The 57,671-nt window shown below is 38.6% G+C and carries 52 protein-coding genes, 4 tRNA genes and 2 pseudogenes (2 of these 58 running past the window's edge); 34 read left to right on the top strand and 24 right to left on the bottom strand.

Annotated elements, in window-relative coordinates; translation table 11 throughout:
• The 6 genes from argJ to HJG58_RS07645 all read left to right on the top strand — a co-directional run.
• Positions 1–983, top strand: partial view of a bifunctional glutamate N-acetyltransferase/amino-acid acetyltransferase ArgJ gene (gene argJ / locus HJG58_RS07670; RefSeq protein ID WP_068529833.1) — the 3' portion only. It extends 238 nt beyond the left edge of the window; only the last 983 of its 1,221 coding nucleotides appear in the window; the start codon falls outside the window, past its left edge; it ends in the stop codon at positions 981–983.
• Between the two features lie 144 nt (positions 984–1,127).
• Positions 1,128–2,192 carry a quinolinate synthase NadA gene (gene nadA, locus HJG58_RS07665; protein WP_002115913.1) on the top strand — a complete coding sequence of 355 codons (1,065 nt, stop codon included), beginning with the start codon at positions 1,128–1,130 and terminating at the stop codon, positions 2,190–2,192.
• A 142-nt stretch (positions 2,193–2,334) separates the two neighbouring features.
• Positions 2,335–2,411, top strand: a tRNA-Pro gene (locus HJG58_RS07660).
• A gap of 56 nt (positions 2,412–2,467) precedes the next feature.
• A tRNA-Arg gene (locus HJG58_RS07655) sits at positions 2,468–2,544 on the top strand.
• A gap of 33 nt (positions 2,545–2,577) precedes the next feature.
• Positions 2,578–2,653, top strand: a tRNA-His gene (locus HJG58_RS07650).
• A 4-nt stretch (positions 2,654–2,657) separates the two neighbouring features.
• A tRNA-Pro gene (locus HJG58_RS07645) sits at positions 2,658–2,734 on the top strand.
• Positions 2,735–2,892: 158 nt separating this feature from the next.
• On the opposite strand, the gene add is transcribed toward HJG58_RS07645, so the two are convergent.
• Positions 2,893–3,888, bottom strand: a complete 996-nt coding sequence (gene add / locus HJG58_RS07640; protein WP_170248453.1) for an adenosine deaminase — start codon at positions 3,886–3,888, stop codon at positions 2,893–2,895.
• 402 nt (positions 3,889–4,290) lie between these two features.
• Here add and HJG58_RS07635 point away from each other — a divergent pair, with 402 nt between their 5' ends.
• Positions 4,291–5,466: a zinc-binding dehydrogenase gene (locus HJG58_RS07635; protein ID WP_170248452.1), complete on the top strand. Its 1,176-nt coding sequence runs from the start codon at positions 4,291–4,293 to the stop codon at positions 5,464–5,466.
• A gap of 105 nt (positions 5,467–5,571) precedes the next feature.
• On the opposite strand, the gene HJG58_RS07630 is transcribed toward HJG58_RS07635, so the two are convergent.
• Positions 5,572–6,519 (bottom strand): LysR substrate-binding domain-containing protein, encoded by a 948-nt coding sequence (locus tag HJG58_RS07630; RefSeq protein ID WP_170248451.1) that lies wholly within the window; start codon positions 6,517–6,519, stop codon positions 5,572–5,574.
• A gap of 245 nt (positions 6,520–6,764) precedes the next feature.
• Between HJG58_RS07630 and HJG58_RS07625 the strand changes: the two genes are divergently transcribed.
• From HJG58_RS07625 to HJG58_RS07615, 3 genes are all read left to right on the top strand, one after another.
• On the top strand, positions 6,765–7,985 hold the full coding sequence (locus HJG58_RS07625; protein ID WP_170248450.1) for an acyl-CoA dehydrogenase: 1,221 nt from the start codon (positions 6,765–6,767) through the stop codon (positions 7,983–7,985).
• Between the two features lie 225 nt (positions 7,986–8,210).
• Positions 8,211–9,533, top strand: a complete 1,323-nt coding sequence (locus HJG58_RS07620; RefSeq protein ID WP_170248449.1) for an MFS transporter — start codon at positions 8,211–8,213, stop codon at positions 9,531–9,533.
• A 52-nt stretch (positions 9,534–9,585) separates the two neighbouring features.
• Positions 9,586–10,815, top strand: a complete 1,230-nt coding sequence (locus HJG58_RS07615; RefSeq protein ID WP_170248448.1) for a CaiB/BaiF CoA transferase family protein — start codon at positions 9,586–9,588, stop codon at positions 10,813–10,815.
• Between the two features lie 86 nt (positions 10,816–10,901).
• On the opposite strand, the gene HJG58_RS07610 is transcribed toward HJG58_RS07615, so the two are convergent.
• Complete coding sequence (locus HJG58_RS07610; RefSeq protein WP_170248447.1) at positions 10,902–11,561, bottom strand: VOC family protein; 660 nt, start codon at positions 11,559–11,561, stop codon at positions 10,902–10,904.
• A gap of 14 nt (positions 11,562–11,575) precedes the next feature.
• Positions 11,576–12,124 (bottom strand): TetR/AcrR family transcriptional regulator, encoded by a 549-nt coding sequence (locus HJG58_RS07605; protein WP_032042435.1) that lies wholly within the window; start codon positions 12,122–12,124, stop codon positions 11,576–11,578.
• A 97-nt stretch (positions 12,125–12,221) separates the two neighbouring features.
• Here HJG58_RS07605 and HJG58_RS07600 point away from each other — a divergent pair, with 97 nt between their 5' ends.
• The gene (locus HJG58_RS07600; protein WP_170248446.1) at positions 12,222–12,755 is read left to right on the top strand and encodes an HPP family protein; all 534 of its coding nucleotides are present in this window, start codon (positions 12,222–12,224) and stop codon (positions 12,753–12,755) included.
• A 78-nt stretch (positions 12,756–12,833) separates the two neighbouring features.
• On the opposite strand, the gene tcuB is transcribed toward HJG58_RS07600, so the two are convergent.
• The 6 genes from tcuB to HJG58_RS07570 form a co-directional block, all read right to left on the bottom strand.
• On the bottom strand, positions 12,834–13,967 hold the full coding sequence (tcuB, locus tag HJG58_RS07595) for a tricarballylate utilization 4Fe-4S protein TcuB (RefSeq protein WP_170248445.1): 1,134 nt from the start codon (positions 13,965–13,967) through the stop codon (positions 12,834–12,836).
• Positions 13,957–15,363: an FAD-dependent tricarballylate dehydrogenase TcuA gene (gene tcuA, locus HJG58_RS07590; protein WP_170248444.1), complete on the bottom strand. Its 1,407-nt coding sequence runs from the start codon at positions 15,361–15,363 to the stop codon at positions 13,957–13,959. Before tcuA ends, tcuB begins: the two co-directional genes overlap by 11 nt.
• Before the next feature lie 103 nt (positions 15,364–15,466).
• Positions 15,467–16,396 carry a LysR family transcriptional regulator gene (locus HJG58_RS07585; RefSeq protein ID WP_170248443.1) on the bottom strand — a complete coding sequence of 310 codons (930 nt, stop codon included), beginning with the start codon at positions 16,394–16,396 and terminating at the stop codon, positions 15,467–15,469.
• Positions 16,397–16,528: 132 nt separating this feature from the next.
• Positions 16,529–17,323, bottom strand: a complete 795-nt coding sequence (locus HJG58_RS07580; RefSeq protein ID WP_216076531.1) for a substrate-binding domain-containing protein — start codon at positions 17,321–17,323, stop codon at positions 16,529–16,531.
• 91 nt (positions 17,324–17,414) lie between these two features.
• Positions 17,415–18,725 carry an MFS transporter gene (tcuC, locus tag HJG58_RS07575; RefSeq protein WP_170248442.1) on the bottom strand — a complete coding sequence of 437 codons (1,311 nt, stop codon included), beginning with the start codon at positions 18,723–18,725 and terminating at the stop codon, positions 17,415–17,417.
• A 277-nt stretch (positions 18,726–19,002) separates the two neighbouring features.
• Positions 19,003–19,932 carry a LysR family transcriptional regulator gene (locus HJG58_RS07570; RefSeq protein WP_170248441.1) on the bottom strand — a complete coding sequence of 310 codons (930 nt, stop codon included), beginning with the start codon at positions 19,930–19,932 and terminating at the stop codon, positions 19,003–19,005.
• A 792-nt stretch (positions 19,933–20,724) separates the two neighbouring features.
• Here HJG58_RS07570 and HJG58_RS07565 point away from each other — a divergent pair.
• The 5 genes and pseudogenes from HJG58_RS07565 (at position 20,725) to HJG58_RS07545 (ending at position 26,248) form a co-directional block, all read left to right on the top strand.
• Positions 20,725–21,776: pseudogene (locus HJG58_RS07565) on the top strand (Bug family tripartite tricarboxylate transporter substrate binding protein).
• 54 nt (positions 21,777–21,830) lie between these two features.
• Complete coding sequence (locus HJG58_RS07560) at positions 21,831–22,277, top strand: tripartite tricarboxylate transporter TctB family protein (RefSeq protein ID WP_005803309.1); 447 nt, start codon at positions 21,831–21,833, stop codon at positions 22,275–22,277.
• Positions 22,278–22,289: 12 nt separating this feature from the next.
• Positions 22,290–23,789: a tripartite tricarboxylate transporter permease gene (locus tag HJG58_RS07555; protein WP_170248439.1), complete on the top strand. Its 1,500-nt coding sequence runs from the start codon at positions 22,290–22,292 to the stop codon at positions 23,787–23,789.
• Between the two features lie 49 nt (positions 23,790–23,838).
• Positions 23,839–24,885 carry an AbrB family transcriptional regulator gene (locus HJG58_RS07550; RefSeq protein ID WP_170248438.1) on the top strand — a complete coding sequence of 349 codons (1,047 nt, stop codon included), beginning with the start codon at positions 23,839–23,841 and terminating at the stop codon, positions 24,883–24,885.
• Between the two features lie 109 nt (positions 24,886–24,994).
• The gene (locus HJG58_RS07545) at positions 24,995–26,248 is read left to right on the top strand and encodes a DcaP family trimeric outer membrane transporter (protein ID WP_170248437.1); all 1,254 of its coding nucleotides are present in this window, start codon (positions 24,995–24,997) and stop codon (positions 26,246–26,248) included.
• A 102-nt stretch (positions 26,249–26,350) separates the two neighbouring features.
• Here HJG58_RS07545 and HJG58_RS07540 read toward each other — a convergent pair whose 3' ends face one another.
• Complete coding sequence (locus HJG58_RS07540) at positions 26,351–26,959, bottom strand: LysE family translocator (protein ID WP_170248436.1); 609 nt, start codon at positions 26,957–26,959, stop codon at positions 26,351–26,353.
• A 255-nt stretch (positions 26,960–27,214) separates the two neighbouring features.
• On the opposite strand from HJG58_RS07540, the gene HJG58_RS07535 reads away from it, so the two are divergent.
• The 4 genes from HJG58_RS07535 to HJG58_RS07520 all read left to right on the top strand — a co-directional run bounded on the left by HJG58_RS07535 (position 27,215) and on the right by HJG58_RS07520 (position 31,185).
• On the top strand, positions 27,215–28,087 hold the full coding sequence (locus HJG58_RS07535; RefSeq protein WP_170248435.1) for a LysR family transcriptional regulator: 873 nt from the start codon (positions 27,215–27,217) through the stop codon (positions 28,085–28,087).
• Between the two features lie 369 nt (positions 28,088–28,456).
• A complete protein-coding gene (locus HJG58_RS07530) occupies positions 28,457–29,443 on the top strand; it encodes a DUF1852 domain-containing protein (RefSeq protein WP_000031350.1) in 987 nt (328 codons plus the stop codon).
• 21 nt (positions 29,444–29,464) lie between these two features.
• On the top strand, positions 29,465–30,508 hold the full coding sequence (locus HJG58_RS07525; protein ID WP_017400049.1) for a methionine synthase: 1,044 nt from the start codon (positions 29,465–29,467) through the stop codon (positions 30,506–30,508).
• Between the two features lie 185 nt (positions 30,509–30,693).
• Positions 30,694–31,185 carry a flavin reductase gene (locus tag HJG58_RS07520; protein WP_000249487.1) on the top strand — a complete coding sequence of 164 codons (492 nt, stop codon included), beginning with the start codon at positions 30,694–30,696 and terminating at the stop codon, positions 31,183–31,185.
• A 56-nt stretch (positions 31,186–31,241) separates the two neighbouring features.
• Here the strand turns inward: HJG58_RS07520 and HJG58_RS19160 are convergent, their stop codons facing one another.
• Entirely contained in the window at positions 31,242–31,658 is a 417-nt protein-coding gene (locus HJG58_RS19160; protein ID WP_063098176.1) for an NF045616 family extracytoplasmic (lipo)protein, read from the bottom strand.
• Between the two features lie 691 nt (positions 31,659–32,349).
• On the opposite strand from HJG58_RS19160, the gene HJG58_RS07510 reads away from it, so the two are divergent.
• A complete protein-coding gene (locus tag HJG58_RS07510; protein WP_171545255.1) occupies positions 32,350–32,901 on the top strand; it encodes a TetR/AcrR family transcriptional regulator in 552 nt (183 codons plus the stop codon).
• Here HJG58_RS07510 and HJG58_RS07505 read toward each other — a convergent pair.
• A complete protein-coding gene (locus HJG58_RS07505) occupies positions 32,898–34,196 on the bottom strand; it encodes an ImmA/IrrE family metallo-endopeptidase (RefSeq protein WP_170248433.1) in 1,299 nt (432 codons plus the stop codon). The genes HJG58_RS07510 and HJG58_RS07505 overlap by 4 nt on opposite strands.
• A gap of 100 nt (positions 34,197–34,296) precedes the next feature.
• A complete protein-coding gene (locus HJG58_RS07500; RefSeq protein WP_170248482.1) occupies positions 34,297–34,602 on the bottom strand; it encodes a darcynin family protein in 306 nt (101 codons plus the stop codon).
• Between the two features lie 375 nt (positions 34,603–34,977).
• Between HJG58_RS07500 and HJG58_RS07495 the strand changes: the two genes are divergently transcribed.
• Entirely contained in the window at positions 34,978–35,580 is a 603-nt protein-coding gene (locus tag HJG58_RS07495; protein WP_170248432.1) for a hypothetical protein, read from the top strand.
• 175 nt (positions 35,581–35,755) lie between these two features.
• Here the strand turns inward: HJG58_RS07495 and HJG58_RS07490 are convergent, their stop codons facing one another.
• Entirely contained in the window at positions 35,756–36,085 is a 330-nt protein-coding gene (locus HJG58_RS07490) for a darcynin family protein (protein WP_170248431.1), read from the bottom strand.
• A 121-nt stretch (positions 36,086–36,206) separates the two neighbouring features.
• Between HJG58_RS07490 and HJG58_RS07485 the strand changes: the two are divergent.
• The 5 genes and pseudogenes from HJG58_RS07485 to zapE all read left to right on the top strand — a co-directional run bounded on the left by HJG58_RS07485 (position 36,207) and on the right by zapE (position 40,180).
• Positions 36,207–36,805, top strand: a pseudogene (locus tag HJG58_RS07485) (TetR/AcrR family transcriptional regulator).
• Between the two features lie 69 nt (positions 36,806–36,874).
• Positions 36,875–37,159, top strand: a complete 285-nt coding sequence (locus tag HJG58_RS07480) for a hypothetical protein (RefSeq protein WP_170248430.1) — start codon at positions 36,875–36,877, stop codon at positions 37,157–37,159.
• Positions 37,160–37,168: 9 nt separating this feature from the next.
• Positions 37,169–37,744, top strand: a complete 576-nt coding sequence (locus tag HJG58_RS07475; RefSeq protein WP_170248429.1) for a hypothetical protein — start codon at positions 37,169–37,171, stop codon at positions 37,742–37,744.
• 458 nt (positions 37,745–38,202) lie between these two features.
• Entirely contained in the window at positions 38,203–39,105 is a 903-nt protein-coding gene (locus HJG58_RS07470) for an ArgP/LysG family DNA-binding transcriptional regulator (RefSeq protein WP_170248428.1), read from the top strand.
• A complete protein-coding gene (zapE, locus tag HJG58_RS07465; RefSeq protein ID WP_170248427.1) occupies positions 39,098–40,180 on the top strand; it encodes a cell division protein ZapE in 1,083 nt (360 codons plus the stop codon). Before HJG58_RS07470 ends, zapE begins: the two co-directional genes overlap by 8 nt.
• A gap of 42 nt (positions 40,181–40,222) precedes the next feature.
• On the opposite strand, the gene HJG58_RS07460 is transcribed toward zapE, so the two are convergent.
• Genes HJG58_RS07460 through HJG58_RS07445 form a run of 4 tightly spaced genes read right to left on the bottom strand, consistent with a single transcriptional unit; the run spans position 40,223 to position 44,621 of the window.
• Positions 40,223–40,750, bottom strand: coding sequence for a cupin domain-containing protein (locus tag HJG58_RS07460; RefSeq protein ID WP_170248426.1), 528 nt, complete (start codon positions 40,748–40,750; stop codon positions 40,223–40,225).
• Between the two features lie 20 nt (positions 40,751–40,770).
• Positions 40,771–42,483 (bottom strand): FAD/NAD(P)-binding protein, encoded by a 1,713-nt coding sequence (locus tag HJG58_RS07455; protein WP_170248425.1) that lies wholly within the window; start codon positions 42,481–42,483, stop codon positions 40,771–40,773.
• A gap of 49 nt (positions 42,484–42,532) precedes the next feature.
• Entirely contained in the window at positions 42,533–43,813 is a 1,281-nt protein-coding gene (locus HJG58_RS07450; protein ID WP_170248424.1) for a pyridoxal phosphate-dependent aminotransferase, read from the bottom strand.
• A 25-nt stretch (positions 43,814–43,838) separates the two neighbouring features.
• Entirely contained in the window at positions 43,839–44,621 is a 783-nt protein-coding gene (locus HJG58_RS07445) for an iron-containing redox enzyme family protein (RefSeq protein WP_170248423.1), read from the bottom strand.
• Positions 44,622–44,799: 178 nt separating this feature from the next.
• Between HJG58_RS07445 and HJG58_RS07440 the strand changes: the two genes are divergently transcribed.
• Positions 44,800–45,558 carry a sulfite exporter TauE/SafE family protein gene (locus HJG58_RS07440; RefSeq protein WP_170248422.1) on the top strand — a complete coding sequence of 253 codons (759 nt, stop codon included), beginning with the start codon at positions 44,800–44,802 and terminating at the stop codon, positions 45,556–45,558.
• A 438-nt stretch (positions 45,559–45,996) separates the two neighbouring features.
• Here the strand turns inward: HJG58_RS07440 and HJG58_RS07435 are convergent, their stop codons facing one another.
• The 3 genes from HJG58_RS07435 to HJG58_RS07425 all read right to left on the bottom strand — a co-directional run bounded on the left by HJG58_RS07435 (position 45,997) and on the right by HJG58_RS07425 (position 50,444).
• The gene (locus HJG58_RS07435) at positions 45,997–47,280 is read right to left on the bottom strand and encodes a ribonucleotide-diphosphate reductase subunit beta (protein WP_170248421.1); all 1,284 of its coding nucleotides are present in this window, start codon (positions 47,278–47,280) and stop codon (positions 45,997–45,999) included.
• A 138-nt stretch (positions 47,281–47,418) separates the two neighbouring features.
• Positions 47,419–47,553 carry a hypothetical protein gene (locus HJG58_RS07430; protein ID WP_002120013.1) on the bottom strand — a complete coding sequence of 45 codons (135 nt, stop codon included), beginning with the start codon at positions 47,551–47,553 and terminating at the stop codon, positions 47,419–47,421.
• 56 nt (positions 47,554–47,609) lie between these two features.
• Complete coding sequence (locus HJG58_RS07425; protein WP_170248420.1) at positions 47,610–50,444, bottom strand: ribonucleoside-diphosphate reductase subunit alpha; 2,835 nt, start codon at positions 50,442–50,444, stop codon at positions 47,610–47,612.
• Positions 50,445–50,797: 353 nt separating this feature from the next.
• On the opposite strand from HJG58_RS07425, the gene HJG58_RS19155 reads away from it, so the two are divergent.
• From HJG58_RS19155 to bfmS, 3 genes are read left to right on the top strand one after another with little or no spacing between them, the layout of a single operon-like run.
• Entirely contained in the window at positions 50,798–50,980 is a 183-nt protein-coding gene (locus HJG58_RS19155; protein WP_309171647.1) for a hypothetical protein, read from the top strand.
• Positions 50,977–51,693, top strand: a complete 717-nt coding sequence (gene bfmR, locus HJG58_RS07420) for a response regulator transcription factor BfmR (protein WP_003653488.1) — start codon at positions 50,977–50,979, stop codon at positions 51,691–51,693. Before HJG58_RS19155 ends, bfmR begins: the two co-directional genes overlap by 4 nt.
• A gap of 32 nt (positions 51,694–51,725) precedes the next feature.
• Positions 51,726–53,375 (top strand): sensor histidine kinase BfmS, encoded by a 1,650-nt coding sequence (gene bfmS, locus HJG58_RS07415; RefSeq protein ID WP_309171643.1) that lies wholly within the window; start codon positions 51,726–51,728, stop codon positions 53,373–53,375.
• A 21-nt stretch (positions 53,376–53,396) separates the two neighbouring features.
• Here bfmS and HJG58_RS07410 read toward each other — a convergent pair whose 3' ends face one another.
• Positions 53,397–53,750 (bottom strand): hypothetical protein, encoded by a 354-nt coding sequence (locus HJG58_RS07410; protein ID WP_171545252.1) that lies wholly within the window; start codon positions 53,748–53,750, stop codon positions 53,397–53,399.
• Between the two features lie 92 nt (positions 53,751–53,842).
• The gene (locus HJG58_RS07405) at positions 53,843–55,261 is read right to left on the bottom strand and encodes a sensor domain-containing diguanylate cyclase (RefSeq protein ID WP_170248419.1); all 1,419 of its coding nucleotides are present in this window, start codon (positions 55,259–55,261) and stop codon (positions 53,843–53,845) included.
• Between the two features lie 425 nt (positions 55,262–55,686).
• Between HJG58_RS07405 and ndhC the strand changes: the two genes are divergently transcribed.
• The 3 genes from ndhC to nuoC form a co-directional block, all read left to right on the top strand.
• A complete protein-coding gene (gene ndhC / locus HJG58_RS07400) occupies positions 55,687–56,238 on the top strand; it encodes an NADH-quinone oxidoreductase subunit A (protein ID WP_002120061.1) in 552 nt (183 codons plus the stop codon).
• A 6-nt stretch (positions 56,239–56,244) separates the two neighbouring features.
• Positions 56,245–56,922, top strand: coding sequence for a NuoB/complex I 20 kDa subunit family protein (locus tag HJG58_RS07395; RefSeq protein ID WP_002120034.1), 678 nt, complete (start codon positions 56,245–56,247; stop codon positions 56,920–56,922).
• An 84-nt stretch (positions 56,923–57,006) separates the two neighbouring features.
• Positions 57,007–57,671: the 5' portion of an NADH-quinone oxidoreductase subunit C/D gene (nuoC, locus tag HJG58_RS07390; RefSeq protein ID WP_002120052.1), read on the top strand. The gene runs 1,123 nt beyond the window's last position; 665 of the gene's 1,788 nt are visible here — the first part of the coding sequence; its start codon is at positions 57,007–57,009; its stop codon lies off the right edge, out of view.

The following is a 57,671-nucleotide window of genomic DNA, read 5'->3' as shown; positions in this document are numbered from 1 at the left end:
ATGCCAATGCAGGTACTGGACCTACAGGTTTGAAAAATGCTCAGGATACTTGCGCGAAGTTAGCTGAGCTTGCAGGAGTTAACAGTTTTGAAGTACTTCCGTTTTCTACAGGTGTGATTGGTGAGCAGCTTCCAATGGAGCGCTTACTTGCCGGTCTTCAGCCTGCGTTAAATACCCTGCAAGACGCGGCTTGGAATGATGCTGCATCTGGCATTATGACCACAGACACTGTACCTAAAGGCGCATCTGAACAATTTGAGCTTGATGGCATTACTTATACCATGACAGGTATTAGTAAAGGCGCTGGCATGATCCGCCCGAACATGGCAACTATGTTAAGTTTTGTGGCAACAGATGCACCTATTAGCCGTGATTTAGTACAAAAGCTATTAAAGACCACGGTTGAGCATTCATTTAATCGTATTACGATTGATGGTGATACCTCAACAAATGACTCTTGTATTTTCGTAGCAACAGGTCAGGCAGGTGGTACTGAAATCACATTAGACAGCGATGCACGCTACGCTAAAGTGTTAGAAGTTCTTGCTCGTGTAATGAATCGTTTAGCACAGTTAATTGTCCGTGATGGTGAAGGGGCGACGAAATTTATTACTGTTGCTGTAGAAGGCGGCGCAAATACTCAAGAATGTTGTGATATTGCTTATAGCATTGCCCATTCACCACTTGTCAAAACTGCACTCTTTGCATCGGACCCGAACTGGGGACGTATTTTAGCTGCGATTGGCTATGCAGGGGTTAAAGACTTAGACGTGTCTAAAATTCAAGTGTGGTTAGACGATGTACAAATTTGTAAAGATGGTGGCGCAGCTGAGGACTATACCGAAGAAGCGGGCGCGCGTGTTATGGCTCAAACCGAAATTACCATTCGTGTTGATTTAGGACGTGGTCAGGCCAAAGACACAGTATATACCTGTGACTTATCTTACGACTATGTCAAAATTAATGCTGATTACCGTTCTTAAATATCAGTTATAATCAAGCCTCGACAAAGAGGCTTTTTTATTAGCCCCATCTTTTGATATTAAATGATTCAATCCATAAATCATTTAAGCAGTAACGTTATATGCGAGCAGGTATGCCAGCATGAAGGATAGAGAAGACGTTTTATGAGTGATGCGACTTTAATTGCCAACGATGCAAAAAACATTGTACAAGCGCATTTAGACCGTTTAGGTGAGCCAAAAGACAATCGCTTAAGTGAAGAAGCAAAACAACAAAAGTTTGCACAGATCGAAGCAGAGCTCAAAAAACGTGATGCTGTCCTTGTTGCTCATTACTATTGCGACCCTGAAGTACAAGAACTTGCCGAAAAAACAGGTGGATGCGTTTCTGACTCTTTAGAAATGGCCCGTTTTGGACGAGATCATGCTGCCTCAACACTAGTTGTTGCTGGGGTCAAATTTATGGGAGAAACAGCAAAAATTCTGTCTCCTGAAAAAACAATTTTAATGCCGACACTCGAAGCAACCTGTTCACTCGATTTGGGCTGTCCTGTTGATGAGTTCACGGCATTTTGTGATCAGCACCCTGACCATACCGTAGTTGTTTATGCCAACACATCGGCTGCTGTTAAAGCACGTGCCGATTGGGTCGTGACTTCGAGCTGTGCTGTTGAAATTGTTGAACATCTAGACAGCTTAGGCGAAAAAATTATTTGGGCGCCAGATCAGCACTTAGGTCGCTATATTCAAAAGAAAACTGGTGCAGATATGTTGCTTTGGGATGGTGCATGTATTGTGCATGAAGAATTCCGTGCACGTGGCATTGCCAACATGAAAGCACTGTACCCAGACGCTGCTGTATTGGTACATCCAGAATCGCCAGAATCGGTTGTAGAAATTGCAGATGCAGTAGGTAGTACTTCTCAACTGATTAAAGCTGCGCAGACTTTGCCAAATGAAAGACTGATTGTGGCAACTGACCGTGGCATTTTCTACAAAATGCAGCAAGCGGTTCCCAATAAGATTTTAGTTGAAGCGCCAACAGCGGGTGAGGGGGCAACTTGTCGTTCATGTGCTCACTGTCCGTGGATGGCAATGAATGAACTCGACGGAATTTTAGAAGTTTTACAAAAAGGTGATCAGGAAATACACGTCGATCCAGCACTTGCTGAACGTGCCAAAATGCCTTTAGATCGAATGTTAGCCTTTAGTGCATCGTTAAAACGTTAAAAAACCTCAAAATGCTTGTTAAATATACATTTGATAAGGATTTTTAACTTTTTTTGAGAATAGGTGTTGACGTCTGAGGGCGTCGCGCCTAGAATGCACACCGTACCGCACGATGTGCGATACAGCAAAAGCTGAGATAGATCGGAGCATAGCACAGCCTGGTAGTGCACCTGGTTTGGGACCAGGGGGTCGTAGGTTCGAATCCTACTGCTCCGACCACTTAAAATAATATTTTAAGATCGGCGAAGTATCGCATGATAAGCATCATCGGTTAAGCGCCTGTAGCTCAGTTGGATAGAGCATCCGCCTTCTAAGCGGATGGTCACAGGTTCGAATCCTGTCAGGCGCGCCATTCGGTAGCTTGGTACATAGAACTTATTTGATGGTGGATGTAGCTCAGTTGGTAGAGCCCTGGATTGTGATTCCAGTTGTCGCGGGTTCGAATCCCGTCATTCACCCCAATTTCGGAGCATAGCACAGCCTGGTAGTGCACCTGGTTTGGGACCAGGGGGTCGTAGGTTCGAATCCTACTGCTCCGACCATATTTAAAATCGTTCAAGCTTTATAAAATATCCCAAATATTAAAAATAATTTCTTCTTGTCTTATTGATAGAAGGAATTTTTTTGTTTTATATATCTAAATTTTAATTCAAACGCCTCCAATATTTGAATTCGTCTCCTTATATACATATAAGCTCTGTTATTGATATTTCTGCCTTAACTCATCTTTTTCTTGATCTGATAAAAATGCGATTTTAAGACCGTTTTCTTGAGCTGTATAAATTTGCTCAGGGGTTAATCCTGCCAATGGGGCAGCAGTTAAATATTCATGTTGTATCTCAATGCCTTCTACTGCTGGGTCATCTGTATTAATAGTGGCAAGTACACCATGTTCTAAAAAAGTCTTTAATGGGTGCTCTGCTAAAGAGGGAACTGTATTGGTTTGAATATTTGAGGTGAGGCAAGATTCAATACCAATTTGGTGTTTAGCCAAATAATCTAAAAGTTTTAAATCTTGAACTGCTTTAACACCATGTCCAATTCGTTCAGCACCTAATTCTTCAATAGCTTGCCAAATACTTTCTGGGCCGGCAGCTTCGCCTGCATGTACTGTAATGTGCCAACCTGCATCACGCGCTTTTTTAAAGTGATCAATGAATAAATTGCCCGGAAAACCAAGCTCATCTCCAGCGAGATCCAACGCTTTAATATCATTTTTATGGGCAAGTAGGGCATTTAATTCTTTTTCGCAGGCTTCTTGACCAAAAGTACGACTCATAATGCCGATTAAATTCGCTTTTACTCCGTAAGCTTGACTACCTTCTTTTACTCCAGCAATCACAGCTTCAACAACGCCCTCAAGGGGGAGTTGATGTGTCATGCCCATATAACCCGGTGAAAAACGCAGTTCTACATAGTCTAGGCCTTGCTGTGCTGCATCTTGCATGTTTTCAAAAGCAATGCGTTTGCAGGCATCTAGGCTCGCTAATACTTTTACGCCCCAATCGAGCTTAGATAAAAAACTTAATAAGTCGGGTTGGTTATCCATCACTTGTACGTGTGGTCGTAAAGATTCAATGTCGTAAGCAGGCAAATCTAAATTGTATTGTTGCCCCAACTCTAAAATGGTTTGAATGCGGATGTTGCCATCAAGGTGGCGGTGTATATCTGTAAGCGGGAGCGTTTTTGTAATCATAGATTTCTTCTTACTCTGTTCATCTTAATTTATCATGCCTGTTTAGATGCACTGATAAAAGTTTGGATTTGCTATGTTTTTGTGAAAAGCTTTGAGTTGAGTTTTTTGAACTTACTATATTTGTATAAGTTTTAATTTTGATGACATTGTTCTGGCCTAAGAAGACAACGCAGCCTGTGTAAGATACAAGCACCAAGATTTTTATTGTTTTTAATTTCGCTGAGCCTTTTTTTGTTGACTCTTCAAGAGTGGATTGGCTGAAGAATGGTCATTGGTATTTTGCCTTTTAGTTGTAAAGATGAATAAAGGCTTGCTAAAGACCAAACTGATAAGGCGATTAATTTATCTGTAGAAATCTATTTCTGGCAAGTAAATGAAAAAGAAGAAATAGGAAGCGCTCAAATGAAGTCGGTACTTTGTCATCAAGCAACGTTGCAAGTCGTGGACCAACCGAACTTAATGCCTGCAAAAGGGCAGGTTTTATTGGAAGTGGTGCGATGCGGGATCTGTGGTTCAGATTTACATATGCAGCACCACTGCGACCACATGCATAATTTAGCTGCACGTGTCGGGTTTAATGGTTTAGCCAAGTCTACAGATTCGTTTGTATTGGGGCATGAGTTCTGTGGCAGGGTTTTAGACTACGGCCCAAAAACACGTCACAAATTTAAAGCTGATACACTTGTTTGCGCAATGCCGCTTTTAAACGTTGATCAGCATGGTTATTTGTCTACGGGACTTTCGCCAAATGCTTCGGGTGGTTATGCCGAGCAAGTATTGGCTCAATCAAGCTTGATGTTTGAAGTCCCGAATGGTCTAGATGCGGATAGTGCTGCCATGACTGAACCTATGGCGGTTGCATTGCATGCTGTTCGCCGTAGCCGTGTAAAAACTAGTGAACCTGCTATTGTGATTGGCTGTGGACCTGTCGGGCTAGGTGTCATATTAATGCTTAAAGCGGCTGGGGTTAAAACTGTGGTTGCCAGCGACTTTTCACCAAACCGTCGTAAGCTTGCCGAGCAATGTGGTGCAGATATTGTGGTAGACCCTAAAGAGACATCGCCATTTGCCAACTGGAAAGAGTTTGGTTTGCTTGGTAATGTTTCTGATGCCATTAACATGGGGATGGGACTGTTTGATAAGTTACAAGCGACTCGCTTACCGTGGTGGCATGGATGGCGCATGATTGATAAATTGGGTGCTCTGCCAAAACGCCCTGTTATTTTTGAGTGTGTCGGTGTACCGGGTGTTTTGCAGCAAATTATTGAAGGGGCGCCTTTGTTTTCCCGAATTGTCGGGGTAGGCGTATGCATGCAAAGTGACAAAATAGAACCAGCACTTGCGATTAATAAAGAGCTAGAAATTCAGTTCGTGTTGGGCTATACACCGCTTGAGTTCCGAGATGCACTACATATGATTGCAGAAGGTAAAGTAAATTGCTCACCGCTCATTACTGGTGTTGTTGGCCTAGAAGGCGTAACTAATGCATTTGAAGCATTACGTGATCCTGAACAGCATGCAAAAATTTTGATTGACCCGAAACGTAGCGGTTCAGATATTCAATTAATGAGTCATTAATTTCAAAGTCATTTACACTTAACTAAAAAGATTGTGATTTGATTAATCACAATCTTTTTTTATGAGTATAGTTCGCGTTATTGGGCATAAATAAAGGCTATTGGGCTAATTTGAATTACTCTTTAGCTGCTCTAACTCTTGGTAAATCCACTCAACAAATTTTTGAATAGTCGGTGAGATATCTTGGCTCGAATGAATGAGATAGTACTTTCGGCTACCTTTTAGTTTCTTATTGGAAACAATCACCAGTTCTTTTTTTTGTAGTTCAGACTCAATCAGCATTTGTGGAATTAAAGCCATTCCCATGTCATGACTCGCGGCAACCGCAAGCATTGAAAATAACTCATGGCGTTGTCCATCAAAAGGCTTAGGGTGTTTCATCTGATGGGTTAGAAACCATTCTTGCCAAATGCTAGGCCGAGTGGTTTGTTGTAGTAGGGGAATTTTTAGTAAATCCTCGCAGCTTAGATCATAGGTATTTTCATTAATCATCACAGCATCTGGAAAATACTTTTCGATGAGCCTTGGTGAGCATACAGGTACAATTTCTTCATCCATTAAATAATGTGCTTGTATGCCGGGCCAGTGGTCAATTTGCTGCTGCGTACCTGCAAAAATGGCAGCGTCAAAAATATTGTCATTAAATAAAAAGGGCTTGGTACTAGTTTCTAAGTGAACTGTAATTTCAGGGTGTTTTTGATTTAAAAGATGGAGCTTGGGTAATAACCATCGCGTTGCAAAGGTAGGAACCACACCTAACTTTAATGTTCCACCTAAACCCTTATGAGAAATCACATCGGCCGTACATTTCTCTAGCCCTAACAAGTAGGGTTTAATGCTTTTAAAATATTGTTGTCCTGCAATGGTCAGTTCAACACCATGCCGAGTACGGATAAAGAGTTCAACGCCCAAGAAGTCTTCTAACTGCTGAATTTGGCGCGAAACTGCACTTTGAGTAATGCATAGCTCTTGCGCAGCATAGGTATAGCTTAGATGTTTTGCTGCACTTTCAAAGCAAATTAGACCCTGAATGGAAGGGATGCTTCTTCGCATAAATAAATCCTTTTATTTGTCGTCATATTTCAAAACAGCATATGATCTACATGCAGGTATCTAAGTTTAGTATAAAAATAAGCCATTTTTAATGAAATACAACGAATTAAATATCTAAAGTTTATGCGTCTTATTTTAAATATGCGTAAGTCGCATATCTGCATGAACATTTATCGTTTGATTACTGCATTTTTCACGCATAACATCGAGTTAAATAAAGAAGATCAAATCATGCAGAGGATGCGATGAATCACATGGTGACAACAAAAAAAGCAAAAGTTCAATTTAACTGGCAAGACCCATTTTTAATTGAGCAACAGCTTAGCCCAGATGAGCGCATGATTCGTGATGCGGCTCATGCCTATTGCCAAGAACGTTTGCAACCACGTGTACTTGAACAATTCCGTCATGAAACAACAGATCCATCTATTTTCCGTGAAATGGGAGAGCTTGGCTTACTGGGGCCAACCATTCCTGAGCAATATGGCGGCGCGGGTTTGAACTATGTGAGTTATGGTTTGGTTGCGCGTGAAATTGAATATGTTGACTCAGGTTACCGCTCTATGGCGAGCGTGCAAAGCTCATTGGTGATGGTTCCAATTCATGAGTTTGGTAGTGAAGAACAAAAGCAGAAGTACTTACCTAAACTAGCTACGGGTGAATACATTGGCTGTTTTGGTTTGACCGAGCCTGACCATGGCTCAGACCCGGGCAGTATGATTACCCGTGCTAAAAAAGTTGATGGTGGTTACCGTTTAACTGGCGCAAAAATGTGGATTACTAATAGCCCAATTGCCGATGTATTTGTCGTCTGGGCAAAAGAAGTTTCTGCTGAAGGTAATGTGGGTGATATTCGCGGCTTTATTTTAGAAAAGGGTTGGGAAGGGCTATCTGCGCCTGCCATTCATGGCAAGGTTGGTTTACGTGCATCGATTACAGGTGAAATTGTAATGGATAACGTTTTTGTACCTGAAGAAAATGCATTCCCTGAAATTCGAGGTTTAAAAGGCCCATTTACCTGTTTGAACAGTGCCCGTTATGGTATTGCATGGGGTGCAATGGGTGCTGCCGAGTTCTGCTGGCATACTGCACATCAATACACCATGGACCGTAAACAATTTGGTCGTCCGTTGGCTGCAAATCAGTTGATTCAAAAGAAACTCGCAGATATGCAAACTGAAATTGCTTTGGGTTTACAGGCAGCTTTACGTTTTGGCCGTATGAAAGATGAAGGTATTGCATCAGTTGAAGGCACATCCCTAATTAAGCGCAATAACTGTGGAAAGGCGCTTGATATTGCCCGCATGGCACGTGACATGATGGGTGGAAACGGTATTAGTGACGAGTTTGGTGTGGCACGTCATTTGGTCAATCTTGAAGTCGTAAATACCTATGAAGGCACACATGACGTTCATGCCTTGATTTTAGGTCGTGCACAAACAGGCATAGCCGCATTTAGTAACTAACTCACTCATTTTTAAAAATAGAGGTGTTCTTTCGGGAGCACCTTTAGGGATTTTTACGCAAAAATTTATGGAAAATGACAAGATTCATCGTAAGGATACTCATGTGAAGATGTCCTCTGTGTACTTAAAAGTAAATGTAAGACGATGAAAAGTAAAGAAGATTAAGTCATACAGAAAACATAAGTAAGCTATCGATGACTCATTTGGGAAAATGAGGAACTAAAGATGAACAATGACGTTCAAGTAATATCGAAAGAATTAAGAAATACATTTTCAAGTAACCTTGGAACATATGAAAAAATTGGACCTCATACATGGAAATGGGCGTTGTTATTTGCCTATTTTGCGATGGTGGTCGATGGCATTGATATTATGCTGCTGTCTTATAGCTTGACCAGTTTAAAGGCAGAGTTTGGTTTAAGTACCTTTCAAGCGGGTGCTTTAGGCAGTGCTTCTTTGGCAGGTATGGGGATTGGCGGTATTTTGGGTGGTTGGGCATGTGATAAGTTTGGCCGTGTACGAACGATTGCCAACTCGGTAACCTTCTTTTCGGTAGCGACTTGTTTGTTAGGCTTTACGCAAAGCTTCGAGCAATTTATGGCTTTACGTTTTATTGGTGCTTTGGGAATCGGAGCACTCTATATGGCTTGTAATACCTTAATGGCTGAATATGTGCCGACAACTTACCGTACAACGGTCTTGGGCACATTACAGACGGGGCAGACCGTAGGTTATATTGCTGCGACGTTATTAGCTGGTGCAATTATTCCAGATCATGGCTGGCGTGTTTTGTTCTTCCTGACCGTAGTGCCTGCTTTTGTTAATATTTTCCTACAACGATTTGTGCCAGAGCCAAAATCTTGGCAGCTCACCAAAATTGAAAGCTTACAAGGCAACAGACAACCTAAAGAAATGGTCGTGGCTGAAAAGCCAAAAAGTAGCAGTATTTACAAACAAATCTTTAATAACTTTAAGCACCGTAAAATGTTTTTGTTGTGGATGACCACAGCATTCTTCTTGCAGTTTGGTTATTACGGCATTAACAACTGGATGCCAAGTTATTTAGAAACAGAAGTACATATGAACTTTAAAAACTTAACCAGTTATATGGTGGGTTCATATACTGCAATGATTCTAGGCAAAATTTTAGCGGGTTATCTTGCTGACAAATTTAACCGCCGTGCTGTTTTTGTGTTTGGAACAATTGCCAGCGCTGTATTCTTGCCAATCATTATTTTCTTCAATACCCCTGACAATATTTTGTATTTATTGATCACTTTTGGCTTTTTATACGGCATTCCATATGGTGTGAACGCGACTTATATGGCTGAAAGTTTTTCAACCGATGTGCGCGGAACAGCCATTGGCGGTGCTTATAACATTGGTCGTGTCGGGGCAGCGATTGCACCAGCCACCATTGGATTCTTAGCGTCGGGAGGTACGTTTACCATGGCCTTTATTGTGATGGGAGCTGCGTATTTTGTTGCGGGTGTATTGCCGGGCTTATTTATTAAAGATCGTCAGTACGATCCACAAAGACAATCATAAACAATGAAAAGAAGGTGCGTTGAGTACTTTCTAAAAAGATAAGGGTATCGTTATGGGCGCATTACAAGGAATTCGTGTTTTAGATTTAAGTCGTGTGCTTGCGGGGCCATGGTGTGGGCAAATCTTGGCAGACCTTGGCGCGGAAGTGATTAAAATTGAACGTCCTCGAGTCGGTGATGACACCCGCATGTGGGGTCCACCATGGATGCCCGATCAAGACGGTAACATGACTCGTGAATCTGGCTATTTTCAGTGTACCAACCGCAATAAATATTCGGTTGCGGTAGACATAACCACACCTGAAGGTCAGGCCTTAATTTATGAAATTGCCAAGACTGCCGACGTGGTAATTGAAAATTATAAGACAGGATCTTTGGCTAAATATGGTTTGGATTATGCTTCCTTAAATGAGTTAAACCCAAATATTATTTATTGCTCGATTACTGGTTTTGGGCAAGATGGTCCACGTGCAGAAGAACCCGGTTATGATTTTATTATTCAGGGTATGTCTGGCTTAATGAGCATTACTGGCGAGCCTGATGATGTGGCTGGTGGTGGTGCACAAAAGGTTGGTGTGGCTGTGGTAGATATTCAAACTGGTCTATATTCTACCATTGCGATTCAGGCAGCATTGATTGCACGCTCGCACACGGGGCGCGGTCAGTATATTGATATGTCCTTACTTGATGTACAGGTCGCGGCACTGGCAAATCAGGGAATGAACTATTTAGCTTCGGGTAAAGCCCCACAGCGCATGGGTAATCAACACCCGAGTATTGTGCCGTATCAAACTTTTAAGGCTAAAGATAAAGAATTTATTATTGCGTGCGGTAACGATAAACAGTTTAAAGATTTGTGTATTGCGATTGGTTATCCAGAGTTACTCGAAAATGAAAAGTTTGTACGCAATCAAGATCGTGTCAAATATCGAAATGAACTGATTCCTTTATTGTCGGAGCACTTTCTGCAGAAAACTGCCAAAGAATGGGTTGAGATGATTCATGCTTTAAAAGTACCCGTAGGTGTTATCAACTCTATTGAAGATGCCTTGGCTGAACCACAAATCGTACATCGCAATTTGGTGGTGAACATTCCTCATCGTTTAAATGAAAACTTTCAAACGATTGGTTCACCCATCAAACTGTCTGATACTCCAGTTGAATATCATCATGCACCACCAGAACTAGGTGAACATACCGCTCAAATCTTATCGAGATTTAAAACAGCAGAAGAGCTGGCTGCATTAAAGGAGAAGGGCATTATTGATGGGAAAATTGCTTAAGCTATTGTCGCTTTTAATGTGATTCAATTTAAATGGAAACTGTGATTCGCAATAAATCACAGTTTTTTTATTAAAAAGTAAGAGCTTTAATATTTAAAAATAAGCGGCAACTCTGGTCTGAAATCATGAATCATTCCTTGAGGCTCATGATCAAAACTAATTTCCATTAAATGCTCCGATCCATCAGTTACTTCAAAATTATCAACTGTATTGAACAGTAATGAAGTAGGATGCTGCTTAAGGTTTGGAACAGAAACCTTAATCGCGGTGATTTCTGATAAATCTTTGCTATGCACAAGTGGTTGTTGTTTGTCTTTTACAGCAAGGTCTGGTCGTGAAGCAAATGAAAGGAAGAACCACATCGGTTCAGATACCACAGCATCTTTGGCAACATTTACTTCTAAGCTGGCTGGTAAATAGCTTGGCTTGTAAACCCAATGAGGAAATTTTGCGCCGTTATCATCTTTATTTTTAGGTCTAAAGCAAATTCCAAAAGGGGATGCGATATTATCTTGAGCACTGAGTCGTTCAAAAAGCAGAGTTGGTTTGGTGAGATCGCTTGAGGCTTCTTCTGGATTATTTAAAAAGATTAATTCGATAAAGCTATTTTTAAAGAAAAATCGTCTGTTTTCGGTACCTTGACCCGGGTGCTTGTTGGATGAACCTTCTGTTAGACCGAATTTTTTTAAAGTTTCAGCTTCGGGAGCGCCTGATTGTACACAAATAAAAATATGGTCCACTTCCATTTTAAGTTCTCATGCTAATGTTTATGAATATTAAATAATTGATTAATAGAGTTTTTCATGTTTGTCGCAAGTGTTTCATCGAAACCATCGACTAAAAAGCGGCTAATTAGCCCTTCAATCACCGTATAGATCAGCTCAGATAAAGCTTCACCATTGGGTATATTGCAGTTTTGTGCAATCAATACTTTAATCCATTGTTTATGGGCTTTAGAAATAGAAATAATGTCTTGATCATCTTGGTTAGATTCAGCGACAGCTCTTACAAATAAACAGCCCTTAAAAAAATCTTGTCTAAACCAGTTGGTATGCCAATCCAGAATTTTATTGATGGCCTCTAGCCCTGTTGCATCTCCCACATAGCCCAAAAGGCTTTGCTTGAATCGCTCATCACGTGCAACGAGCACAGACTTAACCAGTTGATTTTTATTTTTATAGTACGTGTACATGGTGGTTTTAGAGCAGCCAGATTCATCGCGAATCAGGTCAACGCCAACCCCGACAAAACTATTTTCATTAAATAACTTCTCGGCTGTATCTAATATTTTTAAGGCAGATTTTGACATGTGTCTTTTCCAAAAAATAAAATAGTACAGATCTGTACTATTTGAAATTTTATCTATATGCTTTTTAAAAAGCAATGTCTGTTTAAGGAATAAAACCATGTTCTCGATCTTTTATGGCAAAGAAAAACTGGCTCCGTCGCCCACTAAAGTTGATGTCTTAAGAAGCCTTGTTGGGGGGACGCTCAGTATTTTTATACTGTTGTGGTTGAGTAAGCTCACACACAATATCTTTATCATGGCGCCGTTTGGTGCAACCTGTGTATTGCTCTATACCGTGTCGCAGTCACCTTTGGCACAGCCCAGAAATATTATATTTGGGCATCTTATTTCGGCTTTTGTGGGTTTGTTTTTTCTAAAATTTGTCGGTGTTTCCATTTTTACAATTGCTTTTTCAGTGGGCTGTGCAATTGCGCTCATGCAGGTTTTTAAATGCGTTCATCCACCTGCTGGAGCTAATCCTTTGGTTATTTTGCTCACCGCAAGCAGCATACATTACGAGTGGAATTTCTTAATTTTCCCTGTTTTGGTCGGTGCAGTGTCTTTAGTTTTAGTGGCGATGTTCATTAATAATATTAAAGCGAGTACGAAATGGCCGATGTATGGCTTAGGAATTTTAAATAGTAAAAAGTAGAGACGGTATGAAATGTTTTGAGCTTAAAAATAATAAAAGTATTCACTATGCCAAGATAGTGAATACTTTTGAATGAAATTATGACTTCTTAGAAATACGTTCTTCGATGGCAAATTTGAGTAAAGAAGCACTGCGGTAAAAACCATGTGCGAACTTTCCAAATGGCATGGTAATAAAGAAGGTCATGACTGTGGCTAAATGGAAAATCAGTAAAAGTGCCATGTAAGGGGTATTGCGAAATGCCATGAGTGCTAACCCTGAAGCGCTAACGATAAGCAGAAGGAAGATAAAGCCTCGATCTACAGGTTTTTGCTCACGGTCACCATGCAACGGATGGCGTTTAAGATTTAAATAGAGCAAGCCGGATGGTCCAATCACTAAGCCAATTCCACCCAAAGTTCCTAAAATTACAGGCAAGCTTAGGTAAGGATAAGGCGCATGTAGGTCAAGAAAATAATGATATAAAGTCGCTACACCTGTAGCTGCAAAGCAGAGCATAAAGCCATAAAACGTCAGGTGATGGAACACTCGGCGGATTTGTGTGTAACGGTCATCTTGCTCATTACAGCCTTTACCATGACCGCCATCTAAATATTTAAGCGTTAATACATTTTGGGTAGCTTGAACCAGATCGGGTTTCTCAACTTTGCCATGAATGACTTTAGAAGTTTGTCGCCAGAATTTGCTAATTCCAATGCCGAGCAAAACAATCGCAACTGTAAAGGTCGTTCCAAACAATAGTGCTAAAAAGTTATGCGGGAAAATCGCATAGAAATTACCTTGGTAACCTGCAAATAAGTCAGTGCCTTTCCACCACACTACGGCTAACATGCAAAAAAAGAAAATAAGTGTTAAAGCCGAGACAAAAGGAATACCCACAGATTTATAAAGTCGACCTAAAGGCTGAGGAGTCGCAAATTCTTGGTAAGTCTCTAAACGTATTTGTGCCATCGCTTTAGGAATGTTTACGCCAAACTCATGCGGTGGAGCATATTGGCAAGCGTGTAAACAAGCCCCACAGTTATGACATAGGTTTGCTAAGTAATGAATATCGGCTTGGTTAAACTCAAGACGCTTAGTCATCGCCGCAAAAACAGCGCAAAATGACTCACAGTAGCGACAAGCATTACAAATCTGTAGGGCTCTTTGGACTTCTTGCTCGTGGTCTGAGAGCTGAACAACTGGAATTAGGGCTTTGCTATTAGCATTCATGTTCAACTCCTTGTGAAAGTGCATAGCGGGCGGCATTTTTTCCGGCAATTCGCCCAAATGTCGTTCCGATCGACATACCAACGCCCGCGGTATAACCCTGACCAAGTACGTTACCTGCCATCATTTCACCTGCGACAAACAGGTTGCGGCTTGGCTTATTGTTAAAACGTACAGCAGCATCATCTTCGACTTTTAAACCTAAATAGGTAAAGGTAATGCCGGGTTTAAGCGCATAGGCATAGAAGGGTGGCTGGTCGAGAGGAACAGCCCAATGGGTTTTGTTGGGAACAATATTTTCGGTGGTGCAGTCATCTAAAACGGTATGGTTAAAGGTGCCTTGCACACAGGCTTGATTAAACTCTTCTACGGTATGGCATAAGGTTTTGACATCTAGCCCGATTTTTTCGGCTAACTCTTGAATGCTATTTGCTTTTACGCCAGCAAATACAGGTGGCATAAAGCGACCAATGGCTTTTGAATCAATAATCGAATAAGCAATTTGCTGTGGCTGTTTGGCAACAAGACGGCCCCAAATCGCATAACGTTTTGGCCAGAAGTCTTCGCCTTCATCATAAAAACGTTCAGCTTTGTTATTGACCACAATTCCCAAGGAAACGCAGTCAATACGAGTACAAATACCACCGTCATATAAGGGTGCGCGTGCATCTACGGCGACACAGTGCGATTGTGATGGATCACCAATAATATCGGCGCCTTGATCTATCATAAATTTAAGCAAGTTGCCTTGATTAAAGCGGGTACCACGAATAATGAAATTATCGGCAGGCCATTCGCCGTTTTCATTTTGTCCCCATGCTTCTCTTAACCATTCAAGATTTGACTCAAAACCACCTGCGGCCAATACACAGCTTTTTGCTTTAAATACACGGCCATCTTCAGCAATTGCAGCTTCAAAATGTCCTTGATTTAACTTTAGATCTTTAATTTTTGTGTTGTATAAAATTTCGATACCAAGTCCTTGGGCACTACGGTAGTACGCATTAATGAGGGCTTTACCACCACCCATAAAAAAAGCATTAGTACGTGCAACATGCAAAGCACCCGATAACGGCGGCTGAAAATTCACACCATGTTTACGCATCCAGTCGCGGCAGGTCGCCGTGCTACGAATGACCAGACGGGCTAAGTGCTCATTGGTTTTGCCCGCAGTCACTTTAAGTAGGTCTTGCCAATATTCTTCTTCGGGGTAGGCATCAACCAATACATCTTGAGGAGCATCATGCATGCAGCGAAGGTTACGAGTATGTTGTGAGTTACCACCACGCCATTCTTTAGGTGCTGCTTCTATGACAAGCACAGAAGCACCGCTTTCTTTTGCCGTGAGCGCGGCACACAGTGCGGCATTCCCACCACCAATTACAATCACATCATGCATGGATTTCTCCCTTTCTCAGCTAGGGCTAATGTAGCTTTAAAAGGGAAGGCGAAGTGAGAGGCTAGGCTTGAATAGGTGTTTAGTAAAAATAAACACTAATGGCTTAAGTGTTTATGAGCTCCGCACCGGGCCAGCGCTTTTCGTTAATCAAGTTTGCTACACAGGCACGAATCACCACCTTCGTGGCTAAGGTGGCAGGCGAGAGTTCTTCTTCAGAGAGACTAATTAAATAGTTAATACGTTCAATGGCAGGTTCTACAACGCGTAGCAAACATAGGTCTTGCCGCGAGTTTAACGATGCACCCGCAGGTTGGATGGTTGCCATTTCGAGTTGGCTAATGCTTTCCATTAACAAATGCAGCCCATCAATTTCATATGCCACTTTAAGCTGATGAATTTGCTGTTCGAGCAACAAGCGCAGTCCATGTCGTTGACTCGGTAAAATCAGAGGGAGTTCTTTAAGCTGTGAATGATTAATGGTCTGAGTGTCGATACAGTTTTCAAGATCGTACTGACTCAGCACTTCTTTAGGCGAGATTAAAAACATCTGTTCTTTGACTAAAGGCTGTATAGCCCACTGTGGGTCAACATCATCACTAAAGATGATGGCAACATCGAGCTGCCTTGCATTCACCAAGGCTTTGAGATCACCTGATAAACCTTCAATTAAACGGACTTTAATGTCGGGGTAACGGTTTCTCATCAGTTTTAAAAAGTGTGTGCCAATAACTGCTGCAACACTCGGCGAAAAACCGACGGTGACGTGACCACTTAAACGCGAAGAATGCGCAGAGTCTACAGCATGGTCTAGGTGTCTAAGTGCCAGTTGCACTTGTTGAAAAAAAGCTAAGCCCGCAGGGGTGGGAACCGTACCCAAAGCGGTACGTTGTAAAAGGCGAATGGAAAGTTCACTTTCTAATTTTGAGATTTGCTGGCTTAATGCAGAAGTTCCAATATCGAGATTTTTTGCAGCTTTACCCAAGCTTCCTGACTCGATCACTGCAATAAAATACTTTAATTGTTTCAGTTCCACGGCAAATACTACATTAACCTTTATGGATTAATTCTACACTGGTTTGTCGCTATAGTTTTTACTCTATTGCTTTGAGTAAACTGGCAATAGAGTAAAGGCAACATCACCTCAAGATGTTGCCTTTTAGAGCTTTTATTCTTTAACCTGCTCAAGACCCTGTTCTTCAATAATTTGTGTTGCTTGTGGCGATTTCACAAATTTAATTAACTCTTTTGCGACTTTTGCATGTTCCGAGTTTTTACCAATGCCTGCCGCAAATACCGTCACTTTTTGATAAGGTGCAGGGATTGGGCCGACTAATTCAACTTGACCATATTTGCCTGTAAAAGGTTTGATTTCACTAATTTGCTGGAAACCAATATCAAACTGGCCTTCGGCGATACGTTTTGCAACGCGATCACCAACTACTTTTTCTGCCTTACTCGAAATTACTTTGTACTTGACAGGCGGGAAGCTTGGGAAAACATCTTTTTCAAGATGCGTACCGCTCGCACTTGCTGAATAGCCGATGTGCTTGGCATTTAATAAAACTTTTTCAAATTTTGCCGCAGAGCTAATATCTGGTTTTGGTGCACCTTTAGGCACAGCCATACCAATGCTTGAATTCACTAATGCACTTTGTGAATTTGGGTCTACATAACCCTTTTCTGCGAGCTTGTTGAGTTCAGGAGCAGCCAAGACCACCACATCAAAACGTTCACCACGATCGAGTCGATTTGGAATTGCAGTCGGTGATGCACCCATTGATGAACCAGACGAGAGATGCACGGTATGGCCTGTTTGTTTTTCAAATAATGGAATGAGCTTTTCCATAGATGAATAAAAACCACCTGAGCTAATTACTTCTATAGTATCTGCGTTAGCAAGAGTTGAGCCTAAGCCAGCACTAGCTAGGCAAATGGTCATGAAGATAGGGGACTTTTTCATAGTATCTCGCTTTAATGACAGGAGAACACAGTACGGAGATTTAAGATCTGCCGTACTGTTCATTAAAATTTCAGGTTAAGTAGTAGTTGTTTTAAGCGCTAATTTTTGCAGGTTCAGCAATCGCGTCAGTATTTTTCTGTTTAGAACCCCGGCATAGATACAAGCTTGAGATGAGGCTACAGACCGCAGCAAGCATGAGCCAGAAAGCAGGGGTACTTGGGTTGCCTGTGTTTTCGACAAGGAAGGTACAAGCCATTGGGGTCATACCACCAAAAATAGCGGCTGCAAGGCTGAAGGCTAAAGAAAAACCAACTGTACGCACACGTTTCGGCATCACTTCTGCAAGCGTTGCGACCATGGTTCCGTTGTACATACCAAAGAAGAACGAGAAGTAAGCAAGCGTAATTAGAAGGTTTGAGAAGCTAATGTTGCTCACTAACCAATTTAAAACTGGATAACTTGTAAAGAGAGCAAGTGTGGTAATACCGACTAGAACTGGACGGCGACCAATTTTGTCTGAAAGCAAACCACCCATTGGTAACCAGAAGAAATTAGACAAACCAACAAACACTGTTGCTAAAAGGCTGTCTGTTACTGACATTTCTAAATTACGTTTTGCATACACTGTGGTGTAAACCGTAATAAAGTAGAACGTGGTCGTCGTCATTGCACTCATCATCATGCCTGCAAGGACGATGCGCCAGTTGCTCGCCAGTGTGCTAAAAATTTCTTTTGTTGAAGGATGGGTCTTTTGCGATTTAAAGTCTTCAGTTTCCTCTAAAGTACGACGGAACAAGAAGATTAACGGAATAATCAAACAACCGATCAAGAACGGAATACGCCAGCCCCATTCACCCACTTGAGCCGTAGTTAAGATGGTGTTGAGCCAGTAGCCAAGTAATGCAGCAAACACAACAGCAACTTGTTGGCTGCCAGACTGCCAGCTTGTGATAAATCCGCGATTTTTATCTGTTGCAATTTCTGCTAGATAAATAGAAACACCGCCAGATTCAACACCTGCCGAGAAGCCTTGTAATAGACGTCCAATCACCACCAAAATCGGGGCAATAATACCTATGGTTTCATAACCTGGTACAAAGGTAATTAAGATGGTTCCGATGGCCATAAGACTTAAAGTAACAATAAGACCCTTACGTCGACCAACTCTGTCGACATAAGCGCCCAAGAAAATAGCGCCGAGAGGACGCATCAGAAAACCCGCAGCAAATACGGTAAATGTCATCATTAAAGAGACATATTCATTTTCAGAGTGGAAAAATTTTGCCGCGATATAAGTGGCATAGAAACCAAAAAGAAAAAAGTCGTACTGCTCTAAAAAGTTGCCACTTGTTACATTTAATATTTTTTTAAAAGTAGCCCTACGGTTATTCACGACATCCATTGGAGACCTCCTTGGCCTGACAAAATGGAAACATTCACGATTTTCGAGGCTGGACCTAAATTGATTCAATCAATAAATCTAAAGAGCAAATGGGTTAGAGATGAGATTTAGCGAGGTCCTTTGCAGAAAATGTGATGCCTTGTTTCCAGTTCAAACTACACATCTATATTTCGATAAGCAGCAAACCACTTATCATTCGGACGAAAATGTAATCTCAAAAAGCAGGAGGGAGTGAGAGGGCAAAATTAATTAGGTATTTAATAAAATTAATGACTCTTTATAAAATAATTTCCGAACATGGCCAAATCTGGTTTTGAATCAAATCTTTCACGCAAGCCTTAATGGCTGACTTTGCGGCAAGTGCGGCAGGTGATAATTCTTCTTCGGCAAGGCTTACCAAGTAATTGATTCGTTCAACTTCAGGGTCTATTAACTTGAGTAATTGAAGCTTATGTTTGTACTCTTGTAGACAAGCGCTACCTGGGCGGACACTGGCAAGGTCGAGGTGAATTAGACTGTCCATGAGTAAGTGTAGGCCATCAATTTCATAGACGACATTAAGCTGACCAATCTTGTGCTCAAGCAACTTTCTTAAGCTATGGCGTTGACGTGGTAGTACTAAAGGAAGGTCTCCAATTTGTTGAGACTGAATCACACCACTTTTGATGCAATCGGCAAGACCATATTCTTCTAGCACTTCCTTGCGTGCCATTAAATACATTTGCTCGCGTACCAAGGGTTGAATCGACCACTGTTTATCAATTTCATTGGTAAAAATAATGGCGATATCGAGCTGACGGGAGTTAATGGATTGAATTAGATTACCCGATAGCGTTTCCACAATCTCTAAACGAATATCTGGGTAACGTTCAGACATTAGTTTCATTAAAGGGATACCAATCAAAGCAGTAATGGTCGGTGGAAAGCCAAGGCTGACATGTCCAGATAGTCGTGCAGAATGAGCAGCATCTACCGCGAAGTTCACTTGACGTAAAATAAGTTGAGAATGTTTTAAAAAGGCGAGACCTGCTGGAGTAGGGGTTACACCAAAGGCATTACGCTGTAATAGGCGAATGCTTAGCTCTTGTTCTAATTTACTAATTTGCTGGCTAATAGCAGAAGCACCCACATCGAGTTTTTGGGCAGCTTTACCAATACTACCTGCTTCAACCACAGTCAAAAAATACTTTATTTGTTTGATTTCCATAATAAATGTGTTCGCTCATCATCCTTGATTTAATTTGTACAGATATGAAGGATTGGGAAATCTATCATGTGCTTTAATATTAACAGCAATCCATAAAAAAGATCTTTAATTTGATATTCTAAAAACAATAAAAACGATCTTTTTCAACTTTAATATTAAAATTTCTCCTCTAACTTTTATTTATTATTACGATAAATTTACCCTTAAATTTTCAGTCTCTCCCATTCTCTTTTCTTAGAGTTTTAACCTATTTAATTTTACTAATGCCCCCTTTAATTTATTGGTATCACGATGTTTTCTTGATCTGTGCTTTAATCTTTTCAAATGAGAAAAGGAGAGCATTAAATGCATGATGCATTAAAAAATATGATGGATTTTCAAATTATGAAGAAGATTAACTGATTCAATAACTATTGGAAAAATATATGAGTATTTCGCTCATTTGATCAGAAGGGAAGATTGGGTAAACAGGGTTATTTATTTGAACATTAAACGTTACCCATAGCATGGATATGCAAAAGACAACACAATGGATTATTTTTTACTATCTTATTGTTATTCATCAGTATTATTTAACCGTAGCATTCTTAGATATTTCTGCAAAGGTTTTAATTCTCATTATAGATCTGGTGATTGTCCTAACTTTCCCTCTCCTTAGCTATTTCTTTCAGACGATTGATTCGTAATTTTTATAGTAACGCTGCATTACTGAAGTTCGCTGTGAAAAGCGCATTTCAAACATAAGACCAAAACTAAAAACCAATAAGCATGATTGTGCCAAGGAGGTCGATTATGGAGATTGGTAAAAATCAAAATATGAATAGAGCAAACGTTATAAGGATGTATGTAACATGAAAAATTTAACTTTACTCGCATTAACATGCGTCAGTGTGACAATGGCTGGGTGTGGTTCAGGAAATGCTTCTAAAGAGGCGGGTCAGCCAAAACGTCCGGAATGTATAGCCCCAGCTAAGCCGGGTGGCGGGTTTGATATGACCTGTAAACTGATTCAATCTGGCTTTAAACAAACAGACCAGCTCAAAGATCCAATACGCGTAACCTATATGCCGGGTGGGGTAGGTGCCGTAGCCTATAATAAGATCGTAAACAGTGATCCTGCGAATAATAATGCCGTGGTTGCATTTTCCACTGGTTCACTCTTGAACTTAGCACAAGGAAAATTCGGACACTTCACTGAAAAAGATGTGAAATGGTTGTCTGGCGTCGCCGTCGATTATGGTCTGGTTTCGGTACATAAAGACTCACCATTGAAAAACCTTGATGACTTGATGAAAGCACTCCGAGAAAACCCAAAAGCACTTAGCTTTGGTGGTGCCGGAAGTGTGGGTGGTCAAGACTGGATGCAAACAGCAATGTTGGCAAAAAAAGCAGGTATTAGTCCTGCCGATTTAAGATTTGTTGCACTTGAAGGCGGTGGGGAAGTGCTGACTTCATTACTGGGGCAGCATATTCAAGTTGGGGTAGGCAATATTAGTGAAATCAGTTCATACCTAGAGTCTGGTGATATTCGGGTATTGGCAGTTTTTGCTAACAAGCGTTTAGACGGAAAGTTCTCAAAATTACCTACTGCAAAAGAGCAAGGCTATGACATTGAGTGGCCGGTGATTCGTGGTTTCTATATGGGACCAAAGGTCAGTGATGAAGCTTATGGTTGGTGGAAAAATGCCTTCGATAAAATGATGGCTAACCAGAAATTTGATGCAGTCCGTGAAAATCAGGATCTACTCCCATTTCAGCTGACAGGTGAAGAACTCACTGCTTATGTTTATAAACAAACCGCGGAAATGCGGCAGTTATCGCAAGAATATAAATTATCACAATAACAAATCGGCTGGGTTGAGAAGCTATTTTTCAGCTCAGTTTTTTTCTGAGGATAGATGATGAAATCTGAACGGATTCTTACCGCCATTATTACGGTTTGTGGGTTATTTTTGTTGATTTATGCGAGCAATTTTGAAGCCCCAATTTCCTACGATCCAGTGGGCCCTAAAGCTTTTCCTATTTTATTAATGGGCTTAATTACAGCGAGTGCAGCGTATCTCACTATTCGACCGGCCATTATGTTTGAGCCCGTGGAATTGGGATGGACAAAACATCTAGTCGTTAAGTTAGCGTTATGTGCGGTGGCTTTAACGCTATATGCATTAGTTTTTGAATGGCTAGGCTTTATTGTTGCAACCCTGTTGATGACCATTGCAGTGGGCAAACTTTTCCATGGCAAAACCATACCGGTTTTGGTGACAGGTTTGGTACTGAGCATGAGTACCTACTATATGTTTGACCGTTTCTTGGATGTGCCGTTACCACTTGGATTTTTTGGTTAAGGATGACCCGCTATGGATGTATTAAGTTTTTTAATGATGGGGTTTGAGGTTGCTTTACAACCACAGAATCTTTTAATTGCTTTGATTGGCGCATTTATTGGAACAATTGTTGGCTTATTACCGGGTTTAGGTCCAATTAATGGTGTGGCAATTTTATTGCCGTTTGCTTACGCTTTGGGTTTACCCGTAGATAGTGCCTTGATTTTATTGGCAGCAGTGTATTTAGGCTGTGAATATGGCGGACGTATTTCAGCGATTCTGTTAAACGTCCCCGGAGATGCTGGGGCCATTATGACCACGTTAGATGGTTATCCATTGGCACAGCAAGGTAAGGCAGGGATTGCATTGTCTTTGTCATCGGTCAGTTCCTTTGTTGGAAGTACTGTCGCCTTTATTGGGATTGTTTTGTTTGCTCCTATACTGGCGAAATGGGCAATTGCGTTTGGTCCCGCTGAATATTTTGCTCTGATGGTCTTTGCAATTGTGTGTTTAACTGGTCTGGTCAGTACGCAGCCTTTTAAAACCTTAATTATGGCACTCATGGGCCTAGCACTTTCAACTGTGGGAATGGATGCAATTACAGGTGTATATCGCTTTACCTTTAACAGTGTGGGGTTAAGTGACGGAATTGCTTTTACTACTTTGGTTATTGGCCTATTTAGTGTAAGTGAAATCCTATTAATGCTCGAACGTACGACAATTGGTAAAGTTGCATTGAAGCAAGGCAAACGTACCTTGTTTAATCTTAAAGAACTATTCAGTTCATTGGCTACCATTATCCGCAGTTCAGTGATTGGTTTCTTCTTGGGCATTCTTCCTGGAGCAGGTGCAACAGTCGCAAGCGCGATGGCCTATACCACTGAACGTAAAATGGCAAAGGATAATAGCAAGTTTGGTAAAGGTGACTTACGTGGGCTTGCTGCACCAGAAAGTGCGAATAACGCAGCGGCTTGTGGTTCATTTGTACCTATGTTGACACTAGGTGTGCCGGGCTCGGGAACGACAGCGGTCATGATGGGCGCCTTGCTTATGTACAACATCGCACCAGGTCCACAGTTATTTGTTCAGCAACCTGTATTGGTGTGGTCACTGATTGCATCGCTTATGGTGGGTAATATCATTCTATTGGTATTGAACTTGCCATTGGTAGGCTTCTTTGCCCGCATGCTGAGTATTCCTAATTACATTTTGATCCCGATCATTGCAAGTGTAAGTTTTGTTGGTGTGTATGCTATTCATAGCAATATCTTTGACTTGCTGTTATGTATGGGCTTGGGTGTGTTTGGATATATTCTCAGAAAATTTGATTTTCCCTTAGCTCCATTAATCTTAGGTTTTGTACTTGGCGAATTAATGGAATCGAATCTGCGCCGTGCACTTTCAATTTCTCAAGGGGAACTTAATGTCTTATGGAGCAGTAACATTAGTATAGGACTTTGGATCATGTCAGGATTATTATTGATCTTGCCAATCGTTCGTAAGTACTTGTTTATCAAAAAACAGCAAGCTTAATAGGACAACAATAATAGTCAGCATTCGTTGACTATTATTGCTCAGAATTATGGAAAAAATAAGCTCAAATCTCAAAGGATTAGCAATTGCTCTTGTCGGAGCTTTAATTGCCAAATATTTGCATATTCCCTTGCCTTGGTTGCTTGGACCTCTATTGACGGCCTTATTGTTCGGTAGCGTTGGTCATCCACTTGCTTGTGATCCCCATTGGCGACGCATAGGGCAGGTCATTATTGGTATGGCCTTAGGCTTATACTTTACACCAGCCTTGGTACAGGCAGTGGCGGCATATTGGGGCTTTATTCTAATTGGGTTGGCATGGTCACTTGTGTTGGGTACGTTGCTGGCTGGATTGCAATATCGAGTTAATGCCTTGGATTGGGCAACTGCATGGTTTTCTTCTGCGATTGGTAGCGCCAGTGAAATGGTGAATATTGCAGAACGATATCAAGCTCAAGTCGATAAAGTCGTTGCTGCCCATAGTTTGAGAATTGTGATTTTGGTTGTGCTGGTTCCAATTTTTATGGAGCTTTATTTTCATGTTGAATGGACTGGTTTAAAGATACCAGTGTCGGATCAATTTAGCTTTTTTCAGGTTGTATTGCTGTTTTGTCTGGCTCTGTTTGTGGGTCAGGTTTTTCAATTTTTTAATCTTTTGAATGCTTGGATTTTGGGACCACTTGCCATTATTGGGTTGTTGTCATTTTGCGGAATACTTCAGATGAAATTGCCTGAGTGGTTTACTGCCTTTGGTCAAGTCTGTATTGGCTGGTCATTAGGTAGCAAATTTCCATTTAGCTTTTTAAGGAAAAATAAAAAATTTATTGGAATCACACTGATATTCAATTTACTGGCTTTAGCGTTATCGATCAGCGTTGCTTTATTACTGGTAAATTTAAGTCATACAGAAAAACAAATCTTGATTTTAGGGCTTTCACCCGGAGGCATCGCAGAAATGTCACTGATGGCTAAAGCTCTCGGACTCGCAGTACCCATCGTCGTTTCCTTTCAACTCTCAAGATTAATTTTCGTCATTCTCACTACACGCTTTTTTTATCAATACAGTCTGCAATTGTTTTTTAAATCTAAAAAGTAACTAAGACATTTTTAAAGAGCTGAAAAGCTATTTAAGGGGGGATTATATCTACAATTTTTGTAAATGGATGAACAGCACGCTTTATTTAAATAAAACAAAGGAATGCAAAATGAAATTTAACTCAGCTAAGACAGTGTTAATCGTTAGCTTGACCACGATTACTACATTTACCCATGCCAATCAGAGCAGTGAACTTGAACAGTTACGTGCAGAAGTGAATGAACTCCGACAAATGCTTCAGGCTCAGCAAGCAATACCTACAAATAGCGTACAGGTTCCACACGTACCTACGGCAAGTGTTATCACGCCGCCTGAAAAAAATACTCAAGCTATATTCAAATGGCAAACAAAATCAGGTGCCGATGTTAATTTGTATGGTTTTGTTCGTGCTGATACTGCCTATCAATTTGAAGGTGCGAAAGGTATGTTTAACCGCATTAATGGTGTATTACTAGAAGGTGATCCTGATAAAAAATCGACTGAAGATCGCTTGGATTCGACCGTAAATGCCTCTCGTATTGGTCTAGATTTTAATACTGCTGTAGGGGAAAAGACGTTAAAAGGGAAAATTGAAATAGACTTTCGTGGTGGGACAAATAAAGACAATGCCCGTCTGCGACATGTTTATTTAAATTATGATCGTTGGTTGATCGGTCAAACGACGTCTACTTTTCTTTCAACTGAAACAGCACCAGAAATGCTAGATTCAAATACCGCATTAGGTGGAGGTACCAATCGTAATCCAATGGTGCGTTATTCAGGGCCAATCAATACATCAACCTCTTATTTCTTAAGCTTAGAAAAACGCAATGACGAGAACCGTCTGCCTTTATTGGCGAGTAAATTGAAATATGAATTTGCCACGGACAAAGGTGTAATGACTGCACGTGGTTTAGTTCAGGAAGTCCGTCTACGCAATGAAAATGATGAAACTAAAACGGGATGGGGTGCCGCATTAGGTCTTCGCTATAAAATCACGCCATCCTTATTATTTAATAGCAACTATTCGCATGTTTCTGGAGACAATAAGTTATTACTGGCAACTTCAGATAATGTCCGTCATATCCAAAATAGAGATGATGTCGAATTAATTGATTTTGATGCATTTCAATTGGGTCTTACTTATCAATTTAATGAAAAGCTAAGGGGCACAATAGGTCATGGTGCATTGATCTATGAAGATAAAGACCTAATAACCAAAGATGCCAATAAAAAGTTACAACAGAGTTGGGCGAATCTGATGTTTAAACCCAATAAACCACTAACTTTTGGGGTTGAATATGTCTATGGTGAGCGTAACACTGTCAGCCAGCAAGTAGGAAAAGATAAGCGTATAGAGATGATGGCGAAATATGAATTTTAGATCAGCGCTTATAGGGTTAAGTCATGTAATGTCTTAATCTATTGACCAAAATAAGCTAAAGCGATGTTATGTATTTATTATCGCTTTAGCAATCAAGTGCCTCTACTGAAACTTAGTAAAAAGCAGAATTACACCTAATACACATAAAATTGAACCAATCACCCTATTAATCTGTACTTGCTTGGCTAACATTTTCTGTCTCAGTAGCATGGATGAAAACAGCGCAGCCACCAGTGAAAACCATACAAAATGGGCAAAAGACATAAAAAAGCCATAAGCCAAAAGAATAGTTTTAGGTGTAGTTAAACTCACAATTTGCGTATAGGTACTAATCACAAATAGCGTGGTTTTTGGGTTGAGGGCGTTGGTAAAAAAGCCGTATTTTATGGCTTGCAAAGTACCGATAGAGTTTAAAGCCGCAGTGTCTAAAACTGGTTTTTGAGTAAAGGTTTTATAGCCAATGTAGATCAGGTAAAGCGCACCAATGTACTTAACAATATTCAAAATTTGTGGCGTATAAGTCATCACAAAGGCAACGGCAACTAACGTATAGGTCACATGCACCAACACGCCAAGCGATATTCCCAGTGAAGTGAACACACCTATTTTTCTGCCGTACAAGTAACTATTTTTAGTCACAATCGCAAAGTCAGCGCCGGGGCTAACCACCGCCAAAATCGTAATGAGAATAACCGCAATAAACTCTGCCATTATCTTGTGCCCTCGCTGAAAACGAGGGGATTAATCTGTACTTTTTGGAATCTATTTGAGAGGAGAGCTGTTTTGCTTAAAGCTGTTATTCTTTTCGTGAGAAAGATTGGGGCTTTACATTTGTGAAGATAGATATAGATATTCAATATGTTTTTCATCATCTAAAATGGGGTTTAATAAAGATGATTTTTATTTTGAACAGAAATCTAAAAATAAAAATCGATAAAAACGACTACACATTTATGAGTTTTTGGAATGATTGAAAGAATATCGCTGAATTCACTAAAATTTTTCTATTTTGTGGCGAAGTATGGCAGTGTGACTTTAGCTGCAAAGAAATTATTTGTGACGCAAAGTGCGGTTAGTAAACAGATTTATAATTTAGAAGAAGCTTTAAATACGGTTTTATTCGAGCGAAAAAATAAAACACTCGTGATGACTGAGCAGGGTGAAACTTTACTGAGTTGTTGCCATCAAGTTTTTGGTCAACTCGATGAATGTTTAATACAGCTAAGCCAGCCTAAAACTCACAACAAGCAACTGGTCTTGTCGTGTGAACCGACTCTTTCAATGAAATGGCTCATTCCTCGGTTATCAAAATTTAAAAAGCTTGGTCATGATTTTGAGGTTGTGCTACTCACAGCAGGCGGCGTGGTCGATTTTGAAAAAGATAATATTGATATCGCAATTCGCAGAAATGACTTTGATTGGGGAGAGTATATTTATAGCGAAAAGATTGCCGATGAATATATCGCTCTAGTTCAAGCAACCAAACCATCGGAAACCAACGACGTACTGATCTCGACCTCTAGACCCAATTTTTTCAAAAACATGAGCCGCATTGCTGAGTTAAAGCAGAGTTTAAAAGGCTACGCTAAAGTTGAACTCGAACATTTTTATCTATGTTTAGAAGGTTGTTTGGCGGGACTTGGCGCAACGGTCATCTCAATTTATATGATTGAAAAAGAGCTTGAGTGGAACTTACTGAAAAAAATTTCACCTGTTGTACAAGATAATTCAGCCTATTTTTTACTTTCTCATAGCGCTTTTGAGGAAGATTCACGTAAAACCATATTTTTAGAATGGCTAAAAACAGAGATGAATGAAAGTCAGCACACATTACTTTAGCTTGATTCTTTTTAACTTGAATTTTTATTATTAAGTATTTGAAAATTATAATTAATATTTGAAATTATTAGGGTGCCGTGTGAGCGCCGTATCTTGAATTTCTGTTGTCTAAGATTCTCTAAGATGAAAAATATTTAACTTCATACTTATTTATTAAATCCTAAAACATGAATTTCACTCAGTTTGTAATGAGACTAAATCATTTTTATTCACGTTCTGATTGCGGTATAAATCTATTCATGCTCTGAAGCGCTCCAGTAATTCACTTTGATAAGACCATAAGGCACAAATCTGACAAGTCTGGAAAGTTTAAAAAGAGCAAAAAGTTTTTATTTAGGTTTTATCTCAGAAATTAGGGTACTGATCACAATGAGTAAAGAATTTACATTTACGATTAAGAGTATTTGTTTCGATGAGAACTATCGTCCAGCAGACAATACACGTATTACAACCAACTTTGCTAACTTGGCAAGAGGGATGAGCCGCGAAGAGAATTTGCGCAATACATTGCAGATGATCGACAATCGTTTCAATGCCTTAGCTCATTGGGACAACCCTAAAGGCGACCGCTATGGCGTTGAACTCGAAATCATTTCAGTTGAAATGAACATTGATGCCGAAAACCGTACTAGCGGGCTTCCTCTCATCGAAATATTGAAAACCAATATTGTTGATAAGAAAACCAATGAACGCATCGAAGGTATTGTAGGTAACAACTTCTCGTCTTATGTACGTGACTATGACTTTAGTGTGCTGTTGTTAGATCACAACAAAAACAAGTCGACTTTTAGCACGCCAGAAAAGTTTGGTGAATTGCACGGTAACTTGTTTAAGAGCTTTATTAACTCTGAAACTTACAAAGCCAACTTTAAAAAGGCACCTGTGATTTGCTTAAGCGTTTCGACGACTAAAGAGTACCACCGTACTGAAAACGAACATCCAGTTTTAGGTGTTGAATACAAGCAAGAAGACTATTCACTCACTGATGAATATTTCCAAAAAATGGGCTTAAAAGTTCGCTACTTCATGCCGCCAAATAGCGTTGCGCCGTTAGCGTTCTATTTTACAGGCGATTTGTTGAGTGATTACACCAACCTTGAGTTGATTAGTACGATTAGTACGATGGAAACATTCCAAAAGATTTACCGTCCTGAAATTTACAACGCAAATTCAGTGGCTGGAAAATCTTATCAACCAAGCTTGAAACACGAAGATTATTCACTTACTCGAATTGTGTATGACCGTGAAGAACGTAGCCGTTTGGCTATTGAGCAGGGGAAGTTTGTTGAAGAGCAATTTATCAAACCATACCAAGCGATTCTTGAGCAGTGGTCTGCGAATTACGCTCCTAATTAATCAACATACGGGTCATTGATCATGAAAAAATTATTACCGACTTCAACTGCTGGCAGCTTACCTAAACCATCTTGGCTTGCAGAACCTGAAAAGCTTTGGTCGCCTTGGAAACTTGAAAACGAAGGTTTAGCCGAAGGTAAAAAAGACGCGTTACGTTTGGCGTTGCACGAACAACAACTTGCTGGCATCGACATTGTGAGCGATGGCGAACAAACCCGCCAACACTTTGTGACCACGTTTATTGAACACTTAAATGGCGTAGATTTTGAGAAGCGCGAAACAGTTCGTATTCGTGACCGTTACGATGCAAGCGTGCCATCTGTTGTAGGTGCGGTGTCTCGTCAAAAGCCTGTGTTTGTTGAAGATGCGAAGTTTTTACGTCAGCAAACCAATCAACCAATTAAGTGGGCATTACCTGGCCCAATGACTATGATTGATACGCTTTACGATGGTCACTACAAGAGCCGTGAAAAACTTGCTTGGGAATTTGCCAAAATCTTGAACCAAGAAGCGCGTGAGTTAGAAGCTGCTGGTGTAGATATTATTCAGTTTGACGAACCTGCATTTAACGTATTCTTTGACGAAGTAAATGACTGGGGCATCGCGACTTTAGAGCGTGCAATTGAAGGTCTAAAATGTGAAACTGCGGTCCACATTTGCTACGGTTACGGCATTAAAGCCAACACTGATTGGAAAAAGACACTTGGTTCAGAATGGCGCCAGTACGAAGAAGCTTTCCCGAAACTTCAAACGTCTAACATTGATATCATCTCGTTAGAATGTCACAACTCACATGTGCCTATCGATTTACTCGAACTCATTCGCGGTAAAAAAGTAATGGTCGGTGCAATTGATGTTGCATCTAACCAGATTGAAACACCAGAAGAAGTGGCTAACACATTGCGTAAAGCGCTTCAGTTTGTAGATGCTGACAAGCTTTACCCTTGCACAAACTGTGGTATGGCGCCTCTTTCTCGTGAAGTGGCACGTGGCAAGTTAAATGCTTTAAGTGCAGGTGCAGAAATCGTTCGCCGAGAACTGACTGGTTATGATCTTACTGCTTAATATTTACCAATAAGTGGTATAAAGGGTTACTTTTTTGATGGCAGTTGATAATCAAACAAGTAACCCTCATTTTACTTACTACATGTCGCTCTAATCAGATCGCATGTCGATAGTACCTTCCTGATGGAGTTGGGCGGTATAGCAAACACACAGGACAAGGTACGGTTCAATTTAGGAATAATGTCATGGTTCAAGCAACAGACTTTAGAAATGCAATGTCTTTACTCACAAGTGCAGTTAGTGTTGTGACTACGGCAGGCATGTCTGGCCGTTTTGGATTTACTGCCTCTGCTGTTTGTAGTGTGACCGACACACCTCCGACATTATTGGTGTGTATGAACCAATCTGCGAGTTCACATGCACATTTCCTAGATAACAAAATCTTAACTGTGAATGTTTTAGGCGCGCATCATGAACATATTTCAAAAGCATTTTCATCTAAACTCACACCAGAAGAGCGCTTTAAACATGGCGCATGGATTGAGTTAGAAACGGGTTCACCTGTGTTAGACGATGCTTTGGTGAGTTTCGATTGTGAGATTGAGCAAATTCAACAAGTCGGCACACACACAATTTTTATATGTCCGATTGTGGCAATTAAACAAAGCCAACATGACCAAAGTTTGGTTTATTTTAACCGTGCTTATCACCAAGTGGGACAGACAGAGATTGTCTAATCTCACTTTCCGTTTTGTTGTTTCTGAGATAGCGAAATGAGGGCCTACGAACAAGCCTATTTACAAGTTGTTTCACCAGGTTCAGGTTCTCGGATTTCTAGCTTATTGTTATGTTCTACTACACAAATACGTGTATCGAAAGTTTTGTATATATCCAAAGTAATGTCATAAGCTACATTCTTTTCAAACGCCTTTAGAGGAATTTTTACACAATCTTTCTCTTCTATTGGCAAAGGAACATTTGAATATTCTTTCTCATAAGTGCTTTTGTAGCCATTTGTATAGTCAGCTTTCGCCACAAAAATCAAAAATTTATTATCAAAGCTATAATTCGTTTTTTTAGGGTTATTGGTAAAGGCACATACATAATCTTGATGTAGTGTAACCTCTAATGGAAGAGGGCCTTGGCTACAGCCATTCAATAAACACCCAGTGGTTAATATTAAAATGGACTTTGAAAATAGTCTTATCATTTATGTTCTCGTAAAGTTCTAAAAAATATTTAAATTCAAAAAGTAAAATTTATGAGGTTTAGCTTACCGTATCTGACTCTTTTTAAAAAATTAATAAATACAATTAAATATAATATATAAAATAATAATTAAGTTAATCTAATGAAAAACAATAAGAAATTTAAATACTTGTCATAAAAGCTACATTGACACCTCTCAACTCTCAGATTATGCTTTGCGTGCTGGCCACATTGCCAGCCGGCTTTGACAGGCTGATCTTTGAGAACATTGAAAAAACACGTTTTTTTGATGTAGACCCACTCGTCTCCCTTTTTGTAGCGGTAGGACGGAAGGGGGACGCCTTTGTGCGTGCTGGGTTCTCGAAGCCAGTCTGTCAACCCTCTTTCGTTCTGCCACCATAATTCCAAATGAATGCTTTGGCAGAACTCCCAAAATCAGGAGTTGGCTATGCACATCCATTATTTCTTGGCAGCGGCTGCCAAAAGTTATAACGACACAACTTAAAAATTTAAAGCAGCTTGAACGCCATAAGGTTTTCAGGCCTTCGTCATTTTTACTTAAAACTTAGCAAAACAAAACTTGAGATGTGCCAAGCACCGTCTTACGGCTTTGCTGTGCCTTTTTTTCTCCCAAAAAGGGCACAGGCTTTTTATCTCATTTAGAAACAACAAGAATTTATAACGGTAAAACTATGCCAACTTTAGAAATATCTTCCAAAAAATTACAGGTTGTTCAAACCGCCATCCAACTCTTTACCACGCATGGATTTCATAGTGCAGGCGTAGATCTCATTATCAAAAAATCCAAAATTCAAAAAGCGACGTTTTATAACTACTTTCACTCGAAAGAACGCCTTGTTGAAATGTGTTTAATCTTTCAAAAAAGTCGACTCAAAGAAGAAGTGCTGGCAATTGTCTATTCACACCGCTACCCAACCGCAGCCGATAAACTCAAAGAAATTGTCCGCTTACATGTCGATGTGAATAGTCTTTACCATCTTTTGTTTAAAGCCATTTTTGAATTAAAACTGCTTTATCCAAGGGCTTACCGCATGGCGATTGAATATAGAAAATGGCTACTTAAAGAAATTTTTGATCTAGTCTTTAGTCTGGAAACCAACAAACTCAAACCCGATGCCAACATGGTTTTAAACCTAATTGATGGCTTGATGCTACAGCTTTTAAGCTCTAACAGTTTGAATGAACGGGATGTGGTATTGGAGCGGTTTTGGGGGAGGGCCTAGAACCGATCTATATATGACCTCTTTACCTTATTGGTAGAAGTAGGTTGAAAAGCAAATTGAGCTAAAGCTAATTCTGTTAGTCTAATTTTCATCGTTTCTTGGGAAACGTTAAAAATTTCAGTCAAAGGTAAAATGATTCTTCTATAATTTTCAAAATTACATGGTTGTGAATCAATGTAGAGTGGTGAGAATCCTCTATTTCTGATGCCGTAATGTTGTAAATAATAGTTTAAAGTTGCTTTTAATCGATTTTCAGGCAGTAGTAAGCAACCTGCAAAATAATTTGCTTGAAATTCTAGTCGATCAATATTTTTGGTAATTTCTATATCTATAGAGTGAGATTCCATAGCTGGTGAAAAGTTCTCTGAAATTATATATTTGCTATGGTTAAGAAAAATATGTGCTATTTCATGTGCTTTTGCAAAATTAATCTGATGTTGAGAAAAGAAGGTAGTTCCGAAAATAGTAATAGTTTTTAATTTAGTTTCTAGCTTACCAATAATATTGGGGTGTTCGGGAGTATCAATCTCAATAAGTTTATAACCTAGAGTATTTATTATTTCATTTAAATCTATCTCATCGTTTTTATAAAATTTATCAAATAAGTTTTCTGCAAGGATACTTAACTCTTTTTTAGATTTATAAGGGATAGTTTTAGAGTATGAATTTACACGGTGTTGTGTGAAAAATTCTTTTGGAGATACATCTTTCTGCAAAGAAAGGAAATCATAAATTAAATCTTTTGGAATGCTTGTAAAGCGTAGTGGTGTCTGAATAAAGATATTCGTAGCAGAAATATCTTGGAAATTTTCTGAAGTGAGTGCATTACTTATGATTTCATCGTTATTCTTTATTCTATTAATGGTTCGATTAAGAATAACTTCATGTTTTTCTTGAGTATTTGTGATTCGCCAAAGGCCAATTTTTCTATTTTTTGCAACATTTAATGCGCTTTTTTGGAAGCCGTGTGTGGTAATGAAAATAGCTATAATATTATGTAACCCAACTTGCGAAACTTTAGCAGAAAATTCTTCAATATCATCAACAGGAACATTGTTTGAATAATTTTTACATTCAATCAGCATAGTAATGTAGGGGGTTGGTTGATCAAATAAGTAAACTTCAATAGCTACGTCGAAGATAATGTAATCCTCTCGATCTTTTGAATAATATTTTTTCTGCTTGTAAATTTTAGTGTGACTTGGATTAAGCCCCATATAACCTTTTTGGATTAGAGCTGAAATGTAGTTAAAAACAAAATTTTCAAAAGCATCGCCTTTCTTTTTAGTATTCATGTATAAAAAAGTGTTGAATTTTTTTAATCATATATAAAAATCAGTAATTTGGCTATGTCCATAGAACAACCTAAGACCTGATTAAGGGGAACCAAAACTTTTATAAAGAACTTTCATATTCCACATACCCATCTTCAATTGCAGGTATAATCTCTACAAACTCAAAGTAGGGCACTGTACAAAATTCAGAGTCTCGAATCGCATCAATCACAAAATAATAATCTTGCAGAGATGACGTCTCAAACACAGCAATATCACTCGCTTTAGTGCTAAACGCTTCAACGTCATACCACCGAACTTTTACAGTCGGGTACTTCTCAAAAATAGGTCCAAGCTTTTGTGTACTAAACTCAGCTCGCTTTTCACGAGCTAAAGCCAACCAAGCAGGCAAAGCTCTTAAATGAATAAAAAAAGTATAGGTTCAGGGTATAATTTGAGGATATTTTAGAGGTGACAGTTCGCATTAAAACATTTATGAAATACTTCTGCTAACAATATTATTTAGATTATTTTAATATTTAAAATAATTAATTAAAATGTAGTTTTTTTAAGCGCTTTTGTGATTTTTTTAAATAATTTTTAATTTTAATTTAATAATAATTTTATTGTTTTTTATTTGTAATTAGTGTGGAGTGAGATATTTACTTATAGATTTGCTATGTTAATCTATTTTATATTGTGATGAGAATTATTTTATACTAATCATAATGATAAAGTTTAAAAAAATCTAATCATAATAAATATCTTACTAATTATTAAAAAAGTATTATAGGAATAATATATGACAAACTTCGTTAATGTTCTAAGTGAAATGAAAAAGCACTACCAAAATAATATTAATAATGGTGTGGCAATACCATATTATCCTAATTTGGTTGAAGATTCTTTAGGTTTAATGGAGGCAACAAATAAGTATCTGGTCGCTGATGATAGTGAATTAGCAGATAATTCTGTTCAAAGTAAATTGAATGATTTACAAAATCAAGCAAAGGATTTGTCTACAAATACTGCTTCAACTATCGAAGAAGAATTAAAAAAATCTGCTAAAGAGCTGAAAGATAGTGGTAATTCTGATAGTTCACACTCAAAATTTAAAGATAAACTGAATAAAATTAAAGAGGATGCTAAGAAGAAAGCAAATGATAATATTGAGAAGATTTTTGCAGAAGCAGAAAAGATTGGTAATACTTTTCCTGTAGCTCAAAACCTTATCATCGTTGCAGCACAAAAAATTAGTGATTTAATTAATGATTTATTTACTAGGTTGGTTGATTATATTGTTAAAATTGTTTCAGATATTATTGTATGGATAAAAGGTGCTTGGGATTCTATTGTTAGTACTTTCAATAATATTAAAACATGGATTTTAAATTGGTTTAAGTAAAATAGATTATTTGTAATAACACCATGACCCTGAAGTGGTAATGGTGTTGTTTTTTGAATATTTTTTTATTTTTAGTAGATTTAATTTTATATGTTCTTACAAATTTTAAAAATTTATTGTAATTGTTTGAAATTGATATGTAATATCTGTTTTTAATTAATTAGACTAATAGAGTTTATAAAGAACTTTTATACTCCACATACCCATCTTCAATTGCTGGAATAATCTCTACAAACTCAAAGTAGGGTACTGTACAAAACTCAGAGTCTCGAATCGCATCAATTACAAAATAATAATCTTGCAAAGATGTCGTCTCAAACACAGCAATATCACTGGCTTTAGTGCTAAACGCTTCAACGTCATACCACCGAACTTTTACAGTTGGGTACTTCGCAAAAATAGGTTCAAGTTTTTGTGCACTAAACTCAGCCCGCTTTTCACGAGCTAAAGTCAACCAAGCAGGTAATGCTCTTAAATGAATAAAAAAAGTATAGGTTCTAGACATAACCACTCCATGACTGGGCTGAGTTGTAGTTCAACTGAAAAGACAGCATTTACTTGTCAGATCAATATGACTCAGTCAGTATATGAGTGATTACTCACATTAAATACTCGCATTTCGGCCCATGTCAGAAACCCTCCCAGACCCACGAAAACGCCCGCGTCAAGCACGCTCAGTGGCTACCTTTGAAGCTATTTTAGAGGCCGCTGCTCGCATTTTAGAGTCTTTAGGCTTTGCTGGATTTAACACAAATGCTGTGGCTGAGCTTGCTGGCGTAAGCATTGGTAGCCTATATCAATATTTTCCATCTAAAGATGCTTTAATCGTTGAGTTAATTCGACGTGAGCGCACTAACTTTCAAGTCGTATTGTTGAAGCCATACAGCAAAGTGATGCCGCAGACTTAAAAGATAAACTAAAACTCATCATCCAAACTGCTGTGCAACATCAATTGAGCCGTCCGCAATTGGCACGAACTCTAGAATTTGCTTCTGAACTGATTGGAAAAGACATTGAGGAAAGTGAGCATCAACACGAGCTTGAAACCATAATTTCTGACTTGTTTATGTGTTCTGGCACTTCACATGCTCAGACAGCCGCACAAGATGTGATTGCGTTAAGTAAAGGAATGATTAATGCGGCAGGTATAGCAGGGGAAAGTGATTTAAGAAATTTACAACAACGAGTTGAAAAGGCTGTATTTGGTTATTTAGAGCTATATTAAAAATTATTAATTTTGCTATAAAATAGCATTTTTTATTTTATTAAATAATTATATTTTATTGGGGAAATTATGAAAGATGAAATTATGAGTAAAGCAGAGGTAAGCGCATTTACCTCAATTTTCTTAGGTTTGGCGGGTTACTCTATTTTTATTTTTTATCTCCTTGCTAAAAGAAGTAAAGGAGTAAATTACATTGATGATTTATCTTCTTTTAATTATAACGTGTCATATTTAATTTGTTTTCTTATTTTTATAATAAGCAAGTTTTTTAAGGAAAATAAGAATATAGCGAAGTTTATACCATTTTTAACAGGGATTCTTTTATCTGTGATGTTCTTTATTGTTGTTTTATAGGGGATAGTTGTGATTTATAAACTTAAAATGTGGATCTCTACTGAGGTGGTTGATCCATTTTTTTCATTACATTCGTATATTTATAAAAATTTTGTTCTTGTCCTTTCCTTAAGTTTTTGTCTAATCGTACTACTTTGTGCTCTTAACCCAAGTATAGTTTTCACTCCTAAAAAAGAGGTTTTTGTTGTTTATGAACCTGAATTTTATATTAAACATGGGCGTATGACATCACTGATAATAAAAAGAGGCAATAAAATTTTTTTTATTAATTGTGCATATTTTAGAAATGAGAGTGGTTCATTTTGTGAATTATATAAGCCTAGAAAATTACTTAATTTAGAAGGAAGTTTTTTGCCTTATCCTTCAATATTTCCTAATGGTAATAAAATTGTAGCTAGCAGTGTTCGCTTTGAAGATGAAAAAGGTAGTGTAATTATTTTTTCAACAAGTGAAGAAAAGATTGCTTCTTGGTGGAATTGGGTTATGTTCCCCACCTTATTGATGAGGTATTTAATTTTAATTTGGCTAGTGGTAGTTGTTTCAATATTACTTTTAAAATTAATTAAGTATAAGAAAGAAACCTAATTTTATTTAAAAGAGGTTTTACCTTCCTGTTGAGTTGAAAGATAGATGTAAAAGAGGGCTGGTATTTTATTTTTAGATTTACTGCAAACTCATCTATTGAGCTTGCAGTAAGTTTGTCTTGTAAATATTACTGAAACAAAGCCAGCTTCAACTACTCATTCTGCCCACTGAGATGGCTTTTGTTTGAAATAATTTCAATTGTCGCTTTTCTTCGAAAATACTTAAACTTATCAGCTTAACGCACTACCAGTTTGGGAGTTAGGTACTGCACTTTAATTAATATTGAATTTAATTAGGATTTTATTAGTTTTACTAATTAATCGCATGTGTGTTACTCATTTAATTAAAATAAATAATGATTATTTAGCAGAAGTAATACAATTGTAGTATTTCGTATTGCCATACCCATTACTATGATTAAGAAATATAACTTTAATTAATATAGATAACATTTAAAAATGCTAGACAAAACTAAATGCGACGCCTTTTCGGCCGTCGTTGAAACAGGAAGTTTCGAAAAAGCTGGTAAAAAATTATGTTTATCTCAGTCAGCGATTTCTCAAAGAGTTCGATTACTAGAGGAAAGATTAGGAAATGTATTATTAGTGAGAGAAAGACCATGTAAACCAACACCATTTGGAGCTGAGTTATTTGCTTATCTTCAACGAGTGTCTTTATTAGAGAATGTTTTTTTAAAATCGGTCATCGATAATAATAAATTTAAGCCGTTACCCATTGCTGCGAGTATTGGTACATTTGAGTCATTACTTTTCCCTATATTAGCCAAGTACTGTCTGTCTGAGGCTATTACAATAGACGTAAAGATTGATACGCTTTGTAATACCATTGAACTCTTAAAAAGAGGAGAGGTTCAGGCCTGCATTACTTCCGAGTCTGAGATCATTAGAGGTTGTACAAGTGTATATTTAGGGAATATGGTTTATTGCCTAGTTGCCTCAGAGAATTTTATTAATAAATGGTTTAAAAATGGAATTAATAGAGAGAGTCTGCGTTTAGCTCCTTTAGTCTTATTTAATGAAAATGAAAGAGTATATTTCGATTTTTTAGAATCTAACTTCGCACTAAAAAAATCAATGATTCCTTTTCATATTATTCCTTCAACTGACTCTTATATTTCTGGACTTGCTTGTGATATGGGCTACGGAATAATACCTATATGCAAAATGAATCAGGATTTATCGAATCAGGGCATAAAAGAAATTTCAAAAGAATATAGAATTAAGATTCCATTATACTGGCATCAGCTTTCTTATCTTTCTCCAGCAGTTTCAATAATGAATGATATTATTATTAAGCACTCAACAACAATCTTGGCTACTGTAGGGAATGAAGATGCTTAAGCATGAGGGTCAAAGTCCACTCGATATATATAACTCTATGATTAATAATGGTGTTGTTCTTGCAGATCCATCTCAGCGACAAGCTATTGAAAAATTAAATGAGATTTGGAATAAAATTGAAAACCAGTCTAATCATTTCTTTAGTCCCCAGATTAAAGGTTTATATATGTGGGGGAGTGTAGGAACAGGCAAGACATGGATTATGGATTTATTCTATAACTCTCTTAATTTTAAAAAGAAAATGAGAGTGCATTTTCATCATTTTTTAAAAGATGTTCACAAGCAGCTTATTGCCTATCGGGGAAATAAAGATCCTTTAAAGCTAATTGCTAATGACATAGCAAGCAACTATAAGCTCATTTGCTTTGATGAGTTTTTTGTATCAAATGTTGCCGACGCAATGATACTTTCAAATCTATTTAATCTGCTATTTTCAAAGAAAGTGATATTGGTTGCTACCTCGAATATTGATCCGGAAGATCTTTATAAAGATGGTTTAAATCGCGATAGATTTTTAGAGACCATAGATCATATCAATAAGAATTGCACCGTCTTGAAGATCGGTAATCAACTCGATTATAGAACCATAAAAGAAAGCAACGCCAATGATGATTTCTATAGGTTTCCATTAAATGAAGAATCAGAACAATGGCTTCATTCGGTTTACCAGCGGCTTACAAATAACCAGAAAGAACTCAAGACGAGCATCTTAATCAACCATAGATCAGTCGAGGTTAAATCTTGCTATAAGAATGTGATTTGGTTCGACTTTGAAAACCTTTGCCGAGAAGCCAGAAGCCCAGCTGATTACATTGAGATAGCAACGCAATATGATTATGTTCTAATCAGTGGAATTGGTGATCTAACAGATAGAATTTATGATACCGTGAGACGTTTTATTTATTTGATTGATGAACTTTATGATCAAAAAATCAAACTATACTTTGCTGCTTCACAACCATTAAATCAATTATATAAAGGCGAGAGGCTTAAATTTGAATTTCAAAGAACCTATTCACGATTACAGGAAATGCAAAGCATAAGTTATAACAAGGAACTTCAGGAGCCCGCTTGAATATATGATGACTATGCTTTGCATGACTAACACGCAGTTGGATTAAGCGAAAAAGTACGATTTCTCTGGAAATTTTGACTTATATCCATTCTGCAAAAATACTTCTAATGCTTGAATAATGTCGGCTTGTTCCTCAGTACTAATTTCCTTTTTTCTATTGTTTTTAAAGTCTTCAATAATACATTGAATGTCAGCGTTATAGTCCTTAATAAAAATATCTGAACTCAGTCGTGTTTTAGGTTCAATATTGGCAAGTAGTGGTTCTATTTCTTCAATATTTTTAAAAAATTCAATACTAAACTCCCCAATTTGAAGAATGATATAACGGCTTTCAACCTCAATATCTTTATTTGCAAATCTGTGTCTAACATTGGGGGGAATTTGAAAAAATTTCCCCTGATTAACAATATATTTCTGCTGCAAATCTGGTAACTCAACCTGAATAGCGCCTTTTGAGCAGTACACAAGATCGGGAATATAAGTATGCTTATGAAACGGAAACAGGCTATCTTTTAAATTGCACAGCACTATCCTAATATCACGGTCATAACAAAACTGATGTATTTCCATTGATCATTTTCCTCGTCCGATTAACTAATTTTATAAAGTTGTTCTGGCGTAAATATGGGTTCACTGAGATGCTTTTGAAACAATTCAACCCAATCAGTTGAGACAGAATCAGCCGCATCAACAATCGCTTTGGAAAAGTTACGTTCATTCTGCCAGTATCGGGTAAGCACACCAAAAGAGTAAAAATACTCCGAGGGCTTTATAAATCCTCTACGGTTTTCCATCAGTTTGTAGGTCTCGAAGCCATCCAGCATTAAACCTCCAGTGTTATATTCATCCTCCATATTCGGGACAATATTCTTTTGCTCTAACAATGATTTAACCAATGCTGAGGGATGTTTATAGATATCAAAATCTTGACTGATCGTATTCACCACAAGATCAAAATCAAATGAATGTCCTAGATCATCAATAAGCTGTACATGGCTATCCATTATTTTTAGAGGTTTGCTGTTATAGCCAAGTTTAAGTGATTGAAGTAGGCCAGCTTCAAATAGGCATTTCAGCTTTTGTGCATTTTCGAGTGGAATTGGTACGGCAAGGCGAATGAATAAGTGATCAAATTCTTGGTCGTAGCGTTTTTTATCATGACTGCTTAAATAGCGGTAAAACTTCATTCTTCGTACTTTAAGAATGATCATATTAATTAAGTCATTAAGCTCTTGATGCTCCAGATCATATTTTAACTTTTCATAAGCATTGGCAAATTTCAAGTTGCACAAATCATTGAATGAAACTTCACCGTTAGTTGCATTTTTAAGTTCAAGGTCAAGCAGATGAAGAATATCATCTAGTGATAAAACTTTATTTAAGTACTGCTGTAACTCGGTGAAAGATTCATGAGTGAAATACTTAAAGTCATAGTTAGGCTTATTGCCTCGTACCGCAGGGAAGTATCCTGAACGACTAACAACATAGGCTTTGAAGTTCTCATCTGTCACTGCCTTCTGATAGCTTGAGAAGGCTCCATTTTCAGTTACAAACGATCCTTCACTAAATAGAGTGATGACCGTATCAACACCACTAGGGCCCATGCCACGCACAAGAACATTTGGCTTATGATCTTGTCTAATAGTGTCATTAAGTCTCATTAAGACTTTTTGAAAAGGGTAGGGTTTTACGAATAAACTATGTTCGGAGTCTAAACGACTTGCAGTCCAGTGCCCAATAGTCAGCAATAGTTTAGAAAACCCTTTTAATTCAATTGTTCGATTTGAGTTTTGATTCTTGATAACTAAATTATAACCACCTTTAACCTCATAGCCATCGATAGCTTCATAGCCATTGTAAACTTCAACTTTTATATGACTTGATTTGGCTAACTCTAAGTATTTTTTGAATCTATCATTGAGATAGATACCAAATAAAGCTCTAGGATAAAAGGCATTAGGATCGGGGAAGACTTGCAGTTCACTAGCTAAAGATTTCTTATAAACTAGGTGGGGGTAATGAGTAATCAGATGATCTTTATTTTCTGCCATCCAATCCACAAAGTCATTATCCCAAAGCGACATTGAGTGGGCAGGGTTATTACACAGATGGCCAGCCAATAATTCGTCTTTGTCGTATGGATTCCCATGTCCAATAGATTCACGCATTTCAACAAGAGTAATAGAGCATGACTTATGATCAATATCTTGATTCAGTAATTTTTTTACAAAGCTAATGAAGGTACACGTACCTGAGAATCCCATTCCAATGATACAGAACTTTTTCAAAGTAATATCGTCCATAAAAATGTAAATTCAGGAAGTTAAAAATTAACTTCCTGAATAATATGTGTTAGTTCAATTTCTGAAGGGCTTCTTTAATACGTGCTGCTGCTGCCTTTAGAGTCACTGGGTCACGTCCACAATTCATGCGAATGTAATGTCTGAGGCTATCGATGTTTTCACCAAAATGCATGCCTCCAATAGAAGCAACTTTTGCTGTTTCCAAAAGATATTGATCGGCCGAATCAAATCCTAGCGTTTGGATTTTTTCGCCATACTTTGACAAATCCAAGAATAAGAAAAATCCACCTTCAGGCTCAGTCACTTCTAAACCATTGCAGCTTTTCAAGTCTTCAATGAATGTCTGCATGTTCTGTCTAGCAACTACTGCACGTTTCTTTGCAACGTCATCCATATATTCTTGCATTGCTTCATGTGTCGCAATTTGGGCATAAGTCGAAGCAAATGAGTTTAAATTCACCTGTACTTTTTCCATAACTTTAATCAGTTTGTCCGAAGCACAAATATATCCAGATCGGTCGCCGTGCATTCCATAGGTTTTACCAGGACCAGTAATATAAATGGTGTAGTCCCACATAGAGTGTATTTGGTCTTTAAACTCCTGCGTAATATTTGAAATGTTTGCAGGTTTAGTATTCAAAATATGTGATTCATAAGGGCAATCAAAAAGCACATAGATTGGGCTTAGACCTTTTGATAAACGTTCGGCATTGGCAGTCAAAATCACTTTTGAAATCGACTCTAATTCATCACGAGTATAAATTTTGCCAGAAGGGTTTAGGCAGTCACCAAGAATGATAATTTTGGTTTTATCTGTAATGGTTTTTTCTAACTCAACTACATCAATCGCTTGGTTATAAAAGTCTTTGACATAGATTGGTTTAGCTTTACCTAAGTGCAATTCAATCATGTCTGCGTAATGAGGCCAGTTTGGTACTGGGTAAATCACTTCATCGTCTGGATTTAGAAGTGTATGGAATACCACGGTGATAGCGCCTTTAATACCGCCAGGAGTGACCATGATTTCAGTATCTGGGTTGAAGCTAATGTCTCGTAAACGCTTCACACGCTCAGCAATAGACTTTCGTAAGAAAGAGAAGCCTTTAACTGGGGCAAACTCATGGATAATTGCAGCATTATTTGAAATATAACTCTTAACTGCATCATCAATCCCGCTATTGGTCTTTTCATCCAAAGTACCAATACTTAAATCAATGACCTGATCATCTGCGCTAGACTTTTTATTTAATTCTAGAATTTTTGCCTTAGTTCCGTGTGTAATTGATTCACGTAAATTCAAGGCTGCTTGTGAAATACCTAAGTTTTGCATTGTGAAATCTCAAAATCCGTTTTAATTAAAGTGATACAGCTTGATCAAACATTGCATTCCACATCTTAAGCTGGGCTTTCAATGTTTCATTTGCACCAAACTTAATCTCATCAAGGTCTTCTTGATTATTACAGTTGTTATGGACACACTGTTTAGCATCTTGAGCATGACGATCTTCGACGCCATTTTCGATATGGGCATTAAAATAAACCTCAACCTTCTTAACGAATTCATTTGGATCAAGGTTTTTGTTATTGAATCGGAACGCTTCACGGAATACGGTAAGCATCTTATCAGCATGGTTTTCTAGGGCCATGACTGCTCCCAACATGCGAGGATAACTGCCTGTAATCAAACCTTGGATAGTATCTCGATACTGTAATGTCTCTGCGATGATTCGATCACTATTTTTAGCTTGTTGAACCTTCATCTCTGGAAGATTGTATTCTGCAGCGCCAAATACATTGAGCGCATTCTCCATAAAGATTTCATGGCACTTAGCCTTTTCACCCATACCAGTTTCTTCACTTAAGATATGGGTGAATAGGACTAGAGTGTCCATATCATTTTCAAAAGCAGATCGTGAACATACATGGGCAATTCCTTTCACGGTTAGCTCTGTACGATAGAAGAAGTTGTCACGAAATAAGATATATGATTCTGGCGTCCAAGACGTAGAAGTTAAATGCTTGAAATAATTGTTTTGGAAAATTTCGTGATCATCCATTTTAGTAATGAATTCATCTAAATCAGCACTAATAGTTTCTTTACAATCAACATTTCCATTGATGATTACTTTAGAGTTCATTTTTGAATTTCCTTTTATAATGAAATTTATTTTTACAGCGAAATTTTTATAACAAAGAAATAATCAAAAAAAATGAGTATTAAATATTTTAATGTTTGATAAAATTATCTAATATTTATGTGGTAATTTATATTTTAGTGTAGTTTGGCTTGGTTAAAAATCAAAAATGGAATTTTAAATGTATCTTTTAGAAGATTTTTCAGTACTGCAACTTTCAATAATGTTAATAACAATAGTTTTTTCTTATATTATCTTTGGAATGGTGGGTTTTGGCACTGCATTAATTGCGAGTCCTGTATTACTTAACTTTTTACCTCTCTCACAAATTATTCCACTGTTAGCCTTACTAGATATGTTCGCTGCCATTTCGAATGTCATTAAAGATGGTAAGAAAGCAGACTTTTCTGAATTAAAATTTCTAATACCACTTATGTTTGTCGGTAGTTTTCTTGGCTTTATACTGCTGATGAGAGTTAATGCAAGTTACGCACTTCTAGCATTTGGTATATTTACTCTTTTATATGCTATTTACTCATTAAGCGGCTTTAAACCACAGAAAAAACTAGAGAAAAAATTTGTTTTTCCTTTTGGGTTATCTGGTGGTTTCTTAGGAGCCATGTTTGGTAGCGGTGGATTTTTATATGCGATTTACCTTAATGGACGAATCGAAACTCCAGAAAAAATCCGTGTCACTCAAACTACATTAATTGGATGTAGTACGGTTTTTCGAGTCATTCTGTTTACTACAGCGGGTGTGTATTTTTCGGATAATTTATTTTCACTTGCGCTTCTGTTTATCCCATCAATGTTGATAGGGGCATTCATTGGCAAGCGAATTACGCTCAAATTATCTAAGCAGCAATTCTTGAAAATTATTAATTTCATTGTACTGCTATCTGGAATATCGATTATTATTAAATATGCTTTAACAGTATAGACTAATTATTTGTGGTATCTAAACTAATTGATTTAGATGTTAATAATTTTAACCCTAAATAATCTTGAATTTATTCTATTTGTTTTAATAATCAAGGGTGAGATACATATACTGCTTTATAGAAAATACTAATCAATACATTTATGCCTAGAGTGGAATAAAATCAATTAATTAATATCCATTTATAAATTTTAATGGTGTGATAGTGGATTTTGTAAAAAGTGACTATAGAATCAGTAAAGTTTTCATTAAACTCATTTAAAATTAATTTAAGTGAGAAAGTGGTAAGGGATACATATAGAGGCTGGTAATTTAGTAAAATTGGTAAAGCTTTATACATATATCGCCAAGACTCAGCATGTTGAAAAAAGTCTAATAAATACAAGCCAAGAAAAAACCGCTATAGAGATAGCGGTTTTTTCTTTCAGATGCCTAAACTTACCAGCTCAAAGCACCACCAGTTTGGTAGTCAGTTACGCGAGTTTCGAAGAAGTTCTTCTCTTTACGTAAGTCCATCATCTCAGACATCCACGCAAATGGATTCGTTACACCAGCAAATTGCTCTGGTAAACCTAACTGAGATAAACGACGGTTACAGATGAATTTTAAATATTCTTCCATCATGCTTGCGTTCATACCCAATACACCGCGTGGCATCGTGTCACGTGCATATTCGATTTCAAGCATCGTACCTTCAACAATCATTTGAACCACTTCTTGTTGGAACTCAGCAGTCCAAAGATGAGGGTTCTCAATCTTGATTTGGTTAATCATGTCGATACCAAAGTTCAAGTGCATAGATTCATCACGCAAGATGTATTGGAACTGCTCAGCAACACCGTTCATCTTGTTACGACGACCCATACTCAAAATTTGAGTAAAGCCACAGTAGAAGAAGATCCCTTCAAGAACACAGTAGAATGCGATCAAGTTACGAAGTAAGCGTTGGTCGTTTTCAGGTGTACCTGTGTGGAAATTAGGATCAGTTAAAGATTGAGTATATTTCAAGCCCCAAGCTGCTTTACGTGCAACAGATGGAACTTCACGGTACATGTTGAAGACTTCGCCTTCGTCCATACCTAAAGATTCAATACAGTATTGGTAAGCGTGAGTGTGAATTGCTTCTTCAAACGCTTGACGCAAGATGTACTGACGGCATTCAGGGTTAGTAATGTGACGGTAAATCGCCAATACCAAGTTGTTTGCAACCAAAGAGTCTGCGGTCGAGAAGAAACCTAAAGAACGCATAACAATAGTACGCTCGTCTTCAGTTAAGCCATTTTCAGACTTCCAAAGCGCGATGTCATGGTTCATGTTCACTTCTTGAGGCATCCAGTGGTTTGCACACCCGTCAAGATATTTCTGCCAAGCCCATTCGTATTTAAATGGTACAAGTTGGTTCAAGTCCGCACGACAGTTAATCATTGCTTTGTCGTCAACTTGAACACGTTGAGCACCCATTTCTAGCTCTTCAAGGCCAGGGGCAACGTCTAAGTGTTCTAAGGCTTGAGCGGCTCTAGCCACTGTATCGGAGGCAACTGTTGGTCGCACGGAATGGGTTCCAGCGGATTGTGGAGCTGCCACGCTCGGCGATGATGGCTGCGCAGTAGATACATTCTGCGAATCTGACGCTTTTTCCGGTTGGACGGGCGCAGACTTGTGTTCAGGTGTAGTCGGTTTTTGCGAATCATCTTCAAAATCGTCCCAACTAAGGATAGACATTTTTGTTCTCTCTTCGTTGTATATATCTATATTTGACATCTCTTAAACGAAGATGTCCCTACTATACGCTTTTAATGTGTAAACAAAATTAAGTTTTATTGATGCATGACCAAATTTTGGGCCTTTGGTCTCTACTCCCTACAACTTATTTTGTTTACGCTGCTGCTTACGTATTGTGATAAATGCGTAAACCATCGGCATATAAAAGAAAATAAAGGCAAAGATTAAAACTCCAACACCAAGCATATAGTTATGGCTGAGATGAGAAAGCATAATCTTTACCTCTTTTAAGATTGCTCTTTAGTGAAAAAGAGCAATCTTATTAAATGTTATTGGCAAGCTTCACAATCAGGGTTGTCGATTGAACAAGCCATTGGTACAGGAGCTGCTTGAGTAAAGCCTTCTTCTTCAACTGCTGCTTCTGGTTTCTTCGTTTCTACAACAGGGGCAGCAACCGCCGCTGCTTCAACAGTTGCAGGTTTAACTGCGTTTAAAGCACCTGTGTTAATTGTAGATTTTTCAGCAGAAGTTGCACCTAAAGCTCGGAGGTAATAAGTCGTCTTAAGACCACGTAACCATGCCATCTTGTAAGTGATGTCAAGTTTCTTACCATTTGCACCAGAGATGTAAAGGTTAAGCGACTGAGCCTGATCAATCCATTTTTGACGGCGTGATGCAGCATCAACGATCCAACGTGTATCTACTTCAAACGCAGTAGCAAAGATTGCTTTTAATTCTTCAGGAATACGAGCAATTTTTTGTACTGAACCTTCAAAGTGTTTAAGGTCGTTAACCATTACTGTGTCCCAAAGACCGCGATCTTTTAATGCACGAACGAGGTATGGGTTAATAACAGTGAACTCACCAGACAAGTTGGATTTCACATATAAGTTTTGGAATGTTGGCTCAATAGACTGAGAAACACCACAAATGTTAGAGATGGTTGCAGTTGGAGCAATCGCCATCACGTTTGAGTTACGCATACCGTCTTTTTGAACTTTGGCACGTAAAGTGTCCCAGTCTAAACGTTGAGTACGGTCAACTTCGAACATGCGCTCTGGACGAGATTTCGCAACAATTTCTAAAGAGTCGATTGGAAGGATACCTTGATCCCACAATGAACCTTTGAATGTTGAGTAAGCACCACGTTCAACAGCCAAGTTGCTTGAAGTTTCAATCGCGTAGTAGCTAATCACTTCCATTGATTCATCTGCAAAATCAACAGCAGCGTCTGAACCGTAAGCAATACCCATTTCGTATAGCGCATCTTGGAAGCCCATGATACCCATACCCACAGGGCGGTGTTTCAAGTTGGAGTTTTTCGCTTGTGGTACAGCGTAATAGTTAATGTCGATAACGTTATCGAGCATACGTACTGCTGTTTTAATAGTACGAGCTAACTTCTCACGGTCTAACACACCACCTTGAACGTGTTGTACAAGGTTGATCGAACCTAAGTTACATACTGCAATTTCGTCTTGATTTGTGTTCAAGGTAATTTCAGTACATAGGTTAGATGAGTGAACTACGCCAACGTGTTGTTGTGGTGAACGTAAGTTACATACATCTTTGAATGTGATCCAAGGATGACCAGTTTCAAACAACATAGAAAGCATTTTGCGCCATAAGTCTTTAGCACGTACTTTCTTGTGTAGCATGTTAGTTTCTTTCGCTACAGACTCATAGTAAGCATAACGCTCAGCAAATTCAGCACCAGTCAAGTCGTGCAAGTCTGGAGTTTCAGAAGGGGTAAATAATGTCCATTCACCATCTTCAAATACACGTTGCATAAACAAGTCTGGAACCCAGTTCGCAGTGTTCATGTCGTGAGTACGGCGACGGTCATCACCCGTGTTTTTACGAAGCTCTAAGAACTCTTCGATGTCTAAGTGCCAAGTTTCTAGGTATGCACACACAGCACCTTTACGCTTACCACCTTGGTTTACCGCAACAGCTGTATCGTTCGCAACTTTCAAAAATGGAACAACACCCTGAGACTTACCGTTAGTACCTTTAATATAAGAGTTCAAGGCACGTACAGGTGTCCAGTCATTACCTAAACCACCAGCCCATTTAGAAAGCATCGCGTTGTCACGCATCGCGCCATAAATGTCATAAAGGTCATCGCCAATTGTTGTTAAGTAACAACTTGAAAGCTGTGGACGTAATGTACCTGAGTTAAACAGGGTAGGCGTAGAAGCCATGTAGTCGAAGCTAGACAATAAGTTATAGAACTCAATTGCACGCTCTTCTTTATCTTGCTCATTGAGTGCAAGACCCATCGACACACGCATAAAGAATAATTGTGGTAATTCGAAGCGAACGCCGTTTGAGTGAATGAAGTAACGGTCAAATAAAGTCTGTAAACCTAAATAGGTAAACTGATTAGAACGTTCTGGCTGAATTGCTGCTGATAGTTTTTCTAAGTCGAAGTCAAGCAAGTCAGGTGAAAGCAAATCAAGCTCAACACCTTTTTTCAAGAATGCTTCAAGTGCATTGTTTTCTGGTGTGTCTGTTGATAAACCTAAGAATGCTAAACCTGTACCTACTAACTCGTTACAAAGCAAACGTGCAGTCACATAAGTGTAGTTAGGTTCTTGTTCAATACGGGTACGTGTTGCCATCATCATTGTAGTGGCAATATCACTTTCTTTTACGCCGTTATATAAGTTTTTAACGGTTTCATCCACAATGGCTTGAACATCAATACCTTCCAAACCTTCAGCTGCTTTAGAAACAGTTGCTTGCAATGCACTTAAATCAAGTGGCTGAAGCTGACCGTTTGCGTCAGTAACTTGTAAAGTAGGGTGGTGGTTTGAGTTCGTTTGTTGACGAGCGCTAGCACGTTGTTCACGGTAAATCACATAAGCGCGGGCAACCTTTTGTTCCCCAGTACGCATTAAAGCAAGTTCTACTTGATCTTGAATTTCTTCAATATGGATCGTACCGCCCGATGGTAAACGGCGAGTGAAAGTATTTAATACCATTTCCGTCAACTGGGTAATACGGTCATGAATACGGCTAGAATCCGAACTCTGTTGACCTTCCACAGCAAGAAAAGCTTTACCAATCGCAACTGAAATTTTCTCTGCATCAAATGCAGCAACATCTCCAGTGCGCTTAATCACCTGAATTTGACCGGGAGTCGAAGTAATTACGCTCATGCCAGCATAGCTCCATTGTCACTTTTGTTATGTTCATAGACCGTTTGAACCGAGCAAAAAACATGCCACGATATTTGAGGGATAAACACAAGACTTAGTAGTTAAAGTTTATTTTCAACACAAGATACGGGATTTTTCATAGCAGATCAATCTTGACTTTTTAGTAATTTTTTATCTGTATGATTTGATGGGAGATAGCATAGCAAAGCTGTTAAAAAACGCTTATAGATAACTTTGTGGATAACTCAAAAAACAAACACTTAAATAAATTTAAACTAAACAGAGAAATAATTTGTTTAATATTCATACATTGGAAATATGAATAGAATATGAAATTTAATAACAATAAATAAATCTTAAAAACACGTGAAAATTCAAAGGCTAATAAAATGCAACAAAACACGGTTGTCATGTATCAGTTTGGTGAACGCCTACTTGTTTACAATGTAAACGTGTGTATATTGCAAATGATAAACGAATGTATCTGCAAGATTTTTAAGATGCATGAAACGAGATTTATAGGGGCAATGATATGAGCCAAGAAGAAAAGTTACCAAAGATTCTGATCGTTGAAGATGACGAGCGCTTAGCGCGATTAACTCAAGAATATTTAATTCGCAACGGTTTGGAAGTTGGTGTAGAAACTGATGGTAACCGTGCAATTCGTCGTATTATTAGTGAACAACCAGATCTAGTAGTCTTGGATGTCATGTTGCCGGGTGCCGATGGCTTAACAGTTTGCCGTGAAGTTCGTCCACATTACCATCAACCGATTCTGATGTTGACTGCACGTACAGAAGACATGGATCAGGTACTTGGTTTGGAAATGGGTGCAGATGACTATGTTGCTAAACCAGTTCAACCACGTGTTCTTTTAGCACGTATCCGTGCACTATTACGTCGCACAGATAAAACTGTAGAAGATGAAGTTGCACAACGTATCGAGTTTGATGACCTTGTGATTGATAATGGCGGCCGTTCAGTAACGTTGCATGGTGAGCTTGTTGATTTCACTAGCGCAGAATATGACCTATTATGGTTGCTTGCATCAAATGCTGGCCGTATCTTATCGCGTGAAGATATCTTCGAACGTTTACGCGGTATTGAATACGATGGTCAGGACCGTTCAATCGATGTCCGTATCTCACGTATTCGTCCAAAAATTGGCGATGATCCTGAAAATCCAAAGCGTATTAAAACAGTACGTAGTAAAGGTTACTTATTCGTTAAAGAAACCAATGGGTTATAAGATCTGCATAAACTTCCTATAAGGTTGGTCGAGTGTTTAAACACAGTATATTCCTGCGAATATATGCGGGACTGGTAATTCTTGTTGTTTTGGTTGCCGTTTTTGGTTATTTGCTTGTACAAATCATCAATTATCAACGGGCACAAGAATACCGAGAATCTTTAACCGATGGTATTTCTTATGTCATTAGTGAAGGGGTCGCTCGACAACCAGGGAAGCAGCAGAAAATAGATTGGATTTCAGATGCATCAGATTTATTGGAACTTCCAATCTATTATACTGATGCAAGCAAGGTGGAATTATCTCGTACCGAGAAAAAGCGAATCGAAGCTCAAAAATCTGTTGTCCGGTACGATGCTAGTAATAGTATTGCATATATCATTATTGGCTTGCGTGATGATCCTCAGCACTTTTTATCGATAAAAGTCGATAAAATTAGTGAGCGCCAAATGAAGGCTCTCCCTATTTTTGTACTTGATTATCTGATGTTTTATCCGGGTCAAGAACAAGAATATCTTGCCAAGATTCAAAAGCATTTTTCCTACCCAATTAATATCTACAATATTCAAGACATTAATCTGGACTCTGAACAAATTGGTCGGTTACGCCAAGACCAAAGCGTCATGTTGTACAAAGACAGTGCAACAGTCCGCGGTACAACAATTTCAATTGTCTCTCCAATACCGAATCATCCTGCACAGGTTCTCGTGCTTGGGCCGGTTCCGATGTTTAACTGGATGCCTTTGCAGCTTTCAGCAGGGATTACCTTATTTAGCTTATTTTTGCTGAGTCTAGGTGTCTATGGGTTGATCTTGCCACTAGAGCGTAAGATTCGCCAAGTGCGTTATGCATTAAACCGTATGAAGTCTGGTGATTTGTCATTGCGTGTTCCTATTGAAGGAAGTGACGAAATGGCAAACTTGGCATCAAGTTATAACAATATGTCTGATCATATTCAGCGCTTAATCGAGGCTCAGCGTGAGTTAATGAGAGCCGTATCTCATGAGCTTAGAACGCCTGTTGCCCGTATTCGCTTTGGTACAGAAATGTTGGCGGAAGAAGATGACTACAATCATCGTATGCATCAAGTCGATATGATTGATAAAGATATTGAGGCACTCAATACTTTAATTGATGAAATCATGACTTATGCAAAACTAGAGCAAGGTACACCTTCACTAGATTTTGATGAAATTACTTTATTTGATGTGTTGGATCAGGTTGCGGTCGAAACCGAAGCCTTAAAAACACAAAAAGAAATTGAACTGGTTGCTCCTCCACTTTATGTAAAAGTAGATGCTGAGCGTCGTTATTTACATCGTGTTGTTCAAAACTTAGTGGGTAACGCGGTTCGTTATTGCGATAATAAAGTTCGGATTACCGGTGGTATCCATAGTGATGGCATGGCCTTTGTTTGTGTTGAAGATGATGGCGCAGGTATTCCTGAACAAGACCGTAAAAGGGTATTTGAGGCTTTTGCCCGTCTAGACGATAGCCGTACGCGTGCGTCGGGTGGTTATGGTTTAGGGTTATCTATCGTAAGCCGTATTGCCTATTGGTTTGGCGGTGAAATTAAAGTGGATGAAAGCCCAACCTTGGGTGGCGCTCGTTTTATTATGACATGGCCAGCAAAACGCTTTAAACAGCCTCCTTTAAAAGCCAATAAAAAAGCACCTTCATAAGGTGCTTTTTTATTAATCTACTTATAGTTGGGTTGCATCTGGTTCCAAAATAGGTTTTCCGCTTCTTAAGCTGGTTAATGCATCGGAATTAAAATCGATCAGTAACGAATTGTTTTTTGCATCAATCTGGTATTTTTGAATAAGAGGTTGATCTCCATTAAGCGTTTCTATTTTATATTCATCTGCAATATTCAAAATACCTTCTAGGTTTGTTGTCGTTGACGCAAAATCCTGTCTAAATATTTCATAGACGTCTCGCAAGTCAAAAATTGCATTGTTGGCATCTGGATGTTTGTGAATATAGCTTTCTATATGTCGCACCAGTAATTGTGCAAACAAGTAGTAGTTTGGTTTATGCGTATATTCTAGAGTCATGCATTTTTCTCCTTATTATCTGTTATTAGCATACATGGCAAAACACAGGTTATTGTATAAAATTCATTACACTAGATGATGAAATGGAAAAATTATAAAGAGATAAACACTCGATTACGTCCTTGGCGTTTTGCTTGATATAAAGCGTCATCTGCTTCTTTAAATAAGTTTTCAATCGCTCGATGGGACGATGGGGAATATAAGCTTATGCCAATACTCACCTGTATAAAAATTGGTAATTTCCCATAAATATAAATCGGTTGCTGACTAATTTTAATTCGAATTTGTTCAGCCAGTTCAAATGCACTTTCTTTAGTGGTATCTGCAATAAAAATGGCAAACTCTTCACCTCCAAAGCGGCCTAATAAATCATGAGGATGTAAAATATTTTGAATCGTGGTGACACAGGTTTGTAGAGCACGGTCGCCTATTTGATGGCCGTAGTTGTCATTAACTTGTTTAAAGTGGTCTACATCAAGCATGAAAAAAGCTGAGGTCTTATTTTCTTTTTGTACTTTTTCTTGAAGTAATCTGACTGACTGTAAAAACTGGCGTCGAGTCAGACTTGAAGTTAGTTCATCATGTGCAATGGCATGTTGAAGTTTTTGAATTAACTCTGAATGCAAAACACTAATGCTAGAAACCGTAAGTGGGGCAATCGTCATCATAATTAACCCAATACGGATTGAGATCGTATTGCTGAGATATTCGTTTGGATAGAGTAAAAGGTAATGTCCAGAGATATGATAAATAATATAAGCACTGGTGAGGCTTGTAATGAGTGCAACAATAATAGGTTTGTAGCGAATAGCACACCAGATCAGTGCTGCAATCGGGTAGAGGAGCGAACCCGGACCGGAGTCATAATAGCTAGCAGCAATCGAAATAAGCACGGCTCCAAAAGGTAAAAGGTCGGTTGGTTCTAGGCCACGATTTCTTGAAAAGTAATGTTTAACCTGACTATATTGTGGGATGTTCAATATGATAGGTAAAAGAAGTAAGGCATTTTGCAGTTCTGAAGTGAACCAGTAACCAAACTCATCCAACAAGCCACCAATCATAAATTTAGTATTAAACATAGGCACGAAAGTTGCTGCAAACAATGCACCTACTACGCTACCTATTCCGCATAGTCCAAATAAAAAAAGGTAGGAATAACCGCGATAGGCTGCCTTAATATGTTGATTAAAAAACATATAGAGCCCAAACGTAGTAACAACATAAAGAAAGTTTGATGTTGTTAAAACAAGTGTGAGAGCAAATGGAGTGCCCTGAAATAAGTCAGCAATCACATATCCTATATAGGCACCTAAAAATGCGCTTGGTCGGCGTGTGATTGGAAAACGAATAAGCAATCCGAGCAAAACCGAATTGGCAGGCCAAAAGAATGCAAGAAAACTTAAAGGGCGAGATGCAATGCCAATGAAACAACATGTCGCAATAATGAAGCTAAATAGGAGAAAAAATTTTAAAAAGGAGAGAAGTGAAAATTCACGAAGTGAGTATGGCATCAGCTGCCCTTAATGATAAATACTCTTATCCAAGAGTAATAAAATATTATGCATGATTAAACATTCATCATAATTCAGAGGAGAAGCTGAATACAATAAAAAACAAACTAATATTATAAAAAAGTAAGTTATAAAAAGTTAATAAGCAGTTCAACTGTGTAAATATTCTAAAATTAAAAAATGAAAAAAATCATCATAATTAAAGAAACTATTAATTAAACCGATTATGTGCGGTGAAACCCCCCTTACAACACATAGATGAATAGTTTTGTATAGAAAATCATCCGAAAGACTAAGACGCTTCAACTAGCATGGGAAATTAGAAATCAGGTACAATTGGCGGGATTAATTTTGTGTTTGGTGTATTTGAAGGCCAATACATACATTCTTTGTTAAATAATAGGCCTGCCAGGAGTTATCCCCGCATGAGTGCCATTACTCCATACGACTGGGCGATTATCGCCTTCGTGATCGGCGTTACATTTCTTTGCGTCTTTATGCTCACAGTTCCCTTACTCCTCGGGGGAAAATCGTGGGGACGTGCTAAGCAAGAGCAGTTTGAATCAGGTGTCGTGAGTGCTGGTGGCGCTCGCATTCGCCTGTCTGCAAAGTTCTATTTAGTTGCAATTTTCTTTGTTGTTTTCGACTTAGAGGCGCTTTACCTCTATGCATGGTCTACTTCTGTGCGTGAAGTAGGGTGGTTGGGATATACCACTGTAGTGATCTTTGTCGTTGATTTATTGATTGCGCTTGTTTATGCCTTCTCTGTAGGTGCTTTAAGTTGGTCACCAGCAGATCGCCGTAAATCAGCAGGTGAGGCGGTTAAAATCGGTTCACCAACAATGAACATTGCTGAAATTACACGCTTTAATTCTATTGAAGAGCTCGTAACTGACCCTACAGGCCAGATTCCAGCTCAATCATCAGGTCGTGTTAAGTCAAAAACTACACCTGCATTGTCATCTGAAAAGGAGTAAGTCGGGATGAAATATACTCTGACCCGCGCGAATCCGGATGCTGATCAATACCCATTGCAAGAACGTCAAATTGTGACGGATCCACTTGAAGAGGAAGTGAATAAAAACGTATTCATGACTCGTTTAGAGGATGTCTTGCATACAGCAGTAAACTGGGGACGTAAAAACTCTTTGTGGCCATTTAACTTTGGTACCTCATGTTGTTACGTCGAATATGCAACGACCTTAACAGGTGTGCATGACTTGTCACGTTTCGGTGCAGAGGTTATCCGTGCTTCACCTCGTCAGGCTGACTTGATGATTGTTGCAGGTACCTGTTTCGTAAAAATGGCACCAGTTATTCAGCGTCTGTATGAACAGATGTTAGAGCCTAAATGGGTCATTTCGATGGGTGCTTGTGCAAACTCTGGAGGTATGTACGACATCTATTCAGTAGTACAAGGTGTAGACAAAATTATTCCTGTTGACGTGTACGTCCCAGGTTGTCCGCCTCGTCCTGAAGCATTAATTCAAGCTTTAATGCTTTTACAAGACCAGATTCAATTAGAGCGACGCCCGCTTTCTGCCGTGATCGGTGATGATCTTCAGCCAGTGTATAAGCCAAAGATGATGCCAGAACGTGATCGTAAGAATGCAGAGCGTATTGCCGTTAAAAACTTACGCTCTATGGATGAGATTAAATAATTTTTTGACGGTGTTTTGACATATCTAACTGATATGTTCATCGAGAAAATTGACAGAATTTGTATTAAATAGGAAGCCAAGCCAATGGCTGAAACTGACATTGCTATGCCAGAGTCAACAGCAGTTGATTCACGCCCAGCATTTGCAATTGTAGAAGAGCTCAAAACCAAATTTGGTGAGAACTTTTACGTGCAGGCGACTTTTGAAGAGTTTCCAACAGTCTGGGTCGAGCGCGCACGCGTGCAAGAAGTCCTTATGTTCCTGCGTAAAGTGGAACGTCCGTATGTAATGCTGTTTGACTTATCTGCGATGGATGAGCGTTTACGTGTTCATCGTGATGGTTTACCAGCATCTGACTTCACTGTGTTCTATCATTTATTATCGCTTGAGCGTAATAGTGACATTCGTATCAAGGTTGCCTTGAACGAAAATGATCTAAACATTCCGACAGCGACAAATATCTGGCCAAATGCCAACTGGTATGAACGTGAAGCTTACGATATGTTCGGTATCAATTTCGAAGGGCATCCAATGCTCCGTCGTATTTTGCTGCCAACCTATTGGGAAGGTCATCCGCTTCGTAAAGAATATTCAGCACGTGCGACAGAATATACGCCGTATATGCAAGACAAAGCGAAACAAGACTTTGAACAAGAGCACTTACGTTTTGTGCCGGAAGACTGGGGTCTTAAGCGTGGTAACGCTGATGAAGACTTCATGTTCCTGAACTTGGGTCCTAACCACCCATC

Origin of the sequence: Acinetobacter geminorum, from assembly GCF_013009345.1 — a bacterium.
Taxonomy (GTDB): domain Bacteria; phylum Pseudomonadota; class Gammaproteobacteria; order Pseudomonadales; family Moraxellaceae; genus Acinetobacter; species Acinetobacter geminorum.
This window is presented reverse-complemented; position numbering and strand designations above follow the sequence as displayed.

Bases quoted from the DNA above. Each gene is read 5' to 3' on its own strand.
- nadA (WP_002115913.1), top strand. From the start codon at position 1,128: ATGAGTGATGCGACTTTAATTGCCAACGATGCAAAAAACATTGTACAA.
- add (WP_170248453.1), bottom strand. From the start codon at position 3,888: ATGATTACAAAAACGCTCCCGCTTACAGATATACACCGCCACCTTGAT.
- HJG58_RS07635 (WP_170248452.1), top strand. From the start codon at position 4,291: ATGAAGTCGGTACTTTGTCATCAAGCAACGTTGCAAGTCGTGGACCAA.
- HJG58_RS07630 (WP_170248451.1), bottom strand. From the start codon at position 6,519: ATGCGAAGAAGCATCCCTTCCATTCAGGGTCTAATTTGCTTTGAAAGT.
- HJG58_RS07625 (WP_170248450.1), top strand. From the start codon at position 6,765: ATGAATCACATGGTGACAACAAAAAAAGCAAAAGTTCAATTTAACTGG.
- HJG58_RS07620 (WP_170248449.1), top strand. From the start codon at position 8,211: ATGAACAATGACGTTCAAGTAATATCGAAAGAATTAAGAAATACATTT.
- HJG58_RS07615 (WP_170248448.1), top strand. From the start codon at position 9,586: ATGGGCGCATTACAAGGAATTCGTGTTTTAGATTTAAGTCGTGTGCTT.
- HJG58_RS07610 (WP_170248447.1), bottom strand. From the start codon at position 11,561: ATGGAAGTGGACCATATTTTTATTTGTGTACAATCAGGCGCTCCCGAA.
- HJG58_RS07605 (WP_032042435.1), bottom strand. From the start codon at position 12,124: ATGTCAAAATCTGCCTTAAAAATATTAGATACAGCCGAGAAGTTATTT.
- HJG58_RS07600 (WP_170248446.1), top strand. From the start codon at position 12,222: ATGTTCTCGATCTTTTATGGCAAAGAAAAACTGGCTCCGTCGCCCACT.
- tcuB (WP_170248445.1), bottom strand. From the start codon at position 13,967: ATGAATGCTAATAGCAAAGCCCTAATTCCAGTTGTTCAGCTCTCAGAC.
- tcuA (WP_170248444.1), bottom strand. From the start codon at position 15,363: ATGCATGATGTGATTGTAATTGGTGGTGGGAATGCCGCACTGTGTGCC.
- HJG58_RS07580 (WP_216076531.1), bottom strand. From the start codon at position 17,323: ATGAAAAAGTCCCCTATCTTCATGACCATTTGCCTAGCTAGTGCTGGC.
- tcuC (WP_170248442.1), bottom strand. From the start codon at position 18,725: ATGGATGTCGTGAATAACCGTAGGGCTACTTTTAAAAAAATATTAAAT.
- HJG58_RS07570 (WP_170248441.1), bottom strand. From the start codon at position 19,932: ATGGAAATCAAACAAATAAAGTATTTTTTGACTGTGGTTGAAGCAGGT.
- HJG58_RS07560 (WP_005803309.1), top strand. From the start codon at position 21,831: ATGATGAAATCTGAACGGATTCTTACCGCCATTATTACGGTTTGTGGG.
- HJG58_RS07555 (WP_170248439.1), top strand. From the start codon at position 22,290: ATGGATGTATTAAGTTTTTTAATGATGGGGTTTGAGGTTGCTTTACAA.
- HJG58_RS07550 (WP_170248438.1), top strand. From the start codon at position 23,839: ATGGAAAAAATAAGCTCAAATCTCAAAGGATTAGCAATTGCTCTTGTC.
- HJG58_RS07545 (WP_170248437.1), top strand. From the start codon at position 24,995: ATGAAATTTAACTCAGCTAAGACAGTGTTAATCGTTAGCTTGACCACG.
- HJG58_RS07540 (WP_170248436.1), bottom strand. From the start codon at position 26,959: ATGGCAGAGTTTATTGCGGTTATTCTCATTACGATTTTGGCGGTGGTT.
- HJG58_RS07535 (WP_170248435.1), top strand. From the start codon at position 27,215: ATGATTGAAAGAATATCGCTGAATTCACTAAAATTTTTCTATTTTGTG.
- HJG58_RS07530 (WP_000031350.1), top strand. From the start codon at position 28,457: ATGAGTAAAGAATTTACATTTACGATTAAGAGTATTTGTTTCGATGAG.
- HJG58_RS07525 (WP_017400049.1), top strand. From the start codon at position 29,465: ATGAAAAAATTATTACCGACTTCAACTGCTGGCAGCTTACCTAAACCA.
- HJG58_RS07520 (WP_000249487.1), top strand. From the start codon at position 30,694: ATGGTTCAAGCAACAGACTTTAGAAATGCAATGTCTTTACTCACAAGT.
- HJG58_RS19160 (WP_063098176.1), bottom strand. From the start codon at position 31,658: ATGATAAGACTATTTTCAAAGTCCATTTTAATATTAACCACTGGGTGT.
- HJG58_RS07510 (WP_171545255.1), top strand. From the start codon at position 32,350: ATGCCAACTTTAGAAATATCTTCCAAAAAATTACAGGTTGTTCAAACC.
- HJG58_RS07505 (WP_170248433.1), bottom strand. From the start codon at position 34,196: ATGAATACTAAAAAGAAAGGCGATGCTTTTGAAAATTTTGTTTTTAAC.
- HJG58_RS07495 (WP_170248432.1), top strand. From the start codon at position 34,978: ATGACAAACTTCGTTAATGTTCTAAGTGAAATGAAAAAGCACTACCAA.
- HJG58_RS07490 (WP_170248431.1), bottom strand. From the start codon at position 36,085: ATGTCTAGAACCTATACTTTTTTTATTCATTTAAGAGCATTACCTGCT.
- HJG58_RS07480 (WP_170248430.1), top strand. From the start codon at position 36,875: ATGAAAGATGAAATTATGAGTAAAGCAGAGGTAAGCGCATTTACCTCA.
- HJG58_RS07470 (WP_170248428.1), top strand. From the start codon at position 38,203: ATGCTAGACAAAACTAAATGCGACGCCTTTTCGGCCGTCGTTGAAACA.
- zapE (WP_170248427.1), top strand. From the start codon at position 39,098: ATGCTTAAGCATGAGGGTCAAAGTCCACTCGATATATATAACTCTATG.
- HJG58_RS07460 (WP_170248426.1), bottom strand. From the start codon at position 40,750: ATGGAAATACATCAGTTTTGTTATGACCGTGATATTAGGATAGTGCTG.
- HJG58_RS07455 (WP_170248425.1), bottom strand. From the start codon at position 42,483: ATGGACGATATTACTTTGAAAAAGTTCTGTATCATTGGAATGGGATTC.
- HJG58_RS07450 (WP_170248424.1), bottom strand. From the start codon at position 43,813: ATGCAAAACTTAGGTATTTCACAAGCAGCCTTGAATTTACGTGAATCA.
- HJG58_RS07445 (WP_170248423.1), bottom strand. From the start codon at position 44,621: ATGAACTCTAAAGTAATCATCAATGGAAATGTTGATTGTAAAGAAACT.
- HJG58_RS07440 (WP_170248422.1), top strand. From the start codon at position 44,800: ATGTATCTTTTAGAAGATTTTTCAGTACTGCAACTTTCAATAATGTTA.
- HJG58_RS07435 (WP_170248421.1), bottom strand. From the start codon at position 47,280: ATGTCTATCCTTAGTTGGGACGATTTTGAAGATGATTCGCAAAAACCG.
- HJG58_RS07430 (WP_002120013.1), bottom strand. From the start codon at position 47,553: ATGCTTTCTCATCTCAGCCATAACTATATGCTTGGTGTTGGAGTTTTA.
- HJG58_RS07425 (WP_170248420.1), bottom strand. From the start codon at position 50,444: ATGAGCGTAATTACTTCGACTCCCGGTCAAATTCAGGTGATTAAGCGC.
- bfmR (WP_003653488.1), top strand. From the start codon at position 50,977: ATGAGCCAAGAAGAAAAGTTACCAAAGATTCTGATCGTTGAAGATGAC.
- HJG58_RS07410 (WP_171545252.1), bottom strand. From the start codon at position 53,750: ATGACTCTAGAATATACGCATAAACCAAACTACTACTTGTTTGCACAA.
- HJG58_RS07405 (WP_170248419.1), bottom strand. From the start codon at position 55,261: ATGCCATACTCACTTCGTGAATTTTCACTTCTCTCCTTTTTAAAATTT.
- ndhC (WP_002120061.1), top strand. From the start codon at position 55,687: ATGAGTGCCATTACTCCATACGACTGGGCGATTATCGCCTTCGTGATC.
- HJG58_RS07395 (WP_002120034.1), top strand. From the start codon at position 56,245: ATGAAATATACTCTGACCCGCGCGAATCCGGATGCTGATCAATACCCA.